The sequence below is a fragment of the Prevotella sp. 10(H) genome (assembly GCF_000711235.1).
Lineage (GTDB): Bacteria > Bacteroidota > Bacteroidia > Bacteroidales > Dysgonomonadaceae > Dysgonomonas.
In genome coordinates, this window is the sequence record NZ_JOMI01000001.1 from 461372 (window position 1) to 519042 (window position 57671).

General features: G+C 40.8%; 36 protein-coding genes (2 of these 36 running past the window's edge). 18 read left to right on the top strand and 18 right to left on the bottom strand.

The genetic code is table 11. The features are described 5' to 3' along the window. On the top strand, positions 1-193 hold the 3' portion of the coding sequence (locus tag K348_RS0102100) for an SDR family oxidoreductase (protein WP_029902433.1). 530 nt of this gene lie to the left of the window's left edge; 193 of the gene's 723 nt are visible here — the last part of the coding sequence; the start codon falls outside the window, past its left edge; its stop codon occupies positions 191-193. 67 nt (positions 194-260) lie between these two features. Here K348_RS0102100 and K348_RS0102105 read toward each other — a convergent pair whose 3' ends face one another. The 3 genes from K348_RS0102105 to K348_RS0102115 form a co-directional block, all read right to left on the bottom strand. Further along, positions 261-824, bottom strand: a complete 564-nt coding sequence (locus K348_RS0102105; RefSeq protein ID WP_029902434.1) for a YdeI family protein — start codon at positions 822-824, stop codon at positions 261-263. Between the two features lie 30 nt (positions 825-854). Beyond that, positions 855-1460, bottom strand: coding sequence for a DMP19 family protein (locus K348_RS0102110; protein ID WP_051697507.1), 606 nt, complete (start codon positions 1458-1460; stop codon positions 855-857). 119 nt (positions 1461-1579) lie between these two features. Further along, a complete protein-coding gene (locus K348_RS0102115; RefSeq protein WP_029902437.1) occupies positions 1580-2176 on the bottom strand; it encodes a type 1 glutamine amidotransferase family protein in 597 nt (198 codons plus the stop codon). Positions 2177-2385: 209 nt separating this feature from the next. On the opposite strand from K348_RS0102115, the gene K348_RS0102120 reads away from it, so the two are divergent. Beyond that, positions 2386-2817 (top strand): hypothetical protein, encoded by a 432-nt coding sequence (locus tag K348_RS0102120; RefSeq protein WP_029902439.1) that lies wholly within the window; start codon positions 2386-2388, stop codon positions 2815-2817. A 70-nt stretch (positions 2818-2887) separates the two neighbouring features. Here K348_RS0102120 and K348_RS0102125 read toward each other — a convergent pair whose 3' ends face one another. The 8 genes from K348_RS0102125 to K348_RS0102160 form a co-directional block, all read right to left on the bottom strand. Beyond that, a complete protein-coding gene (locus K348_RS0102125; protein ID WP_029902441.1) occupies positions 2888-4558 on the bottom strand; it encodes a hypothetical protein in 1671 nt (556 codons plus the stop codon). A gap of 6 nt (positions 4559-4564) precedes the next feature. Beyond that, entirely contained in the window at positions 4565-7435 is a 2871-nt protein-coding gene (locus tag K348_RS0102130; protein WP_081852486.1) for a DUF4434 domain-containing protein, read from the bottom strand. 82 nt (positions 7436-7517) lie between these two features. Next, on the bottom strand, positions 7518-9176 hold the full coding sequence (locus tag K348_RS0102135) for a DUF4434 domain-containing protein (protein ID WP_029902445.1): 1659 nt from the start codon (positions 9174-9176) through the stop codon (positions 7518-7520). Between the two features lie 33 nt (positions 9177-9209). Next, positions 9210-10649 carry a hypothetical protein gene (locus tag K348_RS0102140; protein ID WP_029902448.1) on the bottom strand — a complete coding sequence of 480 codons (1440 nt, stop codon included), beginning with the start codon at positions 10647-10649 and terminating at the stop codon, positions 9210-9212. A gap of 14 nt (positions 10650-10663) precedes the next feature. Beyond that, positions 10664-12262, bottom strand: a complete 1599-nt coding sequence (locus K348_RS0102145; protein ID WP_029902450.1) for a RagB/SusD family nutrient uptake outer membrane protein — start codon at positions 12260-12262, stop codon at positions 10664-10666. 11 nt (positions 12263-12273) lie between these two features. Then, on the bottom strand, positions 12274-15384 hold the full coding sequence (locus K348_RS0102150; RefSeq protein ID WP_231496724.1) for a TonB-dependent receptor: 3111 nt from the start codon (positions 15382-15384) through the stop codon (positions 12274-12276). An 11-nt stretch (positions 15385-15395) separates the two neighbouring features. Next, the gene (locus tag K348_RS0102155) at positions 15396-16619 is read right to left on the bottom strand and encodes an AGE family epimerase/isomerase (RefSeq protein ID WP_051697511.1); all 1224 of its coding nucleotides are present in this window, start codon (positions 16617-16619) and stop codon (positions 15396-15398) included. A gap of 26 nt (positions 16620-16645) precedes the next feature. Next, positions 16646-18046, bottom strand: a complete 1401-nt coding sequence (locus K348_RS0102160) for a sugar porter family MFS transporter (protein ID WP_029902457.1) — start codon at positions 18044-18046, stop codon at positions 16646-16648. A gap of 503 nt (positions 18047-18549) precedes the next feature. On the opposite strand from K348_RS0102160, the gene K348_RS0102165 reads away from it, so the two are divergent. From K348_RS0102165 to K348_RS0102175, 3 genes are read left to right on the top strand one after another with little or no spacing between them, the layout of a single operon-like run. After that, positions 18550-19758, top strand: a complete 1209-nt coding sequence (locus K348_RS0102165; protein WP_029902458.1) for an ROK family transcriptional regulator — start codon at positions 18550-18552, stop codon at positions 19756-19758. 4 nt (positions 19759-19762) lie between these two features. After that, the gene (locus K348_RS0102170; RefSeq protein WP_231496725.1) at positions 19763-20842 is read left to right on the top strand and encodes a DUF2891 domain-containing protein; all 1080 of its coding nucleotides are present in this window, start codon (positions 19763-19765) and stop codon (positions 20840-20842) included. Then, on the top strand, positions 20839-21558 hold the full coding sequence (locus K348_RS0102175) for a hypothetical protein (protein WP_029902462.1): 720 nt from the start codon (positions 20839-20841) through the stop codon (positions 21556-21558). Before K348_RS0102170 ends, K348_RS0102175 begins: the two co-directional genes overlap by 4 nt. Positions 21559-21586: 28 nt before the next feature. On the opposite strand, the gene K348_RS0102180 is transcribed toward K348_RS0102175, so the two are convergent. The 5 genes from K348_RS0102180 to K348_RS0102200 form a co-directional block, all read right to left on the bottom strand. Next, positions 21587-23794, bottom strand: coding sequence for a DUF262 domain-containing protein (locus tag K348_RS0102180; RefSeq protein WP_051697514.1), 2208 nt, complete (start codon positions 23792-23794; stop codon positions 21587-21589). Beyond that, positions 23791-25488 (bottom strand): DUF262 domain-containing protein, encoded by a 1698-nt coding sequence (locus K348_RS0102185; protein ID WP_029902466.1) that lies wholly within the window; start codon positions 25486-25488, stop codon positions 23791-23793. The genes K348_RS0102180 and K348_RS0102185 overlap by 4 nt, the downstream gene beginning before the upstream one ends. A gap of 106 nt (positions 25489-25594) precedes the next feature. Continuing rightward, positions 25595-27562, bottom strand: a complete 1968-nt coding sequence (locus K348_RS19255; RefSeq protein WP_029902467.1) for a hypothetical protein — start codon at positions 27560-27562, stop codon at positions 25595-25597. 13 nt (positions 27563-27575) lie between these two features. After that, the gene (locus K348_RS0102195) at positions 27576-27941 is read right to left on the bottom strand and encodes a hypothetical protein (RefSeq protein WP_029902469.1); all 366 of its coding nucleotides are present in this window, start codon (positions 27939-27941) and stop codon (positions 27576-27578) included. Positions 27942-27944: 3 nt separating this feature from the next. Continuing rightward, positions 27945-28232, bottom strand: coding sequence for a RyR domain-containing protein (locus tag K348_RS0102200; protein ID WP_029902470.1), 288 nt, complete (start codon positions 28230-28232; stop codon positions 27945-27947). 494 nt (positions 28233-28726) lie between these two features. On the opposite strand from K348_RS0102200, the gene K348_RS0102205 reads away from it, so the two are divergent. From K348_RS0102205 to K348_RS0102215, 3 genes are all read left to right on the top strand, one after another. Beyond that, positions 28727-31420, top strand: coding sequence for a tetratricopeptide repeat protein (locus tag K348_RS0102205; protein WP_029902472.1), 2694 nt, complete (start codon positions 28727-28729; stop codon positions 31418-31420). Then, entirely contained in the window at positions 31402-34113 is a 2712-nt protein-coding gene (locus K348_RS0102210; protein ID WP_029902474.1) for a toll/interleukin-1 receptor domain-containing protein, read from the top strand. The genes K348_RS0102205 and K348_RS0102210 overlap by 19 nt, the downstream gene beginning before the upstream one ends. A gap of 61 nt (positions 34114-34174) precedes the next feature. Then, a complete protein-coding gene (locus tag K348_RS0102215; protein ID WP_029902476.1) occupies positions 34175-34468 on the top strand; it encodes a DUF1330 domain-containing protein in 294 nt (97 codons plus the stop codon). Between the two features lie 16 nt (positions 34469-34484). On the opposite strand, the gene K348_RS0102220 is transcribed toward K348_RS0102215, so the two are convergent. Continuing rightward, positions 34485-35483 carry a DUF4852 domain-containing protein gene (locus K348_RS0102220; protein WP_029902478.1) on the bottom strand — a complete coding sequence of 333 codons (999 nt, stop codon included), beginning with the start codon at positions 35481-35483 and terminating at the stop codon, positions 34485-34487. Between the two features lie 196 nt (positions 35484-35679). On the opposite strand from K348_RS0102220, the gene K348_RS0102225 reads away from it, so the two are divergent. The 9 genes from K348_RS0102225 to K348_RS0102270 all read left to right on the top strand — a co-directional run bounded on the left by K348_RS0102225 (position 35680) and on the right by K348_RS0102270 (position 56834). Further along, a complete protein-coding gene (locus K348_RS0102225; protein ID WP_156032725.1) occupies positions 35680-38094 on the top strand; it encodes a glycoside hydrolase N-terminal domain-containing protein in 2415 nt (804 codons plus the stop codon). A 324-nt stretch (positions 38095-38418) separates the two neighbouring features. Continuing rightward, entirely contained in the window at positions 38419-39249 is an 831-nt protein-coding gene (locus tag K348_RS0102230) for a hypothetical protein (protein ID WP_156032727.1), read from the top strand. A gap of 181 nt (positions 39250-39430) precedes the next feature. After that, positions 39431-43333, top strand: coding sequence for a two-component regulator propeller domain-containing protein (locus K348_RS0102235; protein WP_029902483.1), 3903 nt, complete (start codon positions 39431-39433; stop codon positions 43331-43333). 577 nt (positions 43334-43910) lie between these two features. After that, the gene (locus K348_RS0102240) at positions 43911-46460 is read left to right on the top strand and encodes a hypothetical protein (RefSeq protein ID WP_029902485.1); all 2550 of its coding nucleotides are present in this window, start codon (positions 43911-43913) and stop codon (positions 46458-46460) included. Positions 46461-46563: 103 nt separating this feature from the next. Continuing rightward, a complete protein-coding gene (locus K348_RS0102245; protein WP_029902487.1) occupies positions 46564-49449 on the top strand; it encodes a TonB-dependent receptor in 2886 nt (961 codons plus the stop codon). Between the two features lie 19 nt (positions 49450-49468). Further along, a complete protein-coding gene (locus K348_RS0102250; protein WP_029902489.1) occupies positions 49469-51049 on the top strand; it encodes a RagB/SusD family nutrient uptake outer membrane protein in 1581 nt (526 codons plus the stop codon). Between the two features lie 21 nt (positions 51050-51070). After that, positions 51071-52804: a DUF5114 domain-containing protein gene (locus tag K348_RS0102255; protein ID WP_029902491.1), complete on the top strand. Its 1734-nt coding sequence runs from the start codon at positions 51071-51073 to the stop codon at positions 52802-52804. Between the two features lie 11 nt (positions 52805-52815). Continuing rightward, entirely contained in the window at positions 52816-53883 is a 1068-nt protein-coding gene (locus tag K348_RS0102260) for a glycosyl hydrolase 53 family protein (RefSeq protein ID WP_029902493.1), read from the top strand. A 497-nt stretch (positions 53884-54380) separates the two neighbouring features. Then, positions 54381-56834, top strand: coding sequence for a DUF4982 domain-containing protein (locus K348_RS0102270; protein WP_029902497.1), 2454 nt, complete (start codon positions 54381-54383; stop codon positions 56832-56834). A 5-nt stretch (positions 56835-56839) separates the two neighbouring features. On the opposite strand, the gene K348_RS0102275 is transcribed toward K348_RS0102270, so the two are convergent. Then, positions 56840-57523 (bottom strand): TIGR02117 family protein, encoded by a 684-nt coding sequence (locus tag K348_RS0102275; protein WP_156032729.1) that lies wholly within the window; start codon positions 57521-57523, stop codon positions 56840-56842. A 79-nt stretch (positions 57524-57602) separates the two neighbouring features. Between K348_RS0102275 and K348_RS0102280 the strand changes: the two genes are divergently transcribed. Continuing rightward, positions 57603-57671, top strand: partial view of a hypothetical protein gene (locus tag K348_RS0102280; RefSeq protein WP_029902501.1) — the beginning only. 213 nt of this gene lie beyond the right edge of the window; the window shows 69 of its 282 coding nt (coding positions 1-69); the start codon lies at positions 57603-57605; its stop codon lies off the right edge, out of view.

Below are 57671 nucleotides of genomic sequence, written 5' to 3' on the forward strand. Positions count from 1 at the left end.
TGCAGTAGATACGACACTACTAACGCATACGACCGACGAAACAATAAAAAAAGACTACAACCTTTGGAAAGAAGAAATGGGAGGCGTCTTGTCTGTACAGGATGTAGCCAACGCCATAGTTTATGCATATAGCCAACCGCAAAATGTATGTATACGGGAAATTGTCATTGCTGCTACGAAACAGATAAATTAAAAGGAAAAGGTATGAGACGCACATACCGTGCGTCTATATCCTGATTTGAGCCGGCATTTTATCCGGATCAATAGTATTTTTCAATTCCGCCGAATCCGGTTATCATTTTATTATCTTTCGTTTTATTGATAAAGTTGTTTAACCGCTTTTCAAATTCTTCCGGCCGTTTCCTTGCTGCTTCAATATATGCAATCCGGATACGTTTATATGCATCGGAAAATTGTTGATAATTTTCCCATACTATTTTATCTCCCTTCAATTTTTCAACTATATCCTCCGGAAAAATAAAAGGTTCAGACAAAATATTTCGTATTTCATCTTCCAATTTCGGATGTATCATTTTATTTTCCAATAGCCATTTAAGCCTTTCTTTGTTGGCTTGCGAGTATGCGCTTTTAGTCTTTCTGGGCGTGAAACGCTGGATTTGATGTTCTTTATCGAGCGACTTTATCGTACTGTCAATCCACCCGAAACAAAGGGCTTCTTCTACAGCGTCGTTGTATGTAATGCTTTTTTTACCCGAAGATTTAATGGGAAATACAAACCAGATTTCGTTGGCAGTATCAAAGTTGTCAGTCAGCCACTTCCGCCAATCTTTTTTGTTGTCAAAATATTTTGTTTCTATTGCCATAGCAGGTATTCTATCTGATATCCACAATATTTATTGTATAAATTCCTGATAATGTACGCGGATATATTTTACTCTCAATTCGTTAAGATCCTCTTCCAATTCGTAGAATATTTTATCGAGTTCTTTCAGGGGATTATCTTTGTATGATTCACTGAAACTTTGAAGTGTGCCATCGTTATACGACCCGAGTTTTTCTTTATTTTCGCTGTATACCTTATTAGCTTCTTTCATTAATTTGTAATGTTGCTCGGCGCCTATCAATAAGAAGCCATTAACTGCCATATCTGCGAATCTTTCACTTGAATTGAAGTAAAACTGGTTGAAACCTCCATTATTGACTTCAGCCTCTACACACCATGTAGAATATATGGATTGTTGTCCGGCAGATAATTTGATAACCACATCATAATCATTACTGTAATCCGGTTTCATGCATGTGCAGATGTTGTCAAATACGACTTGTACAAGATCATCGTCGCTTACTGAGTCAATGATTTCTTTGGTTAGTTTTTTATAAATACGCCTGTTTTTGAAGGCTGTTAATGAATCTTCAACTTCTCTGTTAATGTCACTTTTTCCATTTTTCGGTTTGCATCCAAATATGCCGGATAAAAGAGAGGATATTTTTTTCAGCATCGAACTTATCAGGGTTAATTTATATACTATACTAAATATGAGTGTAATGATGCAAAGAGCAAATTGCAACAATATGATCGCTCTGTCTTTCTGTCAATGTTGTATAAGTCTGATAAACTCTATTGCGGAAAAAAATCATTTTTGTAATAAGAATAAGCTTCTTCAATGACCTCAGGAGAATCGGCATTTAAAACATAAAGAACTTCCCTGCAAAATTCGACATGGCCAAGCCCGTTAGCTGTTACAATATTTCCATCCCTTACCGCTTGTTTATTGATATAATTACACTCGCCTGTATAATTAGCTCCGGTATATTGTTTCAGATAGTTCAGCCCGTTACTTGTATGTTTCACATCATTGAGAAAGCCGTTCATTCCCAGAAAAACTGACGCATTGCATATTCCTGCGACCAATTTATTTTCGGCAATGGCTTCCTCTACCAGCGGTACTATTTGCATAGCTTCCGGTTCGAACCAATTCATACCTCCTACCAGTATCAATCCGGCATAGCTGTCCGGCAGACTGTTAATATCATAATCCGGCAATACCTTAAATCCACCGATAGAGGTAATAGGTTCCTTCGACAGAGACATGGTTTTTACTTGATACTTTATCGGATTGCCCGGCTTTACTCCTGAGTTTAAACACGTCGCAATAAAAGCACCTTCCCAGTCGGCAAAGTTATTAAGTAGTAGAAAAATTATTTCTTTCTTCATATTGATTCATTATTATTTGGATAAGCAAACAAAAGTACGGAAAAAAGCATTATCATTTGCTTAAAAAAGATTTCCTGTCACAATAGCAATTTTAATAATACTTATAAAAAATTTATATAAAATTTGAACAAAATTATATGCAAGAATGTTAAATAAATAGATAAATGCCCAAAAAATGTACTACGTTATTAACCTAATTTAATTTTATCATGAAAAAGATTTTATTATTATCATCATTGGTTATTGTATTTACAGCATATGCAGCATATGCAAGTAATACCGGAGAAAATGGAGAAAAAAGCGGTACAAAAGGAGATTACCCTATGGGTACAGTCCGAATTGAATTTATGAAAAGCTCAGTAGCAGATTGTTTATTTGATTGTACTGTTAATGGAAGAACTCAAACTGTGCTGCACAATAAATATCACCCTGACAATATGGTTGTTACATATCATGAAATTGATTCGGAAGTTTTTGTAGTAATAAATAATTTCAGGGATTTGAATGGTAACCCTTTTAAAAATGTTCATATTTACAGCAATTATGGTTGCAAAAATCCAAAGCAAATTCCTGGCGGTTATCAATTTTATATGACCCCTTATCATCAGCAGAATGGTGTATTTTTCGGAGTATCTAATTAGAATATAAAAAAGGAAGCGCAATCGCTTCCTTTTCTTTTTCTTCATTACTCCTTTCCAAAGAAAAAAATTATTATAAGTCTATCTGTATCCATTTAAACTCCGATGCAGTCTGTATTTCTATCCAGTTACCCGGTTTCCTGTCTGCAATGACAAACAGTTGCGGGTCGAAAGTATAATATTCAGAAGAAACAACAGCCTCTTTGTATGCCTTTACCGGATGATCGATATAATAGCAATTAGGTGATTTCAGATATATCCATTTGTATGGAGATGCAGTAAGTATCTTAATCCAGTCCTCGTCCTGCCTGTCAACTACTGTCACCGTTTGAGGTGCAAATGCATGAGGCTGCATCGTGCTGTAAAACGACGGTGAAGTATATGCATCTACAGGAGCGGTAATAGTATATGTCCCCTGCGTGAGGTTGATCCACCCGAGGCCCTGCGTTGTGTATACATATTGCCAGCCATCGTTGCCATCCTTTACAAAACCGAGAGGTGTTTCTGCCTCTGCGATAATTTGTGATGTATACGAAGCCTCTTTGTATATTGTGGCAGGAGAATTGTAATTGATATTGCTGTCGATCCATATATTTTGCCTCTTCGAAAAAGCATATTCATAAGACGTATTTGTGTAATAGCCCGACTGAAGCGATAAGTCCATGAAATTGAGCCACCATTCGGGTGTTCGTTTGGCAACATTGGGATTATTGGACGAAAGAGAGGCGATATCTGCCTGAATGCCTATTGCAATATCCGGATTTGCCTGTCGTATACTATTGACTATATATGAATAATCATTCAGGTAATCGTAGCTTAAATAAGGATCGCTCCAGTCTTGCGATGCCGTCTGTACGAACAGAATATCAGGATCTACTTCCTGTGCTATTCTTACCATATCGAGTCCGAAATGCTCCCTTATCTGACCTAAAGTAGCACCTCTGACACCCATTCCCCATGCGGCAAAAAGCGTATTCCGGTCGGTTTCTTTTATGGCATTTTTGATTTTCGTGTTGAAATTGAGAACTGCATCTACCCTGAAATCCTGCCATTTGCTGTATAACTGGGCATCGGATTTGATAGTTGCAAAATCGAGTGCAGGACTGCCCGGGCGGCCAAGATATTCCTGTGTAAACTTTCTACGGGCATATTCGCTTACATCCCCATAGAACCCGTTCGTCTCGATAGTCTTCCACTCGGGGAAGTATGCTTCGGCGAACTCGATACCCACGAAGTCATAATTCTGCATAATCCTTTTCACCCTTTCTACCTGCCAGTCAACAAAATTGTCGTTGTGGAAAGAATAGAAATGAAGCCCGGGATAAGGAGTAAGGAACTCCATTGCCCATTCCTGAGGCAGCGTAGTAGGTTCATAGAAACAATTTCCCAGCAGCATCAGCCACACACTGATATTATTTTCCCTCAATGCATTCAGATAATCTTCCCTTAATAAATCCGTATCTCTCGATCCATCCCAAAATTTGACTATGAAATAATGCACAGATTTGATATTGGCCTTTTTGAGATCGGCAACAAGTTGCGCGGGAGTGATATCAAGAGAATACAGTACAGTGGGGTCTATTTGTATAGAATTACCCTGCACTTTGCTTAGATTCGGGTTTGTAGGAATAGTGTATGCTTTCAGAAGATTGAAGTTTGTACGTTCGGCATCAACAGGCTCTGCATTGCATGATTGCAAAAAAAACGACATTATGCCAATCATAATATATGTAATAGTTTTCATATGAATTTAATAGTTAGGATTAATAAAGACTTCATCGCAGAATAGCCATGAATCGCCATTCCGGTTTTCGGCGACTATTTTAATGTATCGCGACCGTTTCGATATATTTTCAGCTAAGGCAACATCTATCCAACAGTCATGTAAATCGTTGGCACTGATCTTCATCGGCACGCTTTTCACTTTATCAAAATTTTGTCCGTCATCGGATACATAAAAATCGACAATCGAAGGCAAGGCTATCGAAGCAGGGCGAAAATGAAGGAAGCGGGCGGCAAGAGCCGATATATCCATAGCTTCACCCATATCGATTACCACTTCCATATTTTGCCTGTCGAAACCAAGCCACGAAGAATCTGTATATTCTTCTACACCCAGTTTATTATCAGTAAGACTGGCTTTTGCATACTTACTATCAGGACGGGTGAGGTATTCGACCTGTCTGTCGATTCCCTGATGCACCACATTTTCCTTAAAGGTGGCTTCTAAAAATTTCCAACGCCCCTTTCCTGTGAGCCAGTCGCTATAGTCATTGTATGCCTTAGCTGCACCTATCGGCTGACCAATGGGCATAGGTGAATCCGGTTTGTCATATATGCCGTATATAGAAAAGCTGAGTACTTCTTCCACACCTGCATCCGTAACGCCGCACATCTGTGACAGGTAACGGGGAAAAGCGGCAGGAATAAGCGCCGATTCACGGGAGTTAGTGCCTTTCTCCCAGGTGAAAGATTCGACGTTTGCCCAGAAACGGATATTTGTTTCTTTATGGATGTCGCCCAACATCCTGAAATGTTCCTTCATCCGTTTCATCGGCATCGGTTCTCTGACACATCCCACCTCGTCCTGATAAGCGATAATGTCGACTTTCAATTTCGTTATCTGTTCGCCGAATTGCCTGCTATCCATATCTGCATTGCAGAGGCCGTACGGTGAAATCATAATTTGCGCATCCGGTGTCAGGCTGCGCGCTTTGGCTGTAAGGGTGTTGACCGCATCCACGGCATAATCGGACAGTACAGGTTCCATACTGTCTTCTACCGGCAGATACCAGCCAAAGAAAGACTTATGGTGGCTGAACCTGGCAGCTGCCTCATTCATTATTTTCTGCTGCAGAGCCCTGATTTCGGGTTTACGCAAATCGTCATCCTGATTTACAGCCCATCCGCAACTCATAAATACATGCATATTGTGTTTGTCAGCTGCTTCCATTATAGCTTCTACAGGGCTTTTTCTGCCCTTAGGATATGCAGGTTCCATAAAGTCGGAATGATAGAACGATTTTTGTTCGTTGGCGATAGCCATGATAACGAGATAAGACATCCCCATGGCGGCATATTCCTCTATCTTCTGTTCCCAGTATTCGGGGCTTGTATAATCCACATGGGCGGGATTCATGTATTTGTTTCGTACATCCTGATAAGGCAGGTTTATCCATGTTCCTTTCACGGGTTTTGTCTGTATTCCACCTGTAAGAACACCGTTTTTTCTGTCATCGAGAACTTTCTCCCTGTATGCCTTGTAGTCATTAAATAAACCGACAGTCCGCTCCTCTCCTATCCTGATCGACATTTTCGGGTCGTTGAAAACACCCGGAAACTGATAACAAAGTATTTTTTCGAAGTTTTCGAACAATGTGAGGTCATGCACAATCTGGTTCACAGGGCGCGGATATAACGACTGGTCGTCATTGAACAGGAATGTCTCCAGATCGAACCAGAGATGAGAACCGGCATCATCGCACAGTTTCTGCAGCATATCTGCAGCCTGTTTGCCTGTGATATCATTTTCGGGCATGCGGGCAAAACCGAAAGGGCACAATATATCCAGATGTTCGAGCAGCGCCGGATAAGTATCTTTTCCGGCAGGCACACCCATGCTGTTGGTTGCAAGCATGACGGGTTTGGCCGGAGCCATGCTATTACAGTATGCCTTGAATTCTTTGAAGAAAGATACAATTTCCCCTTTTCTTTTCAAGCGTCCTTCTTCGGTCTTTTCCCAGTTGTCGAGACTGCCGCCGCTCTCTTCCGATACATAGAAGGAATAGAACGACGGGTGATGTCCGTATTTATCCCAAAGTTCTTTTGCCACACGTTTGTGCCATTCCAGCGATTCGGGAGTGAAATCGAACCATGCGAACATTCCTACTCCCATCATCACATGCATATTCAGTTTATCCGCTTCCGACAGGATCGCTTCTATCGGGTCTTTTGCAGTAATTGGCATACGGCCGGGGTAAAGGTCGGAGGGATAGAAGGCTTTTCCCTGATAATTATTTACATTGGTGGAATGCTTCCCCACATATTCTTCATTGCGGAATACTTCCTGTATAACGATAATATCCATGCCTACTTTATGCATAGACTGTACCATCTCGCGCCACTGGTTGTCTGTCATTTTGCGGATATCCTTATTCCAGTGTTTTCCTTCTGTTTCACTCCAATGATATATACCTGCCCACGCACCATCGATGAGGCGGGTGGAACGGATAGGCGATTCGATGATTTCTATTTCCTTGTATTCTTTGCGGGTCTTTTTCCCGTCATTCACTACCAGTATTATTTTATTCTTGCCTACTTTATCGGCGGTGGGTATCCTCAACTTTACCAAGTGGCTTTCTCCTTTCTTCAATGTATATTTTGAATGGTGGAGAAGATTGTCATTACTTTCTTTATTGAGGTAGAGGGAAATATTTAAGTTAACCGGCTTTGCTTCATTGTTTACTATTCCTGCCCTTATATCCAGTTCCACCTTATTGGTTATAGTGGTAGGCGGGATCAGTGTCAGTTCGATACCGGGTTTTTCTTTTGCATAGGTAAGACCTTTCCCCGCAAAAAGGATAAGTATAGAAAACAAAAAGATTTTCCTTGTAAAATTCATTGTTTTATATTTAAATTATTCAAATAAATTTTGAAGAATATCAGGGCATATAATTCTACGCCCTGATATATGCATCCCCCTTTTAAGGCAAAGAATTATAATAGGCTCTGTACCCTTCGAAACTGTCATAGCCCGGCTTGAACGTAGCCCAGCTGAAGTTTGTGATATACTCCGTATACTGGCTGGCCACAGCTATTTGTTCTTCCAGTTCGGCCCAGCTTTTTGCACGGTATGGTATGTCGGGGCAACCGCATTGCAAGAATGATTCTATATCGACTGCAAACTGCACTCCGGCATTCTCACATGCTTTTTTGATATGTGTATAGTAATTCGGCAAATCGACCCGCACATCCACAAGGCAACGCCCTGCCAAGTCCTGAAGATACATATAATCGATATCATGAGTATCTTTCAACAGGTCTTCGAACCACTGGCCGCACATATCGGCAGGCATGCCCCTCCACAGGGCAGGAGCTATCAGAACAGGTTTATCGGCTAAAGATTTCACATAAGCAGCTACACGTTGCAGATATTGGGCGAGTAGCTTGCGCTCTGTTTCCATTTGCCAGCCGGCAGGATATTTGGCATCGTGAAATTCTTCAGTAATATACCAACCTGCAAACGCCGGACTGGAACCGAATTTATTGAAAAGGTCGTTGGCTACGACTTCGTTCCTTGCCAGTAAGACATCATACATATACTTATCACCCAGCTTGTTGTTATCATAGTCGCCTCCGTTGAGGCCGAAGATAAGCTTGAAATTCCGGCGTTCGGCGGCAGCCACCATTTTGTCGATTATGTCGTATTCTGTTTGTCCGCCGTTCCATCCAACAGTAGAGCCCGTGTACCAAGAGATATTGTTTTCGACCCCGTATCCTACACTGTACTGTATAATCCATGTGTCGATGCCGACCGCTTTGCATTCCTGAAAATATGTATCCCAATCGTTGTATTCAGGAGTGTTGTAAACAGCATTCAGCTGTATGAATATACTTGAAAGTTTTGCCTTCTTAGTATAATTGTGCTGATAGGATGTGACCTGTTGCAGATCGTCGAAAACAACTGTTCCGCTTTTGGCCTCGTCTTTTTCGTTTACAATGTCGATACGATAACCGATCACACGCGAAGGATTAATCTTATCTTCACCTGTAAAACCTTTGTACAGAGAGAAGGAACTATAAGGGATGACGAGCTTAATCCATCCATCGTTCTGTAACACCGTTTTATTCACGTATTGAAAATATTGATTAGCAGTTTGCATTCCCGGAACCATTTTATCGTCCTGTATCAGCATCATCCTGAAAACGCCGGGATTACCGGGATTACCTTTTATCCAAACAGATAAGCCCAGCGGTTCGAAGCCAAGGTCGGGCCTGTAGTTATCCCATGTATGTTCTATAGAAACAAATTCGGGTTCGGGGCTGACAGACCTGGCAGTAAAGGTATAGCTGATACCCATGGCAGCTTCGCCTTCTTTGATATCATCTGCCACATTGTAGGTACTGATAGATGTCGACGGAGAATTAGAACCTTTCTGTACAGCAATCGCTTCGCATCCGTCGAAAGTAGTTAGGATACGCGTATCATGTGCATTCTGCAGCACAGCTTCTTCTGCTCCCTTATCCACACTGTCGGGCAGTGTAACTTTCTGATATGAATGATCGTCATCGCTACACGAATAAGTGAAGCAGGCGATGAAGAAAGCGGTAAGGGTGATTATATATTTTATATACTTTTTCATATTGATCGGATTTAATTTGATTATTACCAACTATCAGTTGCGGGGATAATATTTCATATGATATTTTATGATTCCTCCCTGAGAAGCATTGTTGGATATTAAGAGGCCGTAAATATATGCATCATTCCCCTGAACGGATACGGCTACATCACCGAACATCATGATATTGTAGACAGTATAGTTTTCCGATTCGAATATCATAAAATCATTATAACCGTCTTTATCCGGATTCATATCCCTGATATTGTTTATATCGGTGATATCGAATACTTTCAGTTTCACGGGGTCGGTATCGTAAAATACCTGGGTAAGCATGGCTAGGAAATCACTATCTCCTACCGAGAATACCTTATATCCCAGTATCTTATATTCGTGGTTGCTCTTGTCCATTTCGATTACCTCCTGCAACCCGTCCCTGAAGCGATAGAAGCGGCTGCCGAACAAGCGGCTCTGCGCATCTGTAGATTCGTATAATATGTAAGAGAGGAAGATATCGGAGTCGTCGTCTATACTTCTTCTTTGCACATCTGCATAATCCCATGCACCTGCTATCGGGGTAAATTCCACCTTGTTAGGAACGACAGTGAGAGGAATACCGTTGTTGAACTCCCAGTAATAGTAGGCATTGCGATTGTCGTTAGCTTCGTATCTGTTGCCTACAGTGGCATATACATATGCTTTGCCTTGTTTTATGTTTCCAACAACGCTGAACCTGTATCCTAAGTTGACAGGGCATCCGGCATCATTGGCATAGTCGAGCAGCAACTGTGGGTTGGCATCGTCGATATCGTTATATACATACAGCATAAACCCTGCTCCTGAGCCGTTAATCCTGCCTGCTATTATATGTCCGGCATCATCAGTCCTTACCTGCCCGATGACAGTGCGGGGCGAAGGAATTGCCTTTACGATATCTCCGCTATTTTTATTATATACACGGATATTAGGATCGGGATCGAAGTTTACACCATCGTGGACGAATAAGTAATCACCCGACACATCCAAAGACCACAGCCAATTGATATATTTAAATCCGAGCTGGGTACTGTTCTTGTGCCATTCTTTCTGGAATGAGGCTATCGGTGGCAGCAATTCTACCTTAATCATGTATGTCTTTATTTCGCCCGTCGAAGTTCTTACTTTCAATTCATAAGGGGCCGTAAGGTCTATTACACCCGGTATGGCCGGTTCTGCTTTACAGTTGTTTTCGAGGCTGACTGCCAGTTTCATCTTAGATACATCGGTAGGCTCTTCGAGTGGCGACGGTATCTTAAAGATAATAACATCCCCGTCATTATAAGGGCCTTTGGTGGCAGGGGTAAATACCTGACTTCCCCCGACAATCTGCACCGTGAGGCTTTGCAGGCCTGTTGTTTGTACAGATGTATCGCCCATATCGACAGAACCGCATGACGAGAAAGTCCATATCGCAGCCAGAGCCACGAATATTAATTTACATATATATTTTTTCATGTCCATCCTGTTTTTTATTTCCATTCATCAAATTGTTGTATCATCTTGTTCGATTCGAGTTCGGAAGACGGAATAGGGAAACGTTTATATTTATCCAGATATATGCGTTTACGTCCGCTGTCGCAATCGATTACTTCATATGTGAAGGTATTATTCGATTCTCTGGTAGGTTTCACGCCTTTCAGGCTTCTGTTGTTCAATTCACTTTTAGCAAGATCCCAACGGCGCAGATCCCAGAAGCGGTGCCCCTCGAATGCCAGCTCTATCATGCGTTCGCGGCGCAACAATGTCATAAAGTCGCCAACGGAATTTGCAGTAACATCGGTCTTGAATCCAGCTCTCTTCCTCACATCGTTCAATGCTTTGAGTGCAGGCGTCAAATGCCCCTGCTGCGCCATGGCTTCGGCATATATAAGCAATACTTCGGCGTAGCGCATATAGTAATACGTAAAGTCATTGACAGTGAAGGTCGTCATATCCTCATCTAAGAACTTGCGAAGGAAATAGCCCGTCATGGTACTTGTACCACCTAGCGACCAGCCGTCTTTTCCGCCTACGAATGTTTCAATTTTCCGTCCTTTCCAATCCGCATCGTTATACAGAATCGAGGAGTAGAAACGCTCTTCGCGTCCGGCATACGGATTTGCCGCATGTATAGGGTTGTTCCAGTCGAAATTTGAGCCGTCAGCCATTTGATACTGCGATACGATGTCTTCGGTAGGAGTAGCAGAAGTCATCGCCCCCGCATCGCCCGAAGGGCTGTATGCCGCATCGAACGTATATGCTAGGTCGGGAGCCATAAATCCTACTTCGATGATACTTTCCTTGTTTTCTATATTCTGGCTTCTCCTTATTTTAAATAAGCCGTCATAACTTGGATAAAGGTCATACATTTTCAGGTCGAACAAATCCTGTGCCGCGTCCGAAGCTGCTTTCCACCTGCCCGCATACAACATAGCCCTTGCCTTAAGGCCAAAAGCCGCGCCTCTGGACAGTTTTCCTTTTTTCGCAGGATTGATATTCAGGTTCTTTGCTGCAAAATCAAGGTCTTCGGCAATAAAGTCCCAACACTGGTCGGGAGAGGATAAAGGATTGTTCCCGTTTCCTAACTCGGGTAGCTGGCGGAATATAATAAGAGACGCTCCATATCTCCGTGCCATTACAAAATAGACATGCGCCCTGAAAAAGCGGATTTCGGCCTCGGCTCTCAGCCTCACATCTTCGGGCAGATGCTGCCCTTTTTTCGACAATCCGTCTAAGAAGCGGTTGCATTGTGTAACCCATGTATATCCCCACCCCCAATTATCGAACGGATTATTGATAGGAGTGATAGTGACAGAGCCATAAGGCACAAGGTTTTGGTTGGCATGTGCCAGATTCATCTTCATTATATCGCTGTATCCGTCATCTTCTATGGCAGCACCGTAGTATTCGCCCAATAAAGGATAAAAGCTGTTGAGATAAAGTTCAACGCTGTTCTCATCTTTCCAGAGCGTGTCTTCGGTATAGGTGCTGGTGAGTTCGGGATCGAGGCTGCATCCGCTGCTTATAGCTATGATACCGATGAGCAGGCAGATACTTATTTTTCTTTTTATATTATAAAATGCTTTCATATCGTACTCGGTTAAAAAGTTATATTAAGGCCGAATTCATATATTCTTTGTTGAGGATAATAACCCTGATTTACGCTCGGCATTTCGGGGTCGAAATAATCGACACCGGTGAGCGTAAACAGGTTGCTGCCGGATGCATATACCCTGACTTTTTCAAGCCCCGCTTTTTTGACTATTCCTACGGGTAAGGTATATCCTATCTGTGCTGTTTTCAGCCGCAGGTATGTACCGTCCTTCACCCACCAGTCGGAATATTTTCCGCCATTGATACGCAAGTCGGCCGTCAGGCGTGGATATTTCGCATTCGGGTTTTCTGGTGTCCATGCATTTTCTACCAGATAGTAAGGAGCATTCCCGTCGGCAAAGAAAGGACGTGTATAGAATGTATCGTCTACCCACCCTACCGGATAAGTTCCGCACAAATATACATCGAACAATGCTGCCCCTTGGAAGAAGAGATTCATATCGAAGCCTTTATACTCACCCGACAGATTAAATCCAAACATCATTTCAGGAATGTTGCTCCGGCCGATAGGCACCATATCCTGTTCGAGAGTGATACGTCCGTCACCGTTTATGTCGACGAGTTTGATATCTCCGGGCAAGGTAGGGCCGAACACGGCACTTTGGGCTATTTCTTCTTCAGTCTGGAATAATCCGTCCGACACAAAGCCGAAATATTGTCCCATAGGCTTGCCTACCAGACGGCGGGCATCTGGCACATTCGTATTTTCGTTTATCTTGAGTATTTTATTACGCGCCCACGAGAGATTTCCTCTTACATTGTAGTTAAAGTCGCCAATCTTATTGTTGTGTGTCAGCACCAGTTCAAATCCTTTATTCTGATGCTCTCCGAAATTTATAATAGGCGAATAATATCCACCGAGTGACGGAGGATAGGCATTGCCCGGACTTTCGAGTTTGCGGCGCGTGAGTGAATAGAACATATCCAGTTCTACGCCTAAGAGACCTTTCCAAAAGGATGTTTCGAAACCGATATTGTAGTTGTCCGTTACCTGCCATTTCAGGTCGGGATTTGCGATTGAGCCAATATTTAAATAGCGTTGCGGTTCATTGCCTATCACTGCAATAGGATTATCGCTCAGATTGGCCATGCTCATATATGACAAGCCATATCCGAGTCCTGTCTGGCTGCCCAGCTGTCCGAAAGAAGCCCTCAGTTTAAGGTTGTCGATCACCTTTATATTTTCTTTGAAGAACGGTTCTTCCGAAATGCGCCATCCTGCCGAAACGCCGGGGAATAAAGCCCATCTGTTTTTTCCGGGCAGGTATGTTGTCCCGTCTATACGGCCGGATAGTTCAAGGAGGTATTTTGTGTCGTAATCGTAGTTTACGCGCATGACATACCCGCCGCGTTTAGCGATGTTGTGAGCGCCCTGTACACTGTTGGGAACCACTTCATCGCCTTTGCTCAGGTCGAGTATGTCTAAAACGGGGAATCCTCTTTTTGCAGCGCTCATACTTGTAAACTTGGTACGTCCGTATTCGTATAAGAATAAGGCTTTAATGTCATGCTTCCCGAATTTACGGGAATATTCTGCCGATGACTGGAGGAAATAGTCGTACTGATCTGTATAGTCCTGATAAACATACGCCTTGCCGTCGGATGTTACCCGCGACCATTCTTCATTCCATGTTTTATTGCCCTGATTATATACCGCCAGCTTATAAGGAGTGACACCTGTTTTTACCATTTGGTGGAAGTAGTCGTATGCTCCTGTAAATTTGACGCTCAATCCCGGTACCAGAGGCACATCGTATTTTAGCGAGATGTTGCTTTCGATTCTTTTATGCCTGTTTTGTTTCGTACCCGATTCGTCACGTAGTGCAATAGGGTTCTGGTTGCCATTTCCGGCCGAATTGAGGCTACCGACGGGCACTCCGCTGTAAGTCTCCCTAGGCAGGTATGGGTACATAAGCATGGCATGTTGCAGTATGCTGGATACGCCATACGCGGGCTCCTGAGTTTTCGACTGCCTGTAGCCGATACCGATTGAAGCCGTGAGGTTATTGGTAATTTTAGAATCAATATTAGTTCTGAAATTGTAGCGGTCGAAAGATGTATGCTTCATTGCGCCTTGCTGATTAAGGGCGCCTAGTCCTATATAATAAGAGAACCGGTCACTGCCGCCTGTGAGCGAAAGCGTATTATTGTAAGTAGGTGCGGCAGAACGGAATAATTCGTCGAACCAGTCGGTATTTGCATATACCCCGTATGGGTCGCCATTCTTTATCCGGTTTATTTCATCCTGACTAAAGCGCAGGTTATTATCAGGCACACCGTCTAGCTGCTGGGCCCTGTTGTACCAATACATATAGTCTTCCCCGTTGAGAAATTCAGGAAAATTAGTATTTGTGCTCAACTGTATAGATGAGTTGAGGGTAATAGTTGGTTTTTGAGCCTTTCCTTTTTTTGTAGTCACCAGAATTACGCCCCCCGAGCCGTTAAATCCATAAACGGCGGCCGACGCTGCGTCTTTCAACAGGGTAATCGATTCTATTTCGGCGGGGCTTATAGAGGGGAAAGGACGGGCAATACCGTCGACAATAACGAGTGTATTTCCGTCGCCATTCCCTACACCCCTTACATTCAACGATGCGCCATCGTATCCCGGCTGCCCGCTGGTCTGGCGGGTTACCAGTCCCGGAAGCCTTCCCTGCAACATTGCCGAAAGGTTGGAGGCCGGCGCTTTGATAAGTTCTTCGCCGCTTATCTGAGCAACGGCGCCTGTCACACTTATCTTCTTCTGAGTGCCGTACCCTACCACTATAACTTCGTTCAGACCTTTTGCTGCCGGCTCGAGATTGACGTTTATCAACCTGCGGCCTTTCGGGATTATTTCCTGAGGTTCGTATCCTATGTATGAAAATACCAAAGCGATATCTTCATCGGAAACCGTGATGTCATATTTGCCGTCTACGTCGGTCATGCTGGCATTTGTGGTTCCTTTCTGCTGAACAGTAGCACCTATCAGAGGAGCATTGCTCTCGTCTGTCACTGCCCCCGAAATTCTGACCTGTGCCTGTATGCCCACATAGAAGAGGGAACATAACAGTAGCAAACATAGCCTGATGTTATGGGCTGATTTAAGGTTCATCATAATCAAGTTATTTAAGGTTTAACATTTATACAATTTTCGTTTGTTTCGGTTTCTATCAGTCTCTTGCGTTCTTCAATTTCTTCAAGTGTTTTCCAACATTGGTACAGCCCTCTGGGCACATGGAAGCAGCCCTTCCACTTACCGCCTTTGAGCGGCAGTAATACTTCGCCCTGCCTATTGAGGTAGCCGAACCATTCGGGATGCTCTTTGTCTTTGAAATGATTCCATGTATAATCGTGTATGGTTCCGAACCATTTCAGGCAGTTGGCGTCGCCTGTGAGATTATATCCTTTGAGTAATGAGATCAGCGTTTCGACATGCACCCACCATAGTTTCTGATCCCATTCGAGTTCGTGGCGGGGATATCCCAGCCTGTCCATGAAGTAGAATATACCTCCGTATTTTTCATCCCAACCGTATTCTATCATTTTCAAAGTAGTTTCAGTGGCCTTATCTATAAGGTCTTTGCGCGAGAAGCGTTTCCCCAGATCCATTATAAACCACATTGCTTCGATAGCGTGTCCGGGGTTGATGAGCCTACCATCATAAGTGTCGGACAGCTCGCCTTTTACGGTTACATTCTCCACTATCAGCCCGTTGAGCTCAGGCCGGTAAAAGATATTCAATACCTCGTGGACACAGTTTTCAATCGTCTTATTCAAAAAGCCTTTGTCAAGAAGATGCTCGATTTCTAATGAGAGATTGCAAAGTATCATCGGCAAGGCAAATCCTTTCAGCTGCCGTGTTCCTGCATGAGCCTTCGACCACTTACCTTTCGGGTTATCGACTTTAGAGAGAATAATATTGAATGTCTTCTGTGCTATTTCTGCATATTCGTCATTACCTGTAGCCAGACTCAGCTGTCCGAAAGCCATGGCAGCGAAGGTATAGGAGAATATGTTGTAAGGATCGACAAGCGGATTTCCGCTGCGGTCTAATGAAAAATACCAGTTGTAGCTTCCGTCATGACCGTATTTTTTAAGGAATTCGCCGCCCTGTATGGCACAGTCGAGCCATTCGCCCCGTTTTTCAACCTTATTGTAAAGCATTGCGAACATCCATACTTCGCGTGCCTGAAGCCATATAAACTTATCGGTATCGTAGACAGCGCCATCACGCGCAAGACAGGAAAAATAACCGCCATATTCCTTATCCTGAGAATATTGCAACCAGAATGGGATTACGTTATCAAGTAATTCTGCCTTGTATTGTTCTGCTAATTTTTTAAAGTCCATAGTTTTAAGCTTTATATTATTGTTTTTTACTTTTCCCAGAATTTTTCTATTTCTTCCAATGACTTACCTGTAGTTTCGGGAACCAGTTTCCATATTATTAGCATGTACGGAACACACATGATGGCGAAGAGGATGAATGTGCCCGCAGGCTGCAGGTTCTGCAACAGCCAAGGCGTTAACTGGCCTATAAGATAGGTGCCGACCCACAATGAAAATCCGGCTATCGACATTGCCAATCCACGGACTTTCATCGGATACATCTCCGATAAAAGGACGAATATCACAGCACTGATAGATATGGCGCAGCTGAATATGTATCCCATGAAGAAAATCAGTAAAGTAATGGCAGGCATTCCAAGGTCGTCTCCCTTTGTGAAATAAAAGGCGATAAGAATAAGGAATACGATCATTGCGGAAACTCCGTAGTATATCAATTTCTTACGCCCTACTTTGTCAATAATGAAAACCGCTATAATGGTGGCTACCATATTAGCCAGCCCCACCATAACCTGATAAAACAGAGAATCTCCGCCCGACAAGCCATTATTCTCGAAAATAGTAGGCCCATAATAGAGTACGGCATTTACTCCCATGAATTGCCCTAAAATAGCTATGGCGCATCCGATGAGTACGGCACGGAAAATCCCCGGCTTAAAAATCAGTCTCCAATCGGTTTTGACTTCGCCCTGTACTACTTTTAACGTTTCCTGCATCTCCGATTCTACTACATTCTGAGAGCGATATATCCGCAAGAGGGTTTTTCCAGCTTTCATTTCCTGCCTTTTCAGTATGAGCCACCTCGGGCTTTCGGGAATAAAGAAGATAGCTATAAGAAACAATACTGCCGGTATGAATGCCATACCTAACATACTGCGCCATACTTCTGCATGAAATATCTTATACAATAGAGGTGAAACCAGTGCAGACGATCCTCCGGCCGAATAATTCAGCAGTCCGAAGTTGATAAGGTATGCACCTAAAAATCCAATAGTTATGGCCAACTGGTATAACGCCACCAAGCGCCCGCGGTATTCCGCTGCCGACACTTCCGATATATACAGCGGGGAAACAATGGATACTACTCCGATGCCCATACCGCCTATGATACGAAACCAGACAAGATGATTGAAATTATCGCTCAGTGCACAGCCAAAAGCAGATATTGAAAAAAGCACAGCAGAAAGGATGAGGATTTTTTTACGTCCGAACTTGTCACTCAATATTCCGGCAACAGATACCCCGAGAATAGAACCTACAAGAGCGCAGCCAACATACCAGCCTTGCTGTATAGTATCTAAAGAAAATTGGGAGGATACCTGAGTGATTGTTCCAGAGATGACCGCCGTATCGTATCCGAACAGATATCCGCCGAGCGCAGCCACAATTGCCAGAAAACTCATATATCCTATATTCACATTTGTTTTCATAGTTGATAAGGTTGTTTATATTATTATTTTATTTATTTTATAATATATTGGAATTGCTTTAATTAGATATAAGAGGGATATTATTAAATATATTATTAAATACAGGGCTAAATTATTAATTTATTTTTATAATAAAAATTTATTTAAGAAAAAATTTAATTAACACAGTGTTAAAGTCCTTTTTTAAAAATTAATAGTTTACATATATATTATTTATAAGGTGAATTATTTATACCCTGTACAAGACCAACAGAATGCAGGCCTCAAGTAAGAAAGACAGTTCTCCATAAATACGGTAAAGACATTATTGACTGACACTTACAACCGGTTGAATCACAAACTGAATTGCACGTAATGTTATTTACCCCCCTTTTAGTTAAAAAACTTACAGAATATAATATCAGTAAAAAGCCATATATTAAAATTATTATTTAAAAAGCACTAAATTTTGGTTTCATTTTATTTATATTTGTATGATATTAAATATTTATACAAAAACTAAGATGTATAAGAAATTCTTTGAAGATATAGAGCGCGGCTCCAAAAACGGAGTTATCAAAAAAAAGATAATAAGCCATTACATTACAAATGGAGATTCGACAATTGCGGATATATCGAAAGTATTCGACCTGAGTGTGCCTACCATGACCAAGCTGATCGTAGAATTGTGTGAAGACGGCTTCGTGGTGGATTACGGGAAAATAGAAACCACAGGAGGGCGAAGGCCTAATATATACGGGCTGAATCCTGCTTCGGGCTACTTTATAGGAGTGGATATGAAAAACACATCCGTGAATATAGGGCTCATCAACTTTAAAGGAGAGATTATTAAAATGGAAATGAATATTCCCGTTTTAATTAAAAGCACAATGGAAAGCCTCGATGAATTGTGTTCCATTATCCTCGATTTTATAAGCCGCTCTTCGGTTGAGAAAGATAAGATACTTAATATACAAATAAATATATCGGGACGTGTAAATCCTAAGACGGGATATAGCTACAGTATTTTTTATTTCGATGAAAGGCCATTGACCGAGGTAATGAGCGGTAAACTGGGATGCAGCGTATCTATCGACAACGACACACGGGCAATGACCTACGGCGAATATATGGTTGGTAATTATAATGACAATAAGGATGTGCTTTTTGTCAACATAAGTTGGGGGCTTGCCGTAGGAATCATTATCGACGGGAAACTTTACTATGGCAAATCGGGGTTTTCGGGCGAATACGGCCATGCCAGTGTATTCGATAATGAAATACTTTGCCATTGCGGCAAAAAAGGATGTCTTGAAACAGAAGCATCGGGATTGGCTATGCACAGGGTTTTCGTAGAGAGATGCCTGAACGGAGAATCTTCGATATTGTCGGAAGACATCAAAGCAAATAAAAATATTACACTGGAGAATATAATCGATGCTATAAAAAAGGAAGATATGCTTGCTATCGAAATTGTAGAGGAAATAGGCAACAAATTAGGCAAGAACATATCGGCACTGCTCAACCTCTTCAATCCCGATATGGTAATACTGGGCGGTGTGTTGTCTATGGCCGAAGATTATATCCTTTTACCGTTTTACAGTGCCATAAAGAAATATTCCCTCAATCTGGTGAATAAAGATTCCACCATAATATTGTCGAAGCTAAAAGAAAAATCGGGAGTAACCGGGGCATGCCTCTTATCGCAGCATAATTTCCTTAAGAACATATAGAACAATGAAAGAATCCGGATGTATAAAAAAATGGCAGATGAAAATGCTTTTCTATATCGCCCTATTATTTTGCGGATATATCAATGCTCAAACTTTAGATTTACAACAGGCAGAAAAGATTTTTAAATTGCCTGTTCATTGCATAGAGGTAGAATTCCCGAACAAATTAGGGCAGGTATTGGGCAGCACAGACGACCTGAAAAGCCCGAAGCAGTTACGCCCCATATTTTATGGCTGTTTCGATTGGCATTCGTCTGTACATGGATACTGGTCTATTGTAAAACTACTGAAAGACTACCCACAACTGGATGAATCAGGAACTGTAAGAAAAATCCTGAACAGAAACATAACTCCCGAAAATGTATCCATAGAATCGGCCTTCTTTGAGGACTATAACAACCGTAACTTCGAACGCACCTACGGATGGGCCTGGCTGTTGCAACTGCAGCACGAATTGCATACATGGAAAGATACGGATGCCCAACGCTGGTATCAGGCTTTAAAGCCTTTAGCCGATATGCTGACTGTCAAATATGAGGAATATCTGCCAAAGCTTAATTATCCTATCCGCACAGGGCAGCATAATAATACGGCCTTCGGATTGTCATTGTCTCTCGATTATGCCAGAAGTATTGGAGATAAGGAATTCGAACGGTTAATAATCAAGCATGCAAAAAGGTTATACGGAAACGATGTAAACTGCAACCTCTCTTTTGAGCCTAGCGGCAATGATTTTCTTTCACCCTGTCTCGAAGAAGCATTATTGATGAGTAAGGTGCTGGATATACCTGAATACAGGATGTGGTTAAAAGCATTCATGCCTGATATGTTCAATTCCGGTTTCTCGTTGGTGCCCGGAGAAGTTTCAGACCGCAGGGACGGACATTTGGTTCACCTCGACGGATTGAATTTCAGCAGGGCAACCTGCCTGTATTCTATCTCAAGGAAATTGCCGGAGTTGAGCCACCTGAGATCAATTGCCGACAATCATCTCAACTATTCGTTAGGTAATATAACCGACGACGATTATATGGGTAGTCACTGGTTAGGTTCCTTTGCCCTTTATGCTTTGATGAATAAATGACACATATACATAGCCCCAAAGCTCTCGATACACTTATAATGAAGTTGGGATTCCTGCCTTTCTTCCGCAACGAAATATCCGGATTTTCTGTTGAGGAATATACCCCACAGAATTTATGGTTCTCAGGTGATGACGATGGCCCATGGGAATGGAAAGGTCCTATCATACGAAATGGAAATTGTACATATGGAAAATTATTTAATAAGAAAGCCGGATATGTCAGTATAGAGTGGCTTCCCGACCTCATCAATTACAGGCGTTCTGTTTACAGACTGACTGACAATACCGAAGACGAAAAAGAGCAAAGTAAAGAAAGACTTATTTATGAAACAATTAGAAAACACGAGTCATTGCTCTCACATGATATTAAATCGTTATTGGGCTTCAATAAACCGAGAAAAAAGCGTCTTGATCCCATGGACGAAATAGAAATCCAGCCAAAGAAAGAAAAACAAAATTTTGATACAATAATGACCCGCCTGCAAATGGGAACATGGATCGTAGTTGCAGACTTTGAATATAAATATAATAAATTACTGGAAAGATATGGCTGGGGCATTGCCCGCTATGCTACACCTGAAGTTTTACTTTTCGGCGAAAAGTCTATAAATTGCCAAGGACGTACCCCGAAAGAATCTAAAGAGAAAATAATCGATTACCTTTCCTTATTGTTACCAGAGGCCACCGAATCGCAGCTTCTTAACTTGATCCGGTAAAGCCTCTTAAAATAAAATTTAATGATAATTAGCCAGCCAATAAATCATTAATGATTTGCTTACCTTTTTCTATTCTGTCTTCTATGTCGATATTATTGGATTGCATGATCGGATATTCGGTTTTAATGTCGTTTTGACTAACAGTGTATCTGTTATCAGAGCAATCGATCAGTATGTCTGTATTTATTATTTTTAATAAATCTCCCTGATATGAATAATCTCCCAAAGTAAGTTTTTCTGCAAATTCAGGCAAATGAAATAATGTATAAAGAAAAATATTCCAATTTCTTCCGCCAATACTTTTTTCTGTATTCATCATAATAGCTTCGTATGATTTTGCTGACATATCTTTCCAGTTTCTCCAATAATACATACCAAAATTACCTTGCCGCATTTGCTCGTATTTAATTAGATAATACCTCCAGTCTTTTGGCGTATCGGAGCTGTTAATATATTCTTGGACAAATTCTGTCAAATTATCATTGTTAAGATTGTGCTCATCAAACTTATACAGCAATATATTCAGTATTTTCGAAGTTTGCTCAAAGCCTTGTCGTTGTTTGGTCGGGTGAAATAAATCAATCCAAACAGAATCATTATACCTCGCTCCTATTTGCCAACGCCATGAGATAAATTGTGAATAATCGCCTATGCTTAATAATGTTGTATTAATCAAATCTTTATTGCAATTATCGAACAATAATCTAAATTTTCTGAAGTTGATATGATTATCCAATCCCACAATAGCAATGCAACCCCTTAATAAGTTATGATCTTCCAGATGAAATAACTCATCTTTCATATGGGAATTAGCTTTTAGCCATTCTATCTTGCTACGCTCTTCTTCTTTTTGCCTGACATTATAACCAAGGTCTCCCCGTTCATGAATAGGGATTTCTCCAGTGAGAATGATTGTTTCGGACTCATGTAGTAATGCCTTCATGCGTATATCACGAATCTCATCACCCAAAGAATTCCAAATCAAATTTCTGATAATTCGTATTCTTCGTTTAAATTGATCTTCTGTTATTTTATCTCTATTTTGAAGGTATGTAATGATAGAATATAATAATAAAATTTTGCTTAATGGAAACTTTCGGTTTCTACCTGAATATTCCCCGTAATTATCACAACATTCCCTGAATATATTTACGTCGTCCTGATAAAGTTTCACTTTATCGTATTCATAGACAGATTTTGAAAAAAACTTATCGAAAAAATCAGTGATATTTATTCGGCACCAACAATCGAATGAGTTCTTCAAATATTGGATATTATATTGAGCATTTTCATTATTTTTATTGTATAACAGATTTGCCAGTTTGAATTCGTCTTTTTCAATATTAATCTCGGATTTATAGCAAAGAATATCGCTTATAAAATGAAAATACCGCATAAATTCGTCATCAATAATATTATTATCGCCCCGAAACGGAAATAACATATCAGTCCATTCAATATCGAATTTATGATTAATTTCCGCAGAAAGTTCTTCCGATTGTTGTTTAATTATTTCTTCAAACTCAGCTTTGAAATGTTCAAAAGGTGTCAATGGTTTTCCGCGGGAATTCATTTTAATGTACAAATCATCTGTTAGCCCCATTTCGGTAAGTGGCAGAAAATAAAAAGTAATATTTTTACGGGCAACAAGGGATTCCCACAGATTGGGTTGATTTTTGAACTTTTGATGGATAGCATCAATCATTACCAGCATAGACTGAATGGTAGGATCATTTTTCCATTCGTATGGATACCAGGCTTGATCTCTGATGCTTTCAGATATTTCATCATTAATAAAATCCGGAGAAAATTTCACCAATTCTTGACAAAAATCACGGGAACTGAAACGAGTAGCATATGAAAAGTGGTTTAGAAATTTATATTCTTCTCTGTCTATATCCTCTTTTTTTGCAATGTACCAATGTAATAAAAAGAGTGTAGTCAATCTTTGTTGTCCGTCAAGAGGCGTTAAGACGTACATTTCTTCTTTATTTTCTATCTTTTCAGATACATCACCATACACAAAATCCAACGTTATATGCTTATCTTCAGTGATCGATGTGAATAGAGCGTCTAAAAATCTATTTCTGATCCGTTCTACTTCATTATTTGTTCTACCTTGCGCATAATCTCTTTGGATAATGGGTATTTCTATTTTACTTAGCATAATTTCAGTTTCTTCCAGGCTGAAAGAACTGCCAAATAGACTTTGAAATGTATATTCTTTGGTATTCATAAACTGATTTCTTTTTTAATTCTAGTTAAATAATCTTTCAATATTTTATCCATTTCCTGAATATATCCGTCTCTATCAGCCTTACCCCAAAAATGCAATTGATTTGATCCGGAGCAAGTATAATATTTGAGAAAGACACGTCTTGTACATACCGGGATGTAATCATTCGATTTGTCCATTTTAAGGATCTTATTCCGTTTAACGTCAAAAGTAGAATTATTTAAAGCGGAATTACCGGACAGGCCCAAGAGTGCTAAATTGGATAAGGAATGGGTGTACTCTACACTTCCCTCTTCGGATAAAATAGAGGTTACTTCATCAAACAATTCTGAAAATTTATCACCTGTCAAATTTTCATCAATTATGGCATTGTTTATTTTTTGAATTAAACTTTTATTGGATTCCTGATCGATGCTTAATAAAGATTTTGCATGTAATTTCAGCCATTCTATCCATTGCTCTTTTTTATTCAGTCCTTGCGACTGCTGTGCATGAATATGTTCGAGGCTCCAATCTTCTTGTTTATGCTTATCAAATGGAAAACGCAGTGTAGGGTCGGATTTCTGCCTTATGGTTTCAACATTAAACAACAATAACAATTTTTCAATATTACCACAATCTATTTTATTATCGTAAGATAAATCACAATAATCTTTTTTAAAATCAATACTTTCTGCTATTAATTGATCTAATGAATTTTGAAATTCTTTTTTTGTTATATCTTTTGAACGAAGGATTAACTCTTCTATAGTCTTCGACTCGGAGGCAATCAGATAGCCGATCTTGTGGTATAATTGAATATTTTCATACCACTCTTTCAATTGTTGATAATAGCGCAGAATAATAGTCCAGATTTCCGATTTATTTTCCGAGTCTTTTATTCTTTTATCGAAATAAAAGAATGTAAAAAGTTTTTCTTTTTCATGTTTTTGTTTATTTGACATTAGGTTGAAAATCAGCTCGATCCTTGTGGAATAATTACTGCTTTTTTCATTCGTAATAAAGTACCACAGGCTATCATTGTGCAATTCCTTTTCAATAATATCCCATTCAGTCGCTATTTCTAATTGTTTTGCGTCGTTAATACCATTGTTGCGGCTTAAAAACAATGCTTTAATAAGTTCAGCATTTGTTAATGGGATACGCCCGATATTTAAACGGGTAAATAGTGAAACCGCATTTTCGTCGGAGTTAACCTCATACCAGATAATACGAATGCGTTCATTTAATTTTTTGTAAAGATTGAAAGCTGTGAGGGCCTCGTCTTGTTGTGATTTAAACCATGTAGCAATATTCCGATATGCTTCAATAATAAAATATTCATCAATATTTTCCGGAATAGCGTCCAAAGTTCCCATATCGATATTTTCCAGAAAATCTTTGCTTTTTATTCTTGTTTGGTATTCAAGCGAAAAATTGAGTTGAAACGGTAGTTTTAACTGCTTCATATAACGAAATATCAGAAAGATGGTCGTTAAACGTTGTTGCCCGTCTATTAACTCAAATTTCTTTTCAGCGATATTTTTAACGACTATCGGTTGAAGGCAATAATTTTGTCCTTCCGCAATTTCGTGAATATCTTTCAACAACATTGCAACTTCATCTTTCCAACGGTATCCCCGTTGATATGCTGGAACATAAAAATGTCCCTCGATGCTTCCTACTAATTTTGGCTCAAGGTTTATACTACTCATTTCGTGTTATTTGTGATAAATAATTTTCTTTTTTTACTTCTTATTTTCCCACCCATCTAAGTGATGCGTCTGTCTCTTATGTGGCGCTATGGGTTTTCTCTGTTTTTTAATGACCATTCGCTTTTTTGCTATTTAATATTAAAGGTATGCATGCGGATATGCAAATATCATATTCTCCGGAATTTCTGCCTGTCGAATCGGTTCGTAAATCATCAAATGGTCTTATATCATAATGAACATAACGATTCTTTTTATAGGTATCTTTCAGAGTAGGATTAGCTTCTATTTCTTTTTCTTCTTCCTCGGTTACAGCTCTAAACCCGATTAATAGTTTTTCGACATTCCATCGATTATGTTCGATATCTGCCAATATCAATATTTCGTCATGTGATAATTCACGGATATGCTCAGAATCATTTATACCTATCGATCTTAATTTTGAAACAATAGAATTTGCATTGTAGATGTTTGACCATTTGTTTGCTACCGAAAGCTTTTCCCAACCTTCTTTCAATTCGGAAGAAGCAGGAAAAGATATTGGATTTAAAGAGTATTGATAGTAATAATCGTAAATATAATTTACCTTTTGAGCTTTTTCTATATTGATCGTGTGCAAATCAAAGCAACTATTTAGCATTCCGAATGGTTTTAGATTCTTATACTTTCTTGATTGAGATACCATTTCTAATATCGCAGAAGATGATTCTTGGCGTATCAGTACCGGTATATTATTATCATAAATTTCATTCGGAAGATATAAACCTGCTGCCATACTTTGATTAGTACAACTAAAACACATAGCTATTGTCAATAGACTATTCTTCTCTAAAGCCCATGATTTAAACATTCCTTGTATTTGGGGAGATTCGATATTACCTTTTACAAAATCCCATTCGATATCAATAAAATCAGAGGTTGATCTGCGTGGATTCAGAGTTGTGCTGACGTCCGGCAAAGTTGCATCTGTAAAATGAGATACAGACAGATCAAATAGATTACGGAATCGACCGGTAAAGAAAAACATTTCTTGTTCAGCATTAGAATCTATAAATGTGATTTTTGTTTTTTTACCTTTGGCATTGTAGTTAGGAAAATGGGCTAAATGTGCAGCCTCGAGAGCTAAAGCAATCCCCATTTTATTCATTCCAACGATAACAAGATGGACTGATTTTTCTGAGTCTTTGGATATTGCTACCCTATCTAAGGGTTGGTAATCAATATGTTTATTTCCATTGAAACAATCCTTGGACAGATCGGGTAAAAATACCTTTTGAGCCCATGTCTCATAAAAATTGAAAGGCCTAAAATCTATTACTGAACTGATTTCTTTCTGGATATCTGCTATTTGAAATGCAGAGAAAGTTGTTTGATATTCAAATAATACGTTACATATCAATTGGGAGTCCGATTTGATTTTTCTTATTGCTGCAATATGACGCATGCAATCAATATTCAATGAATCACAATCCTTTTCATCATCTTCACCTAATATGAATACTTCTTTTGCTTTCTGTACTTTAATATTTTTTAAATCCTCCGGTGAATCTCGCCTTCCGTATATTACGGTTATTCTTTTCTCTTCTTTAGGTGTTAATTCGGCATGCAGCTTTAGCCTGATCTTATTGCTTCTAACTGTCGACTGAATAACAATATCAGAATTGTTATATTTAGACTCTTTACATATCTGCTTTATCAAAGAAGGCACCATGCTGTCGAATCCGATAATGATAACATGATTGGAAAATGAATAATATATCTCTCCGTTTTTAAAAAGTTCCACTCTGCGTTCCAACATATTCGATACAACTGTTACTAATACGCCGGTTAGCAAAAACATACCCGCCAATACAACAACCAGTGCCAGCCAACCGGGAATTCCCGAAGTAATTCTGTTCTGAAATGCTCCGGGATCAATGAACATCTCTAAAATAGAGGTGTGCTTGTCCGGATGAGTTATTAATAAAATTATTCCAAAGACAAAAAGTACAAAAGCGGCCAACCAAATAAGCTGTTTCCACCATGAACCGGAAAAAGACCTGTCAAATGAAAGTTTTATTGTTTTCCACAGTTTCATAATAGTTATTGTGTTATTTTTCGGAAAAAGTATCTTTTTCTAAACGTATTTTCCTAGCTATTTCTCTGTCTTTTAATTCATCTAGCTTTTCTTCTAATTTCATTTTGCGTTTCTGCTCATTGTCCCGGTTTTCTTCTTTTGCCTGATCTTCTTTTATTTTTCGAGCCAAATCATTGTTTTTCCGAAGCTCTTCTTTTTCAAATTTATAATTACTAAATATGAAAATAATATTAACAATGAATATCAATAAAAATACAGAATGGATAGTCCAATGTTTTTCAGTATAAATGTCCGGTGCAAAAACCACAGCATATATTATCCATATAATAGCTAACACGAAACAAATGGCATTCGGTATATTTTTTAATTTATTATTCATCTTTCATTTCTTTATTATTTCAAATCCAAGTTTATATATCAATTTGAGAGAAGCCAGAGCTGTTGCCCTGTCGTACAGTTTTTCATTTTCGTCTAATTCTTCATATGGAACAAGACATGGATGCAGTTTTAAAGAGTCGTCCCGCTTTAAACCGTATTGCCATCCATCATTAATTCTATTTGCAGACCATACCTCGTGAACATTTTCGGCAATTTGTTCCAAAAGGTTCTCCAGTTCATGTGGAAGTTCTATATCATCTAGTGAAATAGGCTGTGGAATATATTTTTTCATCATTCTTGAAATATTAATAGTACATCTAATATTTATTTCTGTTGGCTTTTATTATATCTAATTTCGAGGTTATTGTATCCAGAATCAAAATTTTAGTATTGTACCACCTTTCATCATCTTTTACAAAACTTAGAATTAAGGATTTTTCATCCGGAAGATCAAATTAATAATGCATCATGGCAAAATTCTTCAGATAATAAGGTAACAGTATTTGTTATTCACATGTTGTTAAATTTCACAAATATAATAAACATTTTAAGATTTAGATTTAAAGAATTAATGATATCTTTGGTGTGCTGATGTTTTATCATGAATAGATATTGATAAGTCCGCCGCTATGCAAGCAAAGTATGGACTGATAACCTTATATCTAATAGTTAATAATATGGAGAACCACTCTGAGCGGATCTCATATTTCTTTAAAATAGAAAAACAAAAAATAGTCTGAATAACAAGATTGGGCGGATAATAAATTATATAATATATTCAGGGATATGGAAACAATAAGGAAATATGTTATTTCTATATGCTATAGTTCGGCAGATAATATTTGGTTGTCCGAAAATAATTCTATAGATACCCCCTACTCATTTGTAAGTAAGTTAAAAAAGAAGTTGAATGATATCTTTGATTTCTTTGAGGTCCCATTGTGTGAAAACGATCAAGATCTACGCTTCGATGATAAAAAAATAATTGAAAACACCGATATTGCATTGTTATTGATTACCGACAGTTTTTCTGATCCTTACATTTCAAAGGTCTTTTTACCATTTTTGAATAAGGAAAAAAATGAAAATAATATATCAATATTCCCTATATTGGCATCGAGTCTGTCCGAACCAACCATTAATAAACTTCAGAATCTATTTTCGACATACAATGTTTTACCGGATAATGTCCACGATTTGGAATCTATATATGCATCTGACCATAAAAGGGGAGAGGCTGTAGCAATAGATATCATAAACAATCTTTTCAGAAAAGGAAAGAACATGAGAATAGAAACGGATCTGTATTCGGAAATAAAGCAAAAAAGAAGTATAAGTTTGGCTACAAAATATATAGACGATTACAAAGATAAAGGTATATATATAAATGATGTTAACAAATTGCTGAAAAGCATGCTAGCCTTGCAAAAAGAGGATGATGACTACAACAGGGCAGTAAAAGACAACACAAAAGTGGCTTTAAAAGCATTCATGATAAAATACCCTAAGAGTAAATATCGCCTTCAAATTTTAACAATATTGGAACGTTTGGATGAAGAATATAATAATGAAGCTAAAACGGAATTTGAAAAACTGGACAAAAATGATATAATATGCCTAAGAGCGTTCCTTGAAGAATATCCTAATATACCTCAAAGCAAAAAGGTAAAAGAGTATATAGCCAATCTTGAAAAAGATGCATACCAAGTATTTAAGGAATCCGATAATATCACTCTAGTAATGGAGTGCGCCAAGGCTCTCAATTTTACGAAATACAAAGACAAAGTACAAGACAAAATAAAAAGACTGGACAGGAAAGCATACAATAAAGCTTTGAAGAAAGGAACGGTAGAGGCGTTTAAGGAATATCTCACGCTATGTCCCGAAGGGGAATATACCGAAATCGCAAAGAAAAAAATACGTTCGGTAAAGAAGATGAATAAGTTTAAAAAGAACTGGAAAAAAGTATCACTCATATTTATAGTGTCAGTAGCACTGATCTCCTATCCCTTTTACAAGTGGATTTTGATAGAATCTTATTCGTTGCATTGTTATGTTACCGGCATTCACGAACAAATACCCTTCGAACTGGAGTATGAAAAATTGGATAAGATAGATTATTATGATGCACCTATCTACTCCTATGTTAACTACAAAATATGCAAGGATGTTTCACATGAAGACACACTTGTATGGAACGGTATCCGGTATACAGAGAGCGGCATGATTGAAAAAGCCAGAGAGGCATTCGAAAAAGCAACTTATAGTCCTTCGGCTATGTATAACCTAGCCGTGCTGTATTTGTATCACAGTATCAGAAATGATGATAAAGGCAATAAATATATGAAACTGGCTACTGCAATGGGACATCCCATAGCAGAATTTCACGAACTATTAAAACCGTATAAAGAACTTTCAAATACGGTACTGCCTCCCCGCACTGAGTTAATGAAAATTAAAGACCGCCTGCATCAAATCGCAGATAAGGGCTATAAACAAGCCAACTTATCGCTAGGAAATATATATTTCAGGCTGGGTGACGAGAAAAACGCAATTGAAAATTATCGGATAGCTGCCCCTGAAGGTTACGCGGCTGCGATCAAGAACTTAATAAAGATTTACAATAAAAATAAGCAGCTTGAAACGGCATATTCTTTTACCGAAGATATGTTTAATCTAAATAATCATAATTATGAACTAAATTTTGTAAAAGACCTGTATATAGCATATACTTACCATGGCATAGGTTGCAAAGAAGATAAAGAAAAGGCCTTTTCCGTATTAAAAGATATTTGTGATAAAGATATTTCTTTCAACAATAAAACCAAGCAACTGAGTCTGGCCAAGATGTATTATAATGGCTATGGAACAGCTATGGATAAAGAGGCTGCTTTCAAAATACTATATGCAATCTATTACGATAAGGATGGTAATCTGCTTACTAATTTAGGATCGGCTTTCGACCCCGATTTATACCATTTGGCTCAACTATTTTTCTTAAGCGACTTCTCAACCGACTATGCCAAAGCGATTGAGTGTTATGATTTATTTATACAAAAGACATCTGATAAAGAACTTAAAAAAGATGCTCTATACGCACTGGGGCGGCTTCATACTTTCACCGCATACGGGCATCGCGACATGCACAAAGCCCGTACATACTATGATCAGGGGGCGCATCTGGATGATAAAAGGGCACACAATGCTCTGGGTGTTTTGTATTCACAGAGAAAAGCTCTGAACGATCCGGAGAAGTCTGCTTATCATTTTCAACAGGTAATAAATGATGATAAGACTGTAAACGCCAATGCTACTACGAATGCTTATTATAATTTAGGAAGGCTCTATTATTATGGGATGAACGGTTATCCGAGAAAACCGGATTTAGCTAAAGAATATTTACAAAAAGCATTAGAACGCGGTTGCGAAAATGCCAAACCAATATTATCTGATAAACGGCTATGGATAGAATTGAGGTGAAAGTTAAGATATTTGTAAGTTATTGTCATCGCGACCGAAGATGGGTTTCTTCAGATAGTACTGTAAAACTAAAGAATGACCCTAATTCGGAGAGGAGTCTTATCGAACATATAAACCGGTACATATCTCAGAAAGCTGAAATATGGGTCGACCATAATCTGATCGGGGGTGATGATTTCACCCCAATAATAAAGCAAAAAATAACAGACGCACAAATCGTAATACTTATTATTACTGAGGATTTCAGTTTTAGCAATTATATACTTAATGAAGAATTACCATATATTGAGAATAGATATAAAAATAAAAAGACAGAGGTAATTCCTTTACTGGTTTCCCCCCTCTCTAACAACGCCCGGGAAGAATTGACCAAATTATTAAAAGGTCACAAAACCCTCATCAATGAAACCGATGACTTGGATACCCTGTTTCACGAAAGCAAATACCGATATGATAAAGCGTTAAATGATATAGTTGATAAAATCTCAGCCATCGTAGAAAAATGCCATAAAGAAAAAACAATATACGAGTTAGCCAAAAGGGATACAAGAAATATGGAAGCCTGCGATCAATATCTTGCAGAATATCCTGAAGGAAGATTCGTAGAAGAAATACAGCAATTAAAAAAGGAAATAGTAAAATCTATCCATGACGAAAAACTTTTCCGGGAAGTAATAGCAACCGAGTCTATAGACAACTATGAAGAATTTTTAAAGCATCAGCAAGACAGCAAATATTATGCACTGGTGAAAAAAGTCTATCTCGGGCTAAAAGACAAGCTAAAGGAAGAAGAGGAATCGGATTTCCATACTTTGGAAGATAATAATCCCCGTATGTTTTATGATTTTATTGTAAAATACCCAGATAGCAAATATAAGGAAGATGTTTCGAAAAGAATAAAGTACATTGAAAAACAAGAGTATAAAAATTTGCCTAAAAAACCGACATTAGAATTACTCGAAGAGTTTTTAGAACGACATCCTACAGGCAATTATGTGAACGATATCCAAGGAAGAATAGATCGCATACACGACTTTAATAACAGAAAAGATGATGCCAATTTCCGTTACGCATGTAATAAAAATACCATTGAAGCATACGATGATTATATATATGAAGGAGGGAAATGGGTAGAACAAGCCGAAAAAGCCAAGAACAAGCTTATAAAAGAGGAAACAACACTGTACAAAGTAAAACATTTTCTCTATAGAGGCAGATATATTCTTATTATCGCCCTGGCCGTATTATTACCGATTATCGGATATCAAATATATGAAGCCAATAAAACGCTGCCGCTGGACAATGGTGCCGATATCAATTATTCGGAATATAAAATGAGTCATGAATTAAATCCCGATAGATGGAATTCTAATTTAGTGAATGGTACAGAGGGCTTAAATATTCAAAATAATTTCAATTATATTGAATCGGAGACTGATACAGTTATGAACAAAGCAATACAATTATGTAAGAGTTCATATGTAAAAGATATAGATACCGGAAAAAAATTATTATATGATGCTGCTCTTAATGATCCTTTGGCTATGTATAATATGGCCATTTTCGAGCATAAAAATAAAGGAGATTGTATGACGTGGCTAGAAAAAGCAGCCGGTAAAGGATTTGCTGAAGCTCAATATCTGAAAGTTATTTACCCGTTACGGAATAATTTATATTTGAGAAATTTAACAACAAATGAGATAGGGCAAATAATCAGAAATCTGGAAATACCTTCATCTAATGGTCATGGAGAAGCAACATATATCATTGCCAAACTATACAGCCAACTGGGTAATAAAGATAAAATGCTTGAAAAATATCACCTTGGCGTTGAACAAACCTCTACCAAATCAATAATTAATCTCGTTCATTACTATGATCAAAAGAAAGACTATTCAACAACATTCAAAATATTATCAGACGTTGTAAGCAAACATCCTTCTATCGATGATCCGAAAATTAGAATTATATTAGCCAAATCTTACTTTCTGGGATATGGTTGTAAAAAAGATACATTGGAGGCTTACCGGATTATAAACAAAGGTTATGATCTTAACGGTAGCAGTTCATTGTCTGATATTCAGGCAGCCATGAGGTATAATGGTGAAGGTTGTCAGTCAGATGCTAAAACAGCTTTCGATCTGCTCTACTCCAGATCTGCAAACCGAAGGCACAGTATAAATGTAGATGATGTTTTTCACCTCGGATTAATGTATTATAACGGAAAAGGTACTACTCAAAACATGGATAGCGCCATATCGTGTTTTAATAGGATTGTGACTAAAGAGAAATCATATAGCCACCAATTAGAAATGTTCTACGTATCTCATTTTATGTTAGGTAAGCTATATATGAATATAGATCAGGCGAAAAGTCTTCATCACCTCGAAGAAGCCGCAACATACGGGGATAATAAAAATGCATGGAATCTGCTGGGTTGTATGTATTTACAAGGTTCGAATGGTGTAAAAAAAGATACGAAACGCGGTATGGATTATTTGAGAAAAGCTATAGAAAAGAAATCCGATAATGATTATTTTTCGGTAGAAGCCCTTTTCAATATAGGTTTGATATACTATTACGGAGGTTATGGTGTAAAAAAAGATAAAGTAATGGGGGAAGATTATTTAAGGCGGGCAGCTAAGCACCGGCATTCGAAGGCTCAAAAAACAATCAAGGAAATGTATAGCTGATCTTAAGGCTATATTACAGATTTATAACCGTTAGCAGCCGAAAGAATTCATCCTTATAATCATGGCGGCATTTTTTATAGTCAACATTCAAATACCGGATAAAACTGACCGTGACAATTATGACGAATATATTGCACGGGTTAAACCGATTGTCGAAAGTTACGGGGGCAGGTACATTGTCCGCAGCGAACACATATTGCTTTTTGCAGGTGACGGGAAGCCCGATAGAGTAATCATCATTGAATTCGACGACAGGCAACAACTCGACAACTGCTTTGCCTCGTTGGAGTATGCCTCAGTAAAAGGATTGCGGGAAAACAATGTTAAGACTGAAGCCTACATCGTAGAACAGTAAAACGCCTCCTGTGAATCTATTTCTTACTCCCTATAAAATTGTATTCGCAATGAGGATAATTATATACTTCTATTCCTGCCAGCTCGGCTCCCATTAGTGTTTTCTTTAATATATCCTTTATAAAATCTGGTAGATACTTTCTGCTTTTTATTTCCATTTGCTTATCTATCAACCTGAAGTAATACCGACCGTATCCGCGATTATCGATAATGGAACTTCTTCCCTGTCTGAGTTTATTGATTTTTTTACCGTCTTCGGGAGAGACAGGTATAAGGGAATAGGCATCAAAATTTAAGACAAGAAAGCTGTAATCGCCGTATTTTATATAATCCTGCTCTACAACATCTATAAGATGTAATTGATAACCATTTCTGTCGAAATCGTATTTTACAATATCCACATTTTTATCGAAATAATAAACAGATGAAAAATCAAAATTATTTATTGCATCATGCAGCATCTTTGAATATTCGGGCTTAACAGAATTAAATTCAAATTCATCCGTCCTGCATTTTTTTCCTAGTTCCTTATCTCTGGCAACAATATATGAAAGTAAAACTTCATCGGTCACTTCTAATTTATTCACACGTAAACAAAAGGCCATCATTAAATCATCGCTCAGATGTTTTGCATCAGGATATAAGCGTTTTGCCGGATAGACAATAATCTCTCCATCCTGTATTGCAGGATTTATTTCTACATATAATACTTTATTAGTCGACAGTTCGCGCGTCTGTACGGTGATAACTTTGTGCACATCATCGGAAATTTTTATATCGGTTACCTGCAGTTTGGAATAACTGATATCGTTTTCATAACCGAAAAATTGATCTTTTATATCGGGGCGCATCGTCCTGATATAGATATATTTGTTGTAATTGGCTCTGTATCCGGCCTGAATAATATCTCCGTTCTTTAATATACGCCCATCAAATAACTCCACAGAATTAAGCTGCGGGAATAGGGATGATGCAAACACTGTTAGCAAAAACAGAATAGTTGTAAATCGTTTCATGTAGTGTAGTTTGTAGTTAAGTTTTAACAAATTTAATAAAAAAGACCACATCCGGTGAATATACGATTACTTTTACTGATAAAAATGTAAATATATAGATTTGTCCTATATTTTGGAAGATTCTTCATATCCATGTTAAAACAGAACGAAGTATCTTTGCTATCTTGAGTAAAAATCGACTAAAGAGAAAGTATTAATGAAAAACATAATCGAGTATTTATTATTTGCCCTAGTGATAATACTACCTTATTCGTGCAACACCGATCCGATAAATCAAGACCAAAAAGACAGCGTTAATAAACTTTGGTATTCGCAACCGGCAAAAGAGTGGATGGAATCGCTGCCCTTAGGAAACGGACGTATGGGAATTACCGCTTTCGGAGGTGTGGAGGACGAAATGATTACCCTCAACGAAATTACATTGTGGGCCGGGCAATACAATGAGAATATGCACCGGAAGGCCGGAAAGAAAGTGGTAGACGAAATACGTCAGGCTTTTTTTGACGGAAACTACAAGAAGGGAAACGATATGGCCACTGAACACCTTGCAGGTAACGGCGAACTATTCGGATCTCACGTTCCGCTGGGTAATCTGATAATAAAACAGAAATACGCTTCCGGTGAAGTATCAGACTATAAGAGAGAATTGAACCTGTATAATTCGATACATACCACTTCATTCAAAAAAGGAGATATAAATTATACAAGGGAATATTTTTGCAGCAACCCGGACGATATCTTCATTGCACTCTTTTCTGCCGATAAATCCAATAGCATCAACTTCTCCCTTTCATTCGATATGTACCGCGATGCCGCTTTCGTGCCCACTCAGGATGGCATTGAATTTTCCGGTCAGGTATCGTTCCGTGGGCTTTCCGGTGTACATTTTCAGGGAAATCTGGGGCTTAAACTGGAGGGCGGAGCTATTGAGATAAATGATAAGACTTTAGAAATCAAAGACGCTACAAAGGTTCTACTTGCATTTGATATACGCACCGATTATAGTAATGACCAATATCAATCGGATACCCGAAATACTGTAAAAAAGGCCTTAAACCAAGAGTACAACACTCTAAAGGAGAGGCATATTGCCGATTATCAGAACCTATACAACAGGGCAGAACTTTATTTGGGAGACAGCCCCCACTACCAACTTCCGACAGATGAAAGGTGGAAGAAAGTAAAAGAGGGCAATAACGATATCGGAATAGATGCTTTATTTTTTAATTATGCCCGCTACCTGATTATTGCGGCTTCACGCGAGAATTCTCCCCTACCCGCCAATTTGCAGGGAATCTGGAATGACAATCTTGCCAATAATATGGGTTGGGCAAACGATTATCACCTCGATATCAATACCCAGCAAAACTATTGGCTGACAAACGTCGGCAACTTACAGGAACTGAACGCTCCCCTGTTCCGGTATATAGAACATTTAGCCGAACACGGGGCTAAAACAGCGAACGATGTATACGGCGCCAATGGGTGGACTGCTCATACCATTGCTAACGTATGGGGATATACAGCATGCGGCGGAGGTGTGAACTGGGGTCTGTTTCCATTGGCGAGTTCTTGGATAGCGACACATCTGTGGACTCAATATGAATATACCCAAGACAAAGAATTTCTTCGCAAACAGGCTTATCCCTTATTAAAATCGAATGCAGAATTCTTACTCGATTATATGGTAAAACATCCCCAATCGGGCTATTTGGTAGCTGGACCGAGTACATCGCCCGAAAACTCGTTTTTATATAAAGGGGATAATCTCTCGGTTTCGATGGGAACCACTGCCGACCGTCAATTAGCATACGAAATTTTTACAGCCTGCATCAAGGCTGCTGAAATACTGGATACTGACAGCGACTTCCGAAAAGAACTGGAAGATGCAAGGGCATCTCTGTCACCGATGCTTGTAGGCAAGAACGGCGGACTGCAGGAATGGTACGAAGATTTGGAAGAGGCACAGCCTAATCATCGCCATACGACACATCTTTTGGGCTTTTACCCCTTCAATCAGATTTCGTATGATAAGACACCCGAGTTAGTCGAAGCCGTAAAGAAAACAATAGATTTGAGGCTCAACGCCAAAGATTGGGAAGATGTAGAGTGGAGCCGTGCTAATATGATTTGCATGTATGCCCGTTTGCTCGATGCTGAAAAGGCATATGAAAGCGTGGTAGGCCTGCAACGGGAATTTACCCGCGAAAATCTGCTGACTATTTCTCCCGAAGGAATTGCCGGAGCGCCTTATGACCTGTTTATCTTCGATGGAAATGAAGCAGGTGCCGCCGGTATTGCCGAAATGCTGTTACAGTCCCAAAATGGCTATATCGAATTCCTGCCCGCACTGCCCGCGCAATGGCATACAGGCTACTTCAAAGGACTGTGTGTAAAAGGCGGAGCCCACGTCGACCTGAATTGGAAAGACGGGAAAATCCGCAGTGCAACAATCACGGCAACGGCAAACAACACATTTAATATTAAGACAGGCAGCCAGAAAGAAAAATATAAACTGAATAAACAATCGATAAATCCGGATATTAAAGATAAAATCGTCAATATTCCTATGTCTGCGGGAGACGTCCTCGAAATAATCTATACAGATTGAGCCGGATAATCACCTGATAAAAAACATACTATTGACTATCAATATGATAGTTGACAAAATCCCTTTTTGATGAGTTGAGAAAGATAATTTTCATCTATCCCGACTCATCAAAAAGCATATTTACGTTAAAAAAACAAGTTGCTGAAACTTGCTTCCGATACCGTCTACAGGGCATATAACACAGCTTATTATTCTTTTTTCACTTTGCGTAAAAATAAATAAAAAAATTATTGATTTTTCCAAAACAATCAAAATCGCCGTTTGTTATTTAGCTGTATGTATGCATATCATTTTGTTTGTTATATTACTTTTAAACTTACGGTTATGAAAAAGAAAATTAAATACTTGTCAATGTTGGCATTCTTAGCGGTGTTTGCCATTTCCTGTTCGGATACGGAAGAGGCGGCAGAACCTGAAAAAACGCTCAAAGCTGCCGATTCTCCTTTGTTGGTTGCCACTCCCGAAGAACTTTATTTTGATATTGCAGTAGGCAACAGCCTCGAAAAAAATGTGAATATAAAAAATGCAGGTTTATCCTCACTATCGGCTCTTACCAATTTTACGGTTATCGTACAGGGAGCTGATGCCGACCAGTTTGTTGCAGAAGAACCCAACCTTAATCTGGCTCAGTTATTACAAGCTCTTCTAGGCAACGGAATCAACATTCCGGTATCTTATTTCCCTACAGAAAGCGGCCCTCACGAAGCTGAATTACTTGTTACAGCCACTTTGTTAGGTGTGGTAGCACCCGTGCAGAAAACTATTCCGCTGCATGGTACGACAACAGCGCTTCCCGGCCCTGTTGTAGTTAGTACCGTACCTGCCAACGGAGGAAGTACAACGTTCGACAGCAGAGTACCAAATGTGGTAGGAACTCCTAAAGGCCAATATCACATAGATATTGTTTTTAATCAGAATATTACTACTACCGGTGATTTAGACGTTGAATATCTGAATACTACCGGAGCAGAAATACAGACTATTCAGGTAGTTAATAACAATACGCTGCGGATTACTGTATGGGAAGAAAGCCTGAGTGCCAGTGTACCTCACTATCTTGTCATACGCGGAGGTTCAGTCAGAGGTACCAATAATGTCGTTAACCAGAACGATATCAACCTTACCTACAGTGTTACCGGCGGTATTCCAAATTGATTTTTCCAATTTTTATTTAATGTCTTAGTCTAAATGAATGAGAAGAGGGTGTATTTTTATGCACCCTCTTTTTTATGTTAATCAGGCTGTACCGGAGGTTTCTAAAAGCATTTTAACAGGATAAAGAGAATCGATGATGTAAAAAATGCTATATTTGTAACAATCTGATATCGGCCGAAAAATGCAAAAGTGCTTCTTCCATATATTATTTGTTCTTCTGTTCAGTTCTTCCCTCTGGTGCCAAAACAGGAATTATCAGACATTCAAAAATATAATTCCCAATTCGGAAGCATCTACCGTGCACTGCTTTGCACAGGACACACAGGGTTTGATATGGATAGGTACCAACAAAGGGCTGTTCTCTTACGACGGATATTCTACACAGCAGCATTTTACATTCGGCGACAGCACAAATACACTGATATACTCTATCCTGATATACGACAGCAGCTACCTGCTTCTGGGCACAGATAACGGCTTGCTTATATACAATTACCAGACTGACCAATATGAACAGTTTCCTGCCGATTTCCCTCCCGATATAAGGGCTTTAGCGGTACATGACAACGACCTTTGGATAGGTTCGATCAGAGGCTTATACAGATACTCACTGCAGAAAAAACAAATAGAACAAATCAACAGGGGGCTTCCGCACAATACGATATACTCGCTTCTGCAGGCATCCGACAATAACTTATACATCGGCACATACAACGGTTTCTGCAGATACATTTCCGAAACCGGAAAGTTCGAGATTATCAACTTACCGTCGGATACAAGAAGAAACAACCAGTTTATTAATTCCCTGCTGGAAGATAATAACAATAATATCTGGATAGGAACCGAAGGCGCACTCTTTAAATACAGCTTAAAGGACAAAAGCATAGAAGACATCCCTCATTTCCACAACAATTCGATAAAATCGCTTGCACTCGACGAAGATAATAACCTGATACTGGCTACCGACAACGGGCTGTATACCTATAACAATTCTAATAAAGGCATACAGCATTATGTCCACGATTCGCGCAACAGTAAATCCCTAAGCAATAATATCATATGGGGTGCATTCGCCGATAAAGAAAAGAATATCTGGCTGGGTACCGATTACGGCATTTCCCTGTCGTGCAACAACCGTACTTTCCAGTCGGTACCAATTTCTGAGATTACAGGCATTGGCGACGGCAACCGTTTCCATTCCATATTTAAGGATTCACGCGGCAATTTCTGGTTTGGAGGTACAAACGGGCTTATCGTATCGCCTTCGCCCACAAACAATACGGATGCTACTATCTGGTACCGGATGGGCGACAAAAAATATCCGATATCGCACAACCGCATCCGAAACATCTATGAAGATAAAGATCACAACCTGTGGGTGGCTACCGACGGCAGCATCAACAGATACGACTACCAAAAGAAGCAGTTCATCCACTATACGATAATAGACAGCACACAGACTCTGAACTCGAACTGGGCATATTATATATTCGAGGATGATAAAAAGCAGTTGTGGATAGCAACCTGCCTCGGAGGCATCTTCGTCGTGAATAAAGAAAACCTGTTGAAGTCTTCCGGCAACTATATTGCCGATAAGAATTATTCGACACTCAACGGATTATCGGGCGATTTTGTCAACCAGATCATACCCGATCCTCACGGCAATGTGTGGGTACTTCTATACAACAACGGTATAGACAAGATAAACACCGCAACCGGAAAAATAGAAAAATTTCCTATTGAGCACGGCACAAATAACGAAAATCCCAATTATATAATTCTCGATAATGAAGGCTTCCTGTGGGCGGGCTATCGTGGCGGACTGGTGCGGATAAATACGAAAGACAATAGTTCCGAATTCATTAAATTCGCGACTTTCAGCAATAGTGAGATACTTTCATTGAACGAAATAGACGAAAATATCTGGATTTCGACTACCGAAGGCATATGGGTACTGGATAAAAAGACTTTCGATGTGAAGAGGCTCAATGTCCCCAATCAATCATATACCTGTTCCTATTATGATAAAAGTACAAACAAAATCTATATGGGCGGCGTAGATGAATTTACACTGCTGTCGCCCGATATACAGCACGATAAACCGGATGATGCGACGCTGGTATTTACCGCCCTCTATGTCAACGATAATCTGTATGATACATCGCAAGACAAAGGAAACAGCATCCGTTATCTGGACGAAATACAACTGAATTACAAACAAAACAACCTGACTTTCGAATTCTCCGACCTCACCTACTCCGAAGAAGAAACATCCAAATTTGTATATAAACTTGAAGAATTGGATAAGGACTGGAATATACTGAATCAGGATCTTAACCGTATTTCGTATACAAATCTCGAATATGGCAAATACAGGCTGATAGTAAGCAAACTGGATTCATCAGGGAAGCCTTCCGCTATATCCCGTACCCTTGTTATAAACATTAGTCCGCCATGGTATTATACTATCTGGGCAAAATGCCTATATGGCGTTCTGGTTTTAGCACTCATCGTATGGATTATAAATTTCTTCCGCGTGAGGCACAATCTGAGGATAGAGCGTATAGAAAAGGAGAAAACCGTAGAGCTTACAAATCTGAAGATAGACTTTTTTACGAATGTATCCCATGAGTTCAAAACTCCGCTGAGCCTCATCATCGCACCTGTAAGCAAGCTTTTGCTGGAAATAAAAGACCCGCAGAAAAAACAACAGTTAGAAAACGTACAGAAAAACGCTTTGCAGCTCAATTCGCTCATACGGCAAATCCTGGAATTCAGCAGGACGGATAGTACGACAAATGCTAGCCTCCTGTTATCGCGGGTCGAATTCGTTGAATTTGCAAGAAGCCTGTTTTCCATTTACGAAGAGGGATTTAAGGACAAAAAGCTAAACTTTTCGTTTCTCACTGATCATGAAAAAATATACATCAGTATAGATGTCCTCAAAATAGAATCGGTATTGAACAACCTGCTGTCCAACGCCTGTAAATATACCGGAGAGGGCGGCAAAATTGAACTCCGCCTCAACTACAGTAAGGACGACAATACGCTGAATATTATACTTTCCGACGAAGGGATAGGAATTCCCGCAAAGGAGATACCTTATATTTTCGAACGCTATTACCAAACTTCAAAGACGACAGGCTATAAGGAAGGTACAGGAATCGGGCTCTATCTGGTAAAAACTTATACCGAACAGCACGGCGGGCAGATATATATCGATTCGGAGGAAAACAAAGGAACTACTATCACCATATCGTTGCCTGTTAAGGATGAGGCAGAAAACAATAGTGTGCAAGATGAACAGGAAGAGTATACCGTAAACAAAAACAGCCCGCTGATTCTCGTAGTAGACGATAATCCCGAAATCGCAGATTTTATAAGCCAGACACTCACTCCGAAATACAGGTGTAAAGTAGCCCACAACGGCAAAATGGCGCTGGAACTGGTAAAGATGCACAACCCCGACCTCATCGTGGCCGATGTGATGATGCCCGTAATGGACGGCTTGGAAATGAGCCGCCGCATAAGAAAAAGCCTGCCGACATCTACTATACCGATTATACTGCTCACCGCCAAAGACGACAAGAGTACGGAGATGGAAAGTATCAACCTGAATGTAGATGCATTTATATCCAAGCCGTTCAATCCGGAACTCCTCTTATCGCGCATCAGCCAGCTATTGAAGAGCAAGCAGCAGATAGAAGACAAGTTGCGGATAGAAACTATTGCTACCCCTCAGGCTATAGAGGCAACATCGCCCGACGAAAAATTCCTTTCGGAAATAATCGGGATAATCGAAAATAAGATTTCCGACCCCGACCTGAATGTAAATGCGCTGAGCACGATTTCGGGCATCGGTTCGAAACAGATATACAGGAAAATAAAACAGTTGACGGGCTTGTCACCTGTAGAATATATCCGCTCTATACGGTTGAAAAAAGCTGCCATGCTGCTTTCACAAAAGAAATTTACCGTAGCCGAAGTAATGTATATGGTCGGATTCTCGAACCATTCTTATTTCTCAAAATGTTTCCAGACAGAATTCGGAAAAACACCTCGGCAGTTTATGGATGGGGAATAATACTTGCATTTTTTATAAACTTTTTTCTGCACGCAATCGTAGATTGTTTGCTTTTCTTTTTGAAACTTCATTTTGGAATTGCCCTGACGCACGACAAGGGTTTATACAAAACATATCAGAGAAAAGTTTTCTTAATTCTTGTCATGCGCCAGCCGCGCCGTTAGCTTCAAGTACGGGGTACCCGTAGGGCGAAAAAGGCTGAAAAACGAAAACGTGTTTGAGCTTATCTGCCAATTCGGATTATACAATTTGTTGAGCGAGTTTTTTCGTTTAGCCTTTAACCCCGTGACGGGTCGGACGTTGAAGCGGGGCGCTAAAGCGTTTTTGGTTCCTTTTGGGGATTAGGCCAAAAGGAACGCAAGCAATCTCCGATTGTGCGCAGTAAAACAAGCTTATCATCGATACAAAAGACTAAATATAAATGATTTAACTCATAAAAAGTCCGATTTGTTAAACTTTCTCCCTGTCCGATTTCTATCTATATCTGTCCAATTTGTGCCGTATATATGCCATTTCATTCGGCTAAATTTGTAATTGTTATTGTATGAAAGAATAACAAAATTTAACCGGATCGACCATGAAAGTTTATTTAATTACAATTCTTTGCCTGCTGTTTAGCCATGTGCTCCCTGCACAGAAAACGCAATCCGTGCCGACAATCTATGTCGACAAAAACGGAGTGATGCGCTGGTCGGACACACGCAGCGAAGCATCGTTTTACGGGGTCAACTATACCCTGCCGTTTGCCCATGCCTACCGCGCGATGAATTATCTAAGCAAGAACCACAAAGAGGCGATCGATAAAGATGTATATCATTTTGCGCGTCTGGAATTCAATGCATACCGCATACATGTGTGGGATGTGGAAATATCGGACAAAGACGGCAACCTTATCCAAAACGACCACCTCGACCTTCTCGATTACCTGATAGCCAAACTGAAAGAGCGCAATATAAGGATACTGATAACCACCATGACAAACTTTGGCAACGGCTATCCCGAAAGAAACAAGGATACAGGCGCTTTTTCTTATATGTATGATAAATGCAGTATCCACAGCGACGAAAATGCTGTGAAGGCGCAGGAAAATTACATATCTCAATTTGTGAAACATAAAAATCCTTATACACAATTATCATATACCGACGATCCTTACATTATCGGCTTCGAAATCAACAACGAACCCTGCCATGCCGGCACACCCAAGCAAACGGAAGAGTATATCAACCGCATGCTTACAGCCGTAAAAAAGGCAGGGAACACCAAGCCTGTATTTTACAACGTCAGCCACAATATGGATCATGTACAGGCATACTTCAATACGTCCATATCGGGCACTACATATCAGTGGTATCCTATCGGCTTAGTTGCAGGACATACACGAAAAGGGAATTTCCTGCCTTATGTAGACAATTATGACATCCCGTTTTCGGGAGCGAAAGGCTTTACTAACAAAGCAAAAGCCGTATATGAATTCGATCCTGCCGATATAACCTATTCTTATATGTTTCCGGCTATGGCGCGCACCTTCCGCTCGAACGGGCTCCAGTGGATAACACAATTTTCATACGACCCTATCGATATGGCATGGGCAAACACCGAATATCAGACACACTTCCTCAATCTGGCATATACCCCAAATAAGGCTATCAGTATGAAGATTGCCGCCGAAGTTGCATACAGCCAGCCTATGAACAAGAAATACGCTAAATATCCGAACGATACGGTTTTCGATCACTTCCGTGTCAGCTATGCACAGGATTTAAGCGAATATAATAACGGTGAAAAGTTCTTTTATTCAAATAATACTACAACCCAGCCACTAAATAAGCAAAAACTGAAATCCATAGCAGGCTGCGGCAATTCGCCCCTAGTCCGCTACGAGGGAACAGGCGCCTATTTTTTTGACAGGCTTGAAGAAGGGTTGTGGAGGCTCGAGGTGATGCCCGATGCGGTACAGATAAGTGACCCTTTTGCAAAGCCTTCCTTGGATAAAGAAGTTGTAACCATAATATGGAACGAATGGAATATGGAGATTGATCTTCCCGGTTTGAGTCAGGATTTTAAGATTGAAGCTATCGACAAAGGCAATAGTGTTAACAGGTTATCAAAGGGTGTTGGGTTTCCTGTAAAACCGGGAGTATATCTTCTCTGCAATAAAGATTACAAACCTGTCAATGAGTGGAATGCATCCGCAAAGTGGAACAATATCACACTGGGCGAATACGTTGCACCGAAGGCACATGCAGGTAAGTTTTCGGTAGCACACCAGCCCGCCATTGTAGCGGAAACGGGTAAGGCACTGAAAATTACGGCGAATATTGTCGGCCCGTCATTCCCCGATTCGGTCATTATTTATACAGATAAAATCTCTTTCTGGTCGCAGAACAATCCGTATATAAAGATGACCAGAGCTCACGGCTATACGTATGAAGCCTCTATACCCGCCGATATGATTGAAGAGGGAACATTCAGATACAATATCATAGTAAGCAAAAACGGAAAAGATATTACGTATCCCGATGCAATAGCAGGCAATCCGCTGGACTGGGATTTTTACCAGAACCGATACTACGAAAGCAGGATAACCAATGCAGATAGCCCGCTGGAACTGTTCAGCGCATCAGATAACTACGGCAGTATGGAAACATATGCCATACCCGAAACTTCGTATATCCGTAGTAAGGCCACAGGCATGAGCAGTATAAAATATACTTTCCATATTAAAAACAAAGAAGCGCGTTTCTTCTGGAAAAAGTATATAAAAGAATATATCGTAAACCGGAAAGAATCGCTGGATAAAGTAAATGACATTTGCCTCAACCTGAAAGCGACAGATGATATAAAGAAACTGAAAATCGGCTTCGTTACTTCCGACGGATACACATATACATCCTTAATTGACCTTAATAGCAGCACTGATATGTACAGAATTCCTCTTTCAGGTCTTGTACAGGATAAAACGGTAATGCTGCCTGCGCCATATCCGGTTTTTCTCGACCGCTATTTCGTACCTCAAACGCCAATACCGTTCAACATAAAAAACATAGAAAGCCTCGTGATATCTACGATAGAAGATGTCAGTGAAAATTCATCCGTCGATATCGGAAATATCCGGCTCGAATGAAATAATTAAAAATAGTTACCTTTAATAAAAGAATATAAACATGAAAAAGTGCAAGAAATTTATCCGGTTCCAGCTGTTGATTTTCTTATTTGTGCTACCGCTAATGGCAAATGCACAAGCTAGGAAAATAACAGGAACTGTTACAGATGAGGCCGATGAGCCGCTTATCGGGGTGGTAGTGAAAGTACCGGAAACCACGATAGGGATAACTACAGACTTAGACGGACAGTATGCGATAGAAGTGCCGGAAGGCAAGAATGAACTGGAATTTTCTTTTCTGGGATACGAACCTCAGTTAATCACTATTACATCGGGCATTATCAATGTAAAAATGATGCCGAAATCAATGACACTCACCGATGTTGTTGTCATCGGATACGGTACGCAACGCAAAAGCGACCTCACAGGCTCGATAAGCAGCGTCAGCAGCAAGGACTTCAACGAAGGGCTTATCAGTTCACCCGAACAACTCATCAACGGGAAGGTTTCCGGTGTGCAGATCATGTCCAACAGCGGTTCGCCCACAGGAGGAAGCACAATCCGCATACGCGGAGGGGCTTCGCTGAATGCAAGTAACGACCCGCTTATCGTCTTAGACGGTGTGCCATTGGAAAACGGAGGTATCAGCGGTAATACGGGCAATTTCCTCAGCCTGATAAATCCGGCGGACATCGAAAGCATGACTATCCTGAAAGATGCATCGTCTACCGCCATTTACGGTTCGCGGGCATCCAACGGCGTCATCATCATAACCACTAAGAAAGGTACGGGCAGCGGTATAAAGGTGACATTCAACACGACCAACTCTATACAGACACGTACCAAAATGGCCGACATGCTCAGCCGTAACGAGTTTATAGATGTCATCAATTCGCAGGGTACTAATGCTCAGAAAGCGCTTTTGGGAACTGCATCTACCGACTGGAACAAACAGATATTCCATTCTGCATTCGGCACCGACAATAATCTGAGCGTGGCAGGCCGCGTAGCTGAAAACTGGCCTATCCGTGTAGCCGTAGGATATTATAATCAGGACGGGCTGATACGCACCGATAATGCCGAGCGTTTTACAGGAAGCCTCAATCTGACTCCTTCATTCTTCAACGACCACCTAAAGGTGAGCCTCAATGCGAAAGGTTCTATTAATAACAACCGCTTTGCCAATACGGGTGCGATATGGGCAGCATCGACTTTCAACCCTACCCTGCCCGTCTATTCCGGAAACAGCGAATACGGCGGCTATTGGGAAGCTATCGACAGCGACGGCAAGCCTGTGAATGCAGGTGTACGCAACCCACGCGGGATGATAGACCAGTACAAGTCGACAAGTAAGGTACAACGCTTTATCGGGAATGTGGATGTAGATTATAAGATGCATTTCCTGCCCGAATTGAAGTACCACCTCACACTGGGTTATGATTACGCCGAAGGCAAAGGCTCTGTATACGTTCCGGCCGAAGCCGCCGAAAACTATACCATATCGGGCAGGGATTACGATTACGGCCCGCAAAAAAACACCAACCGTTTGCTCACTACATACCTTAACTACACAAAAGATATAAAAGATATAAAGAGCAGTATCGATGCTACTGTGGGTTACGATCATCAGTACTGGAAGAGTACAAGCCCTGCTTATGCCGAATACAATACTAAAGGGGAAGTGCAGTCATCTATAGCTCCTACCGATCAGCGGCACGCCCTGATCTCTTACTATGCGCGTCTGAATTATACATTCGATTCGCGGTATATGCTGACCGCTACCGTAAGGGGCGACGGTACATCGCGCTTCCACGAAGATAACCGCTGGGGTACATTCCCGTCTGTTGCGCTGGCATGGAGGGTGAACGAAGAATCTTTCCTCAGGGATGTGCGCTCGCTGAGCAATCTTAAGCTACGTGCCAGCTATGGTGTCACAGGACAGCAGGAAGGTATCGGCAACTATAATTATATGCCGGTTTATACACTTAGCCAGAACGGCGCACAGGTACAATTCGGCGACCAGTGGTATTACTCTTACCGTCCTCAGGCATATGTAGAAGACCTGAAATGGGAAACGACCACATCTTGGAATTTCGGGCTCGATTTCGGATTCCTCAAAGACAGGATAAGTGGCGCCGTGGATTTCTATACACGCAAGACCAAGGACTTGCTGGCTACAGTTCCTTCACCTGCGGGCTCGAATTTCAACAAGAACATACTGACAAATGTAGGCAATGTAGACAGCCACGGTATTGAATTTTCGCTGAATGCTACGCCTATCGATAATAAAGATTTCACATGGGATATAAGTTATAATATGACATGGCAGAAAATGAAAGTCAAAAACCTCTCGCTGGTAGACGGCGGGGCAGCAACCAACACGCTGGTAGGCCCTACTATCGACAGCTACCAGTTTCAGGTACTTTCGGAAGGATATGCACCTTATATGTTCTACGTGTATCACCAACTGTATGATGAAAACACAGGCAGGCCGATAGAAGGCGCATATGCCGATCTGGATAATAACGGCGTCATCAATTCTGCCGATCTGTATCGCTATCATTCCCCTGCACCCGATTTGATTTTCGGCCTCAGCACTTCGTTGCGCTATAAACAATGGAGCCTCGGTATGAGCTTCCGCGCCAATGTAGGCAACTATGTATACAACGGTATGGCAATGAATACGGGAGCATGGAATACTGTCAGTTACAACGACTTTCAGTTGAACAATCTCAACAGCAACTATCTGGATACAGGGTTTAAGTCGCGCCAGTATCTTTCAGATTATTATGTAGAAAATGCATCTTTCCTGAAAATGGACAACTTGAGCCTCGGCTACAACTTCGGACGTGTACATAAATGGTTCGGGCTGAATGTCAGCGCTATGGTACAGAACGTATTCTGCATAACAAAATACAGCGGGGTCGATCCCGAAGTTCCTAACGGAATGGACTTATCGTTCTATCCCCGTCCACGTACATATTCCATTAGCTTGGGATTCGATTTCTAAAAACTAAAAAAGACTTACAATGAAAAAGATAATATATACATTCATTCTGGCAGGCATAGCAATGCTTAGTTCCTGCCTCGGCGACCTCGACCAGTTGCCGCACGTGGAAAATACATCGAAGGATGTCTATGCCGAAGCGACCAATTATAAGGCTGTACTTGCTAAATTGTACGCTGCATTTTATATTGCCGGACAGGAAAAGGGAGGAAATAACCCCGACCTCGACAGCAATAGCGGACAGGACTATATGCGCTGCTACTTCAATTTGCAGGAATGCGGAACCGATGAACTGGCCTCAACATGGCTCGAAGGAGATAAAGTAGGCGACCTGACCTACCTTTCGTGGGATGCTAACGACCCGTGGGTATCGGATATGTATTACCGCATATTTTATAATATCGCCCTGTGCAACGAGTTTCTGCGCAATGCCGGAGAGGAACAGATAGCAAAATTTACGGAAAGTGAGCAGGCCGATATACGCAATTACCGTGCCGAAGCACGTTTCCTGCGCGCATTCGCCTATTATCATGCGCTCGACCTGTTCCGTAATATCCCGTTTGTAACCGAGAACGATCCTGTAGGTACATTTATACCGCCAAGATATGAAGCAAAACAGGTATTCGAATTTATCGAAACCGAACTGGAACAGATAGACAATGACCTGCTTTCACGCTCCGAATGTGAGTACGGGCGGGCGCCTAAAGCTGCAGCATATGCTCTAATGGCTAAACTGTACCTGAATGCAAAAGTATATATCAATGAAGACCGTTATTCGGACTGTATCACATACTGCAAACGTGTTATCGCCGAAGGCTATACGCTCGAACCTGAGTATCACAAACTATTCAATGCCGACAACCACAAACGCACGAATGAGATCATCTTTGCTTTTCCTGTCGATGCTACTTATACTGTATCGTGGGGTACTACAACCTATATCGTCTGCGGAGCGGTGAGCAACACTTCCGACTATCAGAAGCCGGGCGATTACGGCGTAACAAGCGGCTGGGGTTCGTTCCGCGTACGCGGCGATATTCCGAAGCTTTTCACTAACGGCGACAAGCGGGCTATGTTCTTCACCGAAGGGCAAACACTGGACGTAGATGTCGTTGAAAACCAAAGCAATGGCTATTTTGTAACAAAATGGACAAATCTGACCGATGCGGGCGAACAGGCATCCAACACAGCCGACGGCGGGGTAAATACCGATTTTCCGGTATTCCGTTTGGCAGATGTCTATCTGATGCTGGGAGAAGCGGTAGCACGCGGAGGTGCAGGCAGTTCCGCCACTGAAGCACTGGGATATATGAACGAAATACGGATGCGTGCCTTCGGCGACACTTACGAAACAATCGGCAAACTGAATGAAAGCCAATTAGATGAGGAGTTCTACCTTAAAGAACGTGCACGCGAATTATACTGGGAATGTACACGCCGCACAGACCTTATCCGCTATAACAGTTTTACGACTGCCGACTACCTGTGGCAGTGGAAAGGGGGAGAAAAAGTTGGCAGGGCTGTAGCTGATAAATACAACAACTACCCTATACCTGCAACCGATCTTACGGCAAATCCGAATTTATATAACGAAAATTACTAATCGAGCTATAACCATTCAGATATGAAAGCAATAAACAATATATATAAAATTGGCACGTGGCTGATTTTATCACTGATGCTCATGACTGCCTGCAACGATGACGGGGACAAAATCTACCTCTCGAGCATCGAAGGAAGCGATTTTGTGGTGACCGAAAGCAATGTGAAACTTTCCAAAGAAAATTCTACCCGTGTAGTACTTTCACTGGCATGGACTAAAGACGCCTTTCTGGCTGTGAGTGACCCGTCAGTATCATCTACAGCTACAGTATCCTATTATATACAGATTTCTACAAATCCCGATTTCAATGTCAAATCGGAGATTTATGAAGAATCTGCAACAGGATTTTCGAAAGCTTATAGCGGTGCGGAACTGAATATTATAGCAAAAACTCTGGGTCTTGAGCCCGACAATGAAACACCGCTTTACTTCCGCATCAAGTCGGTTACAGGAGCGAATATGGACGGCCCTTATAGTGAAGTAGCCACAGTAAATGTAACATCTTACCTGATAGATATGTCAGTAGGAACAATACTCGATGCCGACAAGGCTGAAACAGGCAGGATACTTGTATCTCCCGAACTGAACGGTATCTATACCGGATTCATGGGAGCATCGGGTTGGTACAACTATTATCTGCTCGAAGGCGACGGCACTATCTGGGGTAATGACGGCGTGAGTGGCGCAGCATTCCTTATGTCGTCTGAAAACGATGATGATAAACGCTGGAATTTCTGGTTCCCGGGCATTACAGGATGCTACTTTACAGAAGTGAATACGATAAAGAAACAATGGTCTGCCCTTCTTCTTCCGACGCTTACCGTAAGCGGGGATATACAGGCAGAGATGAATTTCGACAGGCCGACCGTGAGATGGACAGCAGTATTCAACGCCACTGAAGCTTCTACCATGAATATAAAACTGAACGCTGCCGGAAAACTATACGATTATACTACCGGAGATAGTGATGCTGCCGCAAAAGATACCCCTTTCGCCTTTTCACAAGACGGAGAGAATATAATACGGGCTGAACAGGCAGGAGATATCACCGTATCTGTACCCGAAGCCGGAACTTATACCCTTGTGGTCGACCTCAGCAATCCTCAGGCATGGACATGCACGGCAGTTAGCGGTTCCGAAGAGCCCGAGCCTGTCATCCAATATCTTTACCTGCCGGGAATAGACGACGGTATAACCAACGCCGACTGGAACTTCGACCATTATCTGAAACTATATAATGAAAACGAATTGAAATATGCAGGAGTGATCAATGTAAATTCAAAATGGGGATACAGTATCAATACGGAAAAGGATAACTGGACAGACAGGTACAATATGGATGAGGGTGATGCCTATGCCGGAAAACTCCGGTTCAAAGGGGAAGAAAATAACATCCCTGCCCCTACTCCGGGCGTATACCTGATAGAAACTTCCATGATAAGCTTCGAATATAGCCTAACGGCCATAGGAAACCAGATATATGTTTTAGGGCTGCACGATGTATGGCAATTTAACACTCCGCTGACTGCAACAGCTACTGCAGGCGTATATGCGGGAAATATTACGATAAACAGCGCTTCTCCATGGGGATTTGCAATCCACCTGAAAAATGGGGATTGGGATCGCAAGTTCGGAGGTTCAGGCGGTAAATTATATTACCGCGGCGAGAATATCAAAGACGACGCAGATCTGGCTCCGGGAACATACCTGATGACGGTAGACCTCATTAATGAAACATATAGTATCACACAATAACAGGAAAGACGATGAAACTAAAAAATATAATATTATCAGCGGCAATAGCTTTGTTTGCCTTTGCCTCATGCGATGACGACGATAAGCCTGTTTTCCCCGAACCACCCGTACATGAATACGATATGAGCGGATTTGCCAAAGGTGCGGATGTAAGCTGGCTCACAGAAATGGAAAAAGCAGGGAAGAAATTCTACAATGCTGAAGGTGAAGAAATGGAATGCATGACACTCCTGCGCGACCTCGGTATCAACTCTGTCCGCCTGCGGGTGTGGGTAGATCCGAGCGACGGCTGGTGCAATACGGAAGATATGCTGATAAAAGCATGGAGGGCAAAAAATCTGGGTATGCGTATCATGGTCGACTTCCACTACAGCGATAGCTGGGCCGATCCTGCACATCAAACCAAGCCTGCAGCATGGGCCGGTCTGGAGTTCGAAGATTTGAAAAAAGCCTTGGCAGACCATACTACCGAGGCACTGACCGCACTGAAAGAAAGGGGTATAACCCCCGAATGGGTGCAGATAGGCAACGAAACCATGAACGGCATGCTGTGGGAAGACGGCAGGTTGCTTGCCAATGTTAAGAATTATGCTGAACTGAATAATGCGGGCTACGACGCAACTAAAGCGGTTTTTCCCGACGCCAAAGTAATCATTCACTTCGACCGCGGACACCGTAACGATATGTACCGCCCGCGTTTCGACGGTCTTAAAAATAACGGTGCAAAATGGGATGTGATAGGCATGTCGCTTTATCCGGGTGAGGATAACTGGCAAACACTGGTCAATGACTGTTACAATAACATGCTGGATATGGTAGAGCGATACGGCTCGGATGTGATGATATGCGAAATAGGCATGGAACGAAACCCGACCGAAACAGGTAAGGAGCCAACATGGCCCGAAGCTTGCAAGCAGATGCTTACTTCGCTGATTGAGAAAACAAAGGCTGTTCCCAACGGAAAAGGCTTGGGAGTTTTCTACTGGGAACCACAATCGTACGGCAGCTGGAAAGAATATGCAAAAGGGGCGTTCGACGATTCGGGCAAACCGACGGTAGCAATGGATGCTTTCAGATAAAAACTTTATCTATACTGTAGGTAAATCCCTTGCCCGTCAATGATGAAGTTGGCGGGCAAAAAGTAACAATTCAAAACATGAAAAAGACGTTACTTTTGTTACCTTTTAACATTTTATGATAATTAATTATATGATCAGTACTAGAATGTTTATATCTATAAACTTTTTTCTTGATAAAAAAGTTACAAAAAATCAAGGCTGCAACCCTCGCAGACCCACCAACGGCTTAGCGGCTGAAAGTGACATACGGGCTATCGCCCCGTCCCTTTCTTCGCCACTTTCACCGGATGTGTCCCCTGCTGCGGGTTAAAGGCCGGAGCTGCAATGCGATGACGAGACAGCCGCTTGTCGTGCGTCAGCTTACCACGCTAGCCTTTTGGTTCGTTTTGGGCAAACAACGTTCGGCAGAGTGAAGCGGAGCCAATACCAAAATGAACATTAAAAGGAACACAAGTAATCTTCGATTGCGCGTAGTTTAAAATATAAATACATAAAACATGAAATACTATTTATTAATATCAATTCTTTCCCTCTTTGCATCTATAGGCTATTCGCAAACTCCAAGATACGAAGTACTTATAGAAAAGAACTGGAAATTTAGCAAAGGTGATTTCCCCGATGCTAAAAACAACAATTATAATGATACGGGCTGGGAAACGGTTACAGTTCCTCACGACTGGGCGATATACGGGCCTTTCGACCGCAAATACGACCTGCAGGAAGTCGCCGTCACACAAAACGGCGAACAGGTGGCAACCGTAAAAACGGGGCGTACAGGAGGATTGCCGTATATAGGCACAGGCTGGTACAGAAACAAATTCGATGTAAACAACTTTCAGAAAAAGGGAACCCGTGTCAATCTGCTTTTCGACGGGGCAATGAGCGAAGCACGTGTATATGTGAACGGGAAAGAAGCTATTTTCTGGCCGTTCGGCTATAACTCATTTCATTGCGATGTAACGGATTTACTCAATGAGGACGGAAAAGGCAACACACTTGCCGTACGCCTCGAAAACCTGCCCGAGTCGTCGCGCTGGTATCCGGGTGCGGGACTTTACCGCAATGTACATCTGATAGTTACAGATGAGGTGCATGTGCCTGTATGGGGTACTTATATTACAACTCCTTTTGTATCGAAAGAATACGCCTCGGTAAACCTGAAAACGGAAATAGAAAACAGCAACGGACAGGATATAAGGATAGTAACTGAAATACTGGATTCGGAAAATAAAGTAATTACAACCAAAGATAATACCCAAAAGATAAACCATAATAAGCCGTTCGAACAGAATTTTATTGTGAATAATCCACAGCTGTGGTCACCCGAAAATCCATACCTCTACCATGCCGTTTCGAAAGTATATGTCGACGGAAAAATGGTGGATGAATACAAAACCCGTTTTGGCATCCGGGATATAAAACTGATTGCCGATAGGGGATTTTTCCTGAACGGCGAGCGGAGAAAGTTTCAGGGAGTATGCAATCACCATGACCTCGGGCCCTTGGGAGCAGCTGTAAATGTCGCTGCATTGCGCCGCCAACTGACTATGCTCAAGGAAATGGGATGCGATGCCATACGTACGGCGCATAATATGCCTGCTCCCGAACTGGTAGAACTGTGTGACGAAATGGGCTTCATGATGATGATAGAGCCATTCGACGAATGGGATATCGCCAAGTGTAAAAACGGTTATCACCGCTTCTTCAACGAATGGGCGGAAAAAGATATGGTGAACATGCTGCGCAACTACCGTAACAATGCATGCGTAGTGATGTGGAGTATCGGCAACGAAGTGCCTACACAATGCAGCGACGAGGGCTATAAAGTAGCATCGTTACTGCAGGATATTTGTCACAGGGAAGACCCTACCCGTCCCGTAACATGCGGAATGGATCAGGTGACCTGTGTGCTGAACAACGGCTTTGCTGCCATGATAGACGTTCCGGGCCTGAATTACAGGGCGCACCGCTATCTGGAAACGTATGAGAAACTTCCTCAAAATCTTGTTTTAGGCACCGAAACTTCTTCCACTGTAAGTTCGCGCGGAGTTTACAAATTCCCTGTAGAGAAAAAGGCAGATGCAATATATGACGATCATCAGTCCTCATCATACGACCTCGAATACTGTAGCTGGTCTAACATACCTGATGAAGATTTTGCCTTGGCAGACGATTACGACTGGACAATGGGGCAGTTTGTTTGGACGGGCTTCGATTATCTGGGAGAACCCTCTCCCTACGATACCGATGCATGGCCGAATCACAGTTCCATGTTTGGGATTATCGACTTAGCCAGCATCCCTAAAGACCGCTATTACCTGTACAAAAGTATCTGGAATAAGAATGAAAATACGCTGCATATCCTCCCTCACTGGAACTGGAAAGGACGTGAAGGGCAAAAGACTCCCGTTTTTGTTTACACCAATTATCCTACAGCCGAGTTGTTTATCAATGGCAAGAGTTACGGAAAGCAAAGCAAGAACGATTCTTCGCTGACAAACCGTTACCGCCTGATGTGGATGGATGCAGTCTATCAACCGGGAGAAGTAAAGGTAGTGGCTTATAACTCTGAAGGCAAAGCGGTAGCAGAGAAAACAGTGCGTACTGCAGGCGAGCCTTACCGCATAGAATTGACTGCCGACCGCATGCAACTCAGTGCCGACGGAAAAGACCTGGCTTATATCAACGTGCGTGTAGTGGATAAAGACGGGAATCTCTGCCCTGCAGATAAACGTATGATAACATTCTCTGCCAAAGGAAACGGGAAATACAGGGCAGCTGCCAACGGCGACCCAACAAGCCTCGACTTATTTCATTTGCCGCAGATGCCGCTTTTCAGCGGGCAACTGACAGCGATAGTACAGGCAGGGGAAAATAAAGGTAAGATAGTGTTTGAAGCAAAGGCCAAAGGCGTTAAGGCGGCAGTGATTGAAATAGAGGTAAAAGAATAGCGCGATCATCTATACTGCCAAAACAACCCTTTGTCGAATGCAGTCCATACACACGCCTTTTGACCTGCCGCTTTCAGGGCATCATTTGCCCATGAGTTGCAGGTATAAAACAAGCTATAGCGGCCTTTTGCTTCATAAAAGGCATCGGAATCACCATAGTTTGCATCTGTTTTGATATTGATGAAATCTCCGGCCGCGTCTGTCTGGAACTTGGCTGTGATAAAGTCGATCAGCCTCCGGTACTGATCGTCATTGATGCGTATTTCCTTACATCTGTCGCCATCTGTCATCGTATGATAGAAAGTGGTATGCATAGCCGTCGTATTGATTCCGAAGACGGCTTTGAAGGCCACGGAGAATTTAAGTTGCGACCATGTAGGCGTGTCGAGATAGAACCCTTTATCTCCCCAGCCAATTGCCAAATAAGCATAGGTTGTATCCTTGGAGACGGTATTTGAGTACTTTATCTTTTCACTCCAGTCTATTTGTGCACTTTTTACGGGAACGACTATATCAGTGTGGTCGCCATTGGTAATAATGTATATCGTTATATCGGGGTTTTCCGTAATTTCTCCTGCAACGGGTATTCTGGACAGACAGAACTCCACAATAAGGTAGAGGACTACAAAGCCGAGAAAAGATAGCAGGAATATTTTTAATACATGGAGAATCTTTTTTATGTAAACCATATTCTATAATAATTCATTAGATATCATGAACTAAAACAAAACATGCTTGTAATGGTTCATATATATGAAACCGGAATAAATGAAGGGAGTAATAATTATAGTTATGGTAAACAATATAGTACAAAAGCACTTCGAAGTAGAAGTATGT

Excerpts from the sequence above, each read along its gene's own strand:
- K348_RS0102105 (WP_029902434.1), bottom strand. The coding sequence starts at position 824 with ATGGCAATAGAAACAAAATATTTTGACAACAAAAAAGATTGGCGGAAG.
- K348_RS0102110 (WP_051697507.1), bottom strand. The coding sequence starts at position 1,460 with ATGCTGAAAAAAATATCCTCTCTTTTATCCGGCATATTTGGATGCAAA.
- K348_RS0102115 (WP_029902437.1), bottom strand. The coding sequence starts at position 2,176 with ATGAAGAAAGAAATAATTTTTCTACTACTTAATAACTTTGCCGACTGG.
- K348_RS0102120 (WP_029902439.1), top strand. The coding sequence starts at position 2,386 with ATGAAAAAGATTTTATTATTATCATCATTGGTTATTGTATTTACAGCA.
- K348_RS0102125 (WP_029902441.1), bottom strand. The coding sequence starts at position 4,558 with ATGAAAACTATTACATATATTATGATTGGCATAATGTCGTTTTTTTTG.
- K348_RS0102130 (WP_081852486.1), bottom strand. The coding sequence starts at position 7,435 with ATGAATTTTACAAGGAAAATCTTTTTGTTTTCTATACTTATCCTTTTT.
- K348_RS0102135 (WP_029902445.1), bottom strand. The coding sequence starts at position 9,176 with ATGAAAAAGTATATAAAATATATAATCACCCTTACCGCTTTCTTCATC.
- K348_RS0102140 (WP_029902448.1), bottom strand. The coding sequence starts at position 10,649 with ATGAAAAAATATATATGTAAATTAATATTCGTGGCTCTGGCTGCGATA.
- K348_RS0102145 (WP_029902450.1), bottom strand. The coding sequence starts at position 12,262 with ATGAAAGCATTTTATAATATAAAAAGAAAAATAAGTATCTGCCTGCTC.
- K348_RS0102150 (WP_231496724.1), bottom strand. The coding sequence starts at position 15,384 with ATGATGAACCTTAAATCAGCCCATAACATCAGGCTATGTTTGCTACTG.
- K348_RS0102155 (WP_051697511.1), bottom strand. The coding sequence starts at position 16,619 with ATGGACTTTAAAAAATTAGCAGAACAATACAAGGCAGAATTACTTGAT.
- K348_RS0102160 (WP_029902457.1), bottom strand. The coding sequence starts at position 18,046 with ATGAAAACAAATGTGAATATAGGATATATGAGTTTTCTGGCAATTGTG.
- K348_RS0102165 (WP_029902458.1), top strand. The coding sequence starts at position 18,550 with ATGTATAAGAAATTCTTTGAAGATATAGAGCGCGGCTCCAAAAACGGA.
- K348_RS0102170 (WP_231496725.1), top strand. The coding sequence starts at position 19,763 with ATGAAAGAATCCGGATGTATAAAAAAATGGCAGATGAAAATGCTTTTC.
- K348_RS0102175 (WP_029902462.1), top strand. The coding sequence starts at position 20,839 with ATGACACATATACATAGCCCCAAAGCTCTCGATACACTTATAATGAAG.
- K348_RS0102180 (WP_051697514.1), bottom strand. The coding sequence starts at position 23,794 with ATGAATACCAAAGAATATACATTTCAAAGTCTATTTGGCAGTTCTTTC.
- K348_RS0102185 (WP_029902466.1), bottom strand. The coding sequence starts at position 25,488 with ATGAGTAGTATAAACCTTGAGCCAAAATTAGTAGGAAGCATCGAGGGA.
- K348_RS19255 (WP_029902467.1), bottom strand. The coding sequence starts at position 27,562 with ATGAAACTGTGGAAAACAATAAAACTTTCATTTGACAGGTCTTTTTCC.
- K348_RS0102195 (WP_029902469.1), bottom strand. The coding sequence starts at position 27,941 with ATGAATAATAAATTAAAAAATATACCGAATGCCATTTGTTTCGTGTTA.
- K348_RS0102200 (WP_029902470.1), bottom strand. The coding sequence starts at position 28,232 with ATGAAAAAATATATTCCACAGCCTATTTCACTAGATGATATAGAACTT.
- K348_RS0102205 (WP_029902472.1), top strand. The coding sequence starts at position 28,727 with ATGGAAACAATAAGGAAATATGTTATTTCTATATGCTATAGTTCGGCA.
- K348_RS0102210 (WP_029902474.1), top strand. The coding sequence starts at position 31,402 with ATGGATAGAATTGAGGTGAAAGTTAAGATATTTGTAAGTTATTGTCAT.
- K348_RS0102215 (WP_029902476.1), top strand. The coding sequence starts at position 34,175 with ATGGCGGCATTTTTTATAGTCAACATTCAAATACCGGATAAAACTGAC.
- K348_RS0102220 (WP_029902478.1), bottom strand. The coding sequence starts at position 35,483 with ATGAAACGATTTACAACTATTCTGTTTTTGCTAACAGTGTTTGCATCA.
- K348_RS0102225 (WP_156032725.1), top strand. The coding sequence starts at position 35,680 with ATGAAAAACATAATCGAGTATTTATTATTTGCCCTAGTGATAATACTA.
- K348_RS0102230 (WP_156032727.1), top strand. The coding sequence starts at position 38,419 with ATGAAAAAGAAAATTAAATACTTGTCAATGTTGGCATTCTTAGCGGTG.
- K348_RS0102235 (WP_029902483.1), top strand. The coding sequence starts at position 39,431 with ATGCAAAAGTGCTTCTTCCATATATTATTTGTTCTTCTGTTCAGTTCT.
- K348_RS0102240 (WP_029902485.1), top strand. The coding sequence starts at position 43,911 with ATGAAAGTTTATTTAATTACAATTCTTTGCCTGCTGTTTAGCCATGTG.
- K348_RS0102245 (WP_029902487.1), top strand. The coding sequence starts at position 46,564 with ATGGCAAATGCACAAGCTAGGAAAATAACAGGAACTGTTACAGATGAG.
- K348_RS0102250 (WP_029902489.1), top strand. The coding sequence starts at position 49,469 with ATGAAAAAGATAATATATACATTCATTCTGGCAGGCATAGCAATGCTT.
- K348_RS0102255 (WP_029902491.1), top strand. The coding sequence starts at position 51,071 with ATGAAAGCAATAAACAATATATATAAAATTGGCACGTGGCTGATTTTA.
- K348_RS0102260 (WP_029902493.1), top strand. The coding sequence starts at position 52,816 with ATGAAACTAAAAAATATAATATTATCAGCGGCAATAGCTTTGTTTGCC.
- K348_RS0102270 (WP_029902497.1), top strand. The coding sequence starts at position 54,381 with ATGAAATACTATTTATTAATATCAATTCTTTCCCTCTTTGCATCTATA.
- K348_RS0102275 (WP_156032729.1), bottom strand. The coding sequence starts at position 57,523 with ATGGTTTACATAAAAAAGATTCTCCATGTATTAAAAATATTCCTGCTA.